We start from the raw sequence: 54,895 nt of genomic DNA on the forward strand, positions 1-54,895 counted from the left end.
GATACCGGCACGCCCTCCGCCGGCACCAGCACTGCGGACACGCCGACGCCCCCCGCCGGCGGCGTGGACACCGGAACCGCCCAAACGACGCCGCCCGCCGGCGGCGCGGACACCGGAACCGCCCAAACGACGCCGCCCGCCGGCGGCGCGGACACCGGGACCGCCCAGACCACGCCGCCCGCCGGCGGCGACACCGCCACCCAGTCCGCCGACGCGGGCGCCAAGCCGATGGATTCCAACGCCTTCGTCACGGAGCAGAAGGACGAGCAGTGGCTCGCGACCGATTATGTGGGCCAGGCCGTCTATAACGAGCAGGACGAGAAGATCGGCAGCATCAACGATCTCGTCCTCGACGAGGGCGGCGGCATTGCCGCGGTCGTCATCGGCGTCGGCGGCTTCCTCGGCATCGGCGAGAAGGACGTCGCGATCACATACGACGCCGTCAACGTCCAGAAGGACGAGAACAACGACATCAAGCTGGTGGTCGCAGGCTCCAAGGAGGCGCTGCAGGATGCGCCCGAGTTCAAGGACAAGGACGACATGGAGGCCGAGCAGAACGCCAATTCGCCGGCAGCGATGTCGGGCGGCGGCATGGGCGGCGCCAGTCCGAATCCGGCGGCGCCTGCCTCCAGCGGCTCGCCCCAATAAGAGCGACGAATCCTCCCTTCGACGACTGGGCCCGCTTCGGCGGGCCCTTTCTCGTTCCGGCCCTGCCGCGGCGCCGGACCGCGTTGCACCGCCACGGCGGAGCCGCCATATCCGGGGAGCCGCCATATCCCGGGACCGCCTCCGGGCGGCCGCATGCTCGCAATCGGCGCGGCGTTGCCCTATTGTTCCGAAAAGGCGATTCGAAGCTTCATGTCCGAACCGGCCCGCCGTTCCGCCATACAGTCCGACGAGCTCGTGCCGAAGCCCGGTGGCATCGCGGCCCGGGCGCTCGCCGCGCGCGCCGCGCCCTATTTGGCCGGCCTCAATCCCGAACAGCAGGAGGCGGTGGAGGCGACCGAGGGACCCCTTCTCGTCCTCGCCGGCGCGGGCACGGGCAAGACGCGGGTCCTGACCACCCGGATCGCCCACATCCTCGCCTCCGGGCGCGCCTATCCCTCGCAGATCCTCGCCGTCACCTTCACCAACAAGGCCGCCCGCGAGATGAAGGAACGGATCGCGCGCCTCATCGGCGAAGGCATGGCCGAGGGCATGCCCTGGCTCGGCACGTTCCACGCGATCGGCGTCAGGATCCTCCGCCGGCACGCCGAACTCGTCGACCTCAGGTCGGACTTCACGATCCTCGACACCGACGACCAGATCCGGCTCCTGAAGCAGATCATCCAGGCCGCCAATATCGACGAGAAGCGCTGGCCGGCCCGCCAGCTCGCTGCCGCCATCGACGGCTGGAAGAACCGCGGGCTCGCGCCGGACAAGGTGCCCGACGGCGAGGCCTATGCCGCGGCGAACGGCAAGGGCCGCGAGCTCTATGCCGAATACCAGGCACGGCTGAAGACGCTCAACGCCGCCGATTTCGGCGATCTCCTGACCGAATGCCTGCGGCTCTTCCGCGAGCGGCCGGACGTCCTTGCCGAGTACCAGAAGCGCTTCCGGTACATGCTGGTGGACGAGTACCAGGACACCAATGTCGCGCAATATCTGTGGCTCAGGCTGCTCGCCCAGGGCAAGGAGAGCCGCAACATCTGCTGCGTCGGCGACGACGACCAGTCGATCTACGGCTGGCGCGGCGCGGAGGTCGACAACATCCTCCGCTTCGAGCGCGACTTTCCGGGCGCCAAGGTGATCCGGCTGGAGCGGAACTACCGCTCGACGGGCCACATCCTCGCCGCCGCCTCGGGCCTCATCGCGCACAACGAGGGGCGGCTCGGCAAGACGCTCTTCACCGAGACCGCCGAGCTCGGCGAGAAGGTGGCCGTCAATTCCGCCTGGGATTCCTCGGAGGAGGCGCGTGCGATCGGCGACGACATCGAGCGGCTGCAGCGGCAGGGCCACGCGCTGAACGACATGGCGATCCTGGTCCGCGCCTCGTTCCAGATGCGCGAGTTCGAGGACCGCTTCGTCACGCTCGGGCTCAACTACCGCGTGATCGGCGGCCCGCGCTTCTTCGAGCGGCTCGAGATCCGCGACGCGCTCGCCTATCTCCGCGCCACCGTGAACCCGGCGGACGACCTCGCCTTCGAGCGGATCGTCAACACGCCGAAGCGCGGCCTCGGTCCCGCGACGCTGCAGCTCCTTCACGGACATGCCCGCCGGCGGAACATGCCGCTGATGGCGGCGGCCGCGGAACTCGTCGGGACCGAGGAGCTGAAGCCGAAGCTGCGCCAGGCGCTCTCCGCCCTGCTGCGGAGCTTCGAGCGCTGGTCCGCCCTCATCCCCCACACGCCGCACACCGACCTTGCGGAGATGGTGCTGGAGGAGTCCGGCTACACGGAGATGTGGCAGCTCGACCGCTCGGCCGAGGCGCCGGGGCGGCTCGAGAACCTCAAGGAGCTGGTCAACACGATGGGCGAGTACGAATCGCTCCCCGGCTTCCTGGAGCACGTCTCGCTCGTCATGGATTCCGAGGGCGGCGAGGCGAGCGACGCCGTCTCCATCATGACGCTCCACTCCGCCAAGGGCCTGGAGTTCGACACGGTCTATCTCCCCGGCTGGGAGGAAGGGCTGTTCCCGCACCAGCGCGCGCTCGACGAGAACGGCCGCGCCGGCCTCGAGGAGGAACGCCGCCTCGCCTATGTCGGGCTCACCCGCGCGCGCCGCCGTGCCGCCATCTGGTTCGTCTCGAACCGCCGCGTCCACGGGCTCTGGCAGTCGACCGTTCCCTCGCGCTTCCTCGACGACCTGCCGGAGGCCGATGTCGAGATCTCCGAGCCGGCGAGCTATGGCGGCTACGGCACGGCCATGCCCTACGGCATGTCGCGCTTCGACACGATGGCGCCGTTCGGCTCGACCTACGCGACGCCCGGCTGGCAGCGGGCGCAGGCGAACCGCGACACCGCCGATCCCAGGAAGCGGACGGGGCGGCAGGCGCTGACGATCGAGGGCGAGCTCGTCGCCAAGAGCGTGATCGGCGGCGAGGCCCGCTTCGCGGCGGGCGAGCGCGTCTTCCACCAGAAGTTCGGTCCGGGCACGGTCGCCGCGGTCGACGGCAACAAGCTCACGGTCGATTTTGACAAGGCCGGCCGCAAGCGCGTCGTCGACAGCTTCGTGGAGGCCGCCTGAGCGGTCAGAGCGCCTTCGAGCCGAGCTCTTCCATCTTTGCAAGCCAGCCCGTCCGGCCGCCGCCCTCCTTCGCCGCGACCATGCCGACCAGGCTCTCGCGGACCGGCCGGATGCCGCAGAACTTCAGGATGTTGCGCTCGAAGCTCTTCAGGCTGTGGGCGCCGAAATACCAGCGATAGACGAGCGCGGGCATGCCCATCGTGACGACGATCCGGGCCGAGCGGCCCTTCAGGCGCTGCGTCCAGGCCGTGCCGGCAGCCTCGCCTGAGACCGCGAAGCCCGGGCGGAGCGCCTGCTCGAGGAAGCCCTTCAGGAGTGCCGGCATCGCGCCCAGCCAGAGCGGATAGACGAAGACGAGATGCTCGGCCCAGCCGATATTGTCCTGCGCCTGGACGATGTCATCCGGCGGCGCGGCGTGCTCCCAGTCGGCCTGCGTCCTGAGGAGCGGAAACGCGAGCGATGCGACGTCGATCTGCCGGACCTCGTGGCCGGCCGCCTCCGCGCCCTTCCGATAGGCCTCCCCGAGCGCGCGGCAGAAGCGCTCCGGCCTGGGATCCGGATGCCCCTGGATGATGCAGATCCGCTTCGCCATGGAGATCCCCGCGGTTCAACCTGCCTCCTCCGATATAGTCCTGTCGAAGACGGGGCTGCCGATCCTTGCGGAATCGCAAGATGAGCGGGGATTCGTCTTGCAGGCCGGGCGCGATCGGGAGCGGCCGGGTGCCCTGCCGATCTCCCTGCCTTGATGGGCCGGGGTCCCTCCGGGGCCGCGGCGCCCGACCGGCCGGTCGGCGCATGCCGCGCACCGCGGGGCCCTGCGGCCGGCTCCGCGGCGCGCCCAACGAAGTCGGGAAATCTCCCCGCATTGGTGCTAAGGGCGGGCGATGATCCTCAAAGCGACCTTCACCGCTCCCGAGCCCGAGGCCCGCCGCATCGCCGCTTGCCTGGAACGCGAATTCGAAGACGGCGCCGTGCCGGTGGCGCTCTTCGAGGAGCCGGAAAGGCGGTTCACGGTCGATCTCTATTTCGAGGCGGGCGAGCCCGACGCGGTCGCGGCCATGGTCGGCGACAGGCTGGCGGCCAACGGGATCGCGGCGCGGCCCGAGGTCGAGGTGCTTCCGGAGGCGGACTGGATCGCCGAAGGGCTGAAGGCGCTGCAGCCGGTCGAGGCCGGCCGCTTCGTGATCCATGGCAGCCACGACCGGGCGACCGTCCGACCGGGCCGGGTCGCGATCGAGATCGAGGCCGGCCAGGCCTTCGGAACCGGCCACCATGGCACCACCGCCGGCTGCCTGGCGGTCCTCGACCGCCTCACGCGCGCGCGCCGGTTCGAAAACCCGCTGGATCTCGGCACGGGATCCGGTGTTCTCGCCATCGCGCTCGCGAAGGTGCTCCGCGTCCCGGTGCTCGCCACCGACATCGATCCGGTTGCGATCCGGGTCGCGCGCGAGAACGCGGCGCTCAACCGCGTCGCGCCGCTCGCGAATTTCGTCGCGGCGGGAGGAATGCAGCACGGCGCAATCCGCAGGCGGGCTCCCTTCGATCTCATCGTCGCGAACATCCTGGCGGAGCCGCTGATGCGGCTGGCGCCTGCCATTGCCGGCGCCCTCGCCCCGAACGGCGTGCTGGTGCTCTCCGGCCTTCTCAGGCACCAGCGCGAGCGCGTCGTCGCCGCCTATGCGCTGCAGGGGCTGCGCCTGGACTCGGCGCGGATATTCGAGGGCTGGGCCGTACTGGTGCTGGCGCGCCGACACGCGCGACAAGAATAAGGCCGGGGCCCGAGGGCCCCGGCCTCCAAGAGACGTCCGTCCGGCCTTAGGCCGACGCCCGGCCGATCGCCCGCGCGACCTCGGCACGCGTATAGCCGAGATCGGCAAGCGTCCGGTCGTCCATGAGCGCGATCTGCTGTGCGATCAGGCGCTCGGCCTGGCGGGTCCGCGCCGCAACGACCGCATCCACCGCGCGGGCGAAAAAGCTCTTGCCCTGGCGCGCTTCGCGGGTAATGGCACCGGCATAGGTGCTCGCAGCCATGATGGCCTCCTCCAAGAAGAAATGTCCTGTGTTCCGGGTAGTTAGATAGCCGTTCCTGAGAGTCCGCGTCAGGGCCTGCGCCGCATGGCTGCCTTGTTTCTTTTGCATGTGCGAAGAGCGCGGGAGCACCGCAGCGACCGCGCCCTGTGCGCTGCCGGGCACCCATGCTAAGAGCAGGCGATGTTCCAGAGCTTCGAAGACAGAGCCGACGGCAGCCGCGGCGCGGAGCGCGCGGAGGCACTCCGCGCAATGCTCGCCCCGCTCGGGATCGACGGCTTCATCGTGCCGCGCGCAGACGAGCACCAGGGCGAGTACGTGCCCCCCTCCGCCGAAAGGCTCGCCTGGCTGACCGGCTTCACGGGCTCCGCGGGCACGGCGGTGGTGCTGCGCGACAGGGCCGCCATCTTCATCGACGGCCGCTACACCCTCCAGGTCCGCGACCAGGTCGACACGGCCGTGTTCGAGCCCGTCTCCGTCATCGAGACCCCGGTCTCCGCCTGGCTCAGGGCCAATGCCGGCCACGGCGCGCGGATCGGCTACGATCCCTGGCTGATGACGCGGGCGCAGGTGCGCCAGATCGCCGAGGCGATCGAGGGCGCAGGCGGCACGCTGGTGCCGGTCGAGGCCAACCCTGTCGACGCGATCTGGCAGGACCGGCCCGCCCCGCCGCTCGCTCCGGTCGGCGAACATCCCGAAGAACTCGCCGGCCGGCCGGTCTCCTCGAAGCTCGAGGAGCTCGGGCGCGCGCTCCGCGAGAAGCGGGTCGACGCCGCGATCGTCACCGATCCGGCCTCGATCGCCTGGGCCTTCAACATCCGGGGCGACGACGTCCCGCACACGCCGCTCCCCCTCTCCTTCGCAATCCTCGCGGCCGAGGGACGGCCGACGCTCTTCATCGACGGCCGCAAGCTCTCCAACGCCGTCAGGGATCGCCTGGAAGGCTTTGCCGACATCCTGGAGCCGAGCGCCTTCCGCGACGCGCTCGAGGCGCTCGGGCGCGGCGGCCGTCGCGTGCTCTACGATCCGAACGGATCGGGCGAGGCCGTGGCGCGTCTCGTCGAGGGGCATGGCGGCACGATCGTCGAGGGCGCCGACCCCGTCGCGCTGCCCAAGGCCCGCAAGACGCCGGCGGAAATCGCCGCCACCCGGCGCGCGCATGTGCGTGACGGCGCCGCGATGGTGCGCTTCCTGTGCTGGCTGGACCGGCATGGTTCGGACGGATCCCAGACCGAGATAAGCCTGGCCCGCAGACTGGAGGACGCCCGCCGGACGACCGCCGAGGCCGACGGACAGGCGCTCGCCGGCATCTCCTTCGACACGATCTCCTCGACCGGCCCGAATGCGGCGATCAATCATTACCGCGTGACCCGGCGGACCGACCGGACGGTCGCGCCGGGCGACCTCTATCTCGTCGATTCCGGCGGGCAATATCGCGACGGCACCACCGACGTCACCCGCACGGTGCTGATCGGCACGGCCGCCCCCGAGCGGCTCGACCTCTATCGCGACCGCTTCACCCGGGTGCTGAAGGGCATGATCGCCATCGCCTCGGCCCGCTTCCCGAAAGCGACCACCGGGGCCCAGATCGACGCCCTCGCCCGCGCTGCGCTCTGGCGCGCAGGGCTCGATTTCGACCACGGCACCGGCCACGGCGTCGGAGCCTATCTCTCCGTGCACGAGGGCCCGCAGCGGATCGCCAAGACCGGCCACACGCCGCTCGAGCCCGGCATGATCCTCTCCGACGAGCCGGGCTACTACCGGGCCGGCGATTTCGGAATCCGGATCGAGAACCTCGTCGTCGTGCGGGAAGCGGAGCCGATTCCCGGCGGCGACCGGCCCATGCTCGGCTTCGACACGATCACGCTCGCGCCGATCGACAGGCGCCTCGTCGCCCCTCGCCTGATGGACGCGGCCGAGATCGCATGGCTCGACGCCTATCACATGCGCGTCTGGGGCACCCTTTCCGGCTGGGACACGCTCGACGCGGCGGAGCGCGACTGGCTGGCCGAAGCCTGCCGCCCGCTCGTCGGCTGATCCGCCCCAAGCAGCACCGAAGCCGCTCCGCCGATTCCGCACGCGGGTAGCTCGCCCACCCCTTCGATCACGCTGTCGTGATCAGGGGCAGGCGCGATTTCGTCGATTGTCGACCTTCTTCAACTTTCTCTGTCATGTTAATATTGGCTGCCGGAATTCTGGGAGCAATTCTTCCGGCGTGCTCCGGAACTCCTAAGTTTTCCAGCACTCCAACTATTTCAGAGGGCCGGCCCCAGAATCCGGCCCCGGGAGAGGGCTCATGGCGCTGGTCAAGGGCAGCAGCGGAAGCGATTTCATCCACCGGGCCGGGGACGGCCGGGCACCCCCGCTCGGCACGAACGAGGTCACCGGTGTCACGACGGCCGCGGACACGGTCTATGCGGGCGCCGGCGACGACATTCTCTATGGCGACGACGGCGACGACACGCTCTTCGGGGGCGACGACAACGACAGTCTCCACGGCGGCGCAGGCAACGACACGCTGAACGGCGGCAACGGGACCGACACCGCCGACTACAGCGAAGCGTCCGGTCCCGTCACCGTTAATCTCACCGCCAAGGTCGCGTTCGGCGACGGCAACGATATTCTCGTCGCCATCGAGAACGTCGTCGGGTCCGGCTTCAACGACACGCTGCTCGGCGACGGCGGCAACAACGCACTGAGCGGCGGCGGCGGCGACGACCACCTGCTCGGCCTCGGCGGCGACGACACGATGGATGGCGGCGACGGAACGGACCTCGTCAACTATTCCTATTCCGCAGCCGCGGTCACCGTCGATCTCGCGGCCGGCACGGCGACGGGCGAGGGGTCGGACACGATCATCGACGTCGAGAACGTCTACGGTTCCGCCTTCGGCGACAATCTCGCCGGCGACGGCGGCAACAACGTGATCTGGGGCGCGGACGGCGACGACGTGCTGACGGGCCGCGGCGGAAACGACACGCTGAACGGCGGCGGCGGCATCGACACGGTGAACTATGCCGAGGCGTCGGGCCCGGTCGTCGTGAACCTCACCGCAAGCGTCGCGACCGGGGACGGAAACGACACGGTGGTCGGCATCGAGAATGTCGTCGGGTCCGCATTCGCGGACAAGCTCCTCGGCAATGCCGTCGCCAACGAGCTCGACGGCGGAGCGGGCGACGACGTCCTCAAGGGCTTCGACGGCGCGGACACCCTGATCGGGGGCGAGGGAAGAGACCACCTGGTCGGCGGTGCGGACGGCGACGCTTTCGTTTTCGGCGACGGCGACACGGGTGCGACAACGGCGAGCGCCGACGTCATCGTCGACTGGGAGATCGCCGACTGGGTCGACATGTCGATCGCCGGCACGGCCGGGAACTACATCGAGAGCCTGCTGGTCGATTCCTGGTACGTCTATGGCTGGTGGACCGTCATCCCCGGCTGGTGGACGCCGGGCTGGTGGTCCTGGACCCCCGGCTGGCAGTACTGGCATCAGGGCTGGTGGACGCCGGGCTGGTGGTCGTGGACGCCGGGATGGCAGACCTGGAACCCGGGGTGGTGGCATCCGGGCTGGTGGTCCTGGACCCCGGGCTGGTGGACGCCCGGCTGGTGGTCCTGGACCCCGGGCTGGCAGACCTGGCACCCGGGCTGGCAGACCTGGAACCCTGGCTGGTGGCACTCCGGTTGGTGGACGCCCGGCTGGTGGACGCCGGGCTGGTGGTCCTGGACCCCGGGCTGGCAGACCTGGAACATGGGCTGGTGGCATCCGGGCTGGTGGAACGGCGGATGGTGGACGCCGGGCTGGTGGACCCCGGGCTGGTGGTCATGGACGCCGGGATGGCAGACCTGGAACCCTGGCTGGTGGCACTCCGGCTGGTGGACGCCCGGCTGGTGGACGCCCGGCTGGTGGTCCTGGAGCCCGGGCTGGTGGTCCTGGACCCCGGGCTGGCAGACCTGGAACCCGGGCTGGTGGCACCCCGGCTGGCAGACCTGGAATGCCGGCTGGTGGCATCCCGGCTTCTGGTCCTGGACGCCCGGCTGGCAGACCTGGAATCCCGGTTGGTGGCAGCCCGGCTGGTGGGCCTGGACTCCGGGCTCCTGGACCTGGACAATGGGCTGGTGGCACCCGGGCTGGTCCTACTGGAATTCCGGCTGGTGGGCCTACGAGTACTACTTCGCGTGGTCGATCGAGGACGCGGCGGCTTATGCGGAGGCGAACTACGTCGGCTACACGTTCTTCTTCACGTGGAATCCCTCGACCGACACAGGCTATCTGGTGGCGGATCTCGACGGGAACGGCTCCTTCGAGACGGGGATCGAGCTCGACGGCGCCGGCTACGGCTGGGAGTTCGACTACACCGACCTGATCTGAGCCGCGCCCGGGCCGACGGCCCGGCGCGAGAACCCGGGCCGCCGCCTCGCAGAGGCGGCGGCCTTCTTCTTCCTGGATCGGGCTGGCGGCAGCCCGGCCCCGCGAACACGCCGGCACCCGGGCCTGCGATCGGGTCTCACCCGCCGACGAGGTCGAACCAGGCGTCCTCGTCGATCACCTCGATCCCGAGCTCGGCCGCTTTCCTGAGCTTGGAGCCTGCGCCCGGCCCCGCCACGACGAGATCCGTCCTGGCGGAGACCGAGCCGGCGACCTTCGCGCCGAAGCGCTCGGCCATCGCCTTCGCCTCCTCGCGCGTCATCCGCACGAGCGAACCGGTGAAGACGACCGTCTTTCCGGCGACCGGGGAGCCGCCCGCCTGCGCCTCCATCGGCAGCGGCTCGACCGCCGCGAGCAGCCGGTCGAGCTCCGCCTGGTTGTGCGCCTCCCGGAAGAACTGCACGATCGCCTCGGCCACCACGGGACCGATCCCGTCGATCCCGTCAATCTCGCCGAGCGCCGCCTCGTCGCCGCGGCCGGCTGCCGTCGCGGCATCGCGGAAGCGCTCGAACGTCCCGAAATGGCGGGCGAGGAGCCGGGCGTTGGTCTCGCCGACATGCCGGATGCCGAGCGCCAGGATGAAGCGGTTGAGTTCGATCGCGCGGCGCGCCGCGATCGCGCTCATGAGGTTTCGGATGCTGGTCGGACCGTAGCCCTCCCTGCCCTTCAGCCGCTCCGGGTCGAGCCGGAAGATGTCGGACGGATGGGCGATCAGCCCGTCGCGGTAGAAGGCTTCGACCTGCTTCTCGCCGAGGCCCTCGATGTCGAAGGCGTCCCGTCCGACGAAGTGACGGAGCCGCTCGACGGCCTGCGCGGGGCAGATGAGCGCGCCGGTGCAGCGGCGGACCGAATCCTCGCGGCCCGACTTGGCATTGTGCTCGCGCACGGCGTCCGAGCCGCAGACCGGGCACCTGGTCGGGAAGACGAACGGCGCCGTGTCCGCCGGCCGCTCGGCGAGATTGACGTCCACGATCTGCGGGATGACGTCGCCGGCGCGCTGCACGACGACCGTGTCGCCGACCCGGATGTCCTTCCCGTCCCGGATCGGTTCCCCGTCATTGCCGATTCCCTTGATGTAGTCCTCGTTGTGGAGGCTCGCGTTCGAAACCACCACGCCGCCGACCGTGACGGGCGTCAGCTTCGCGACCGGGGTGAGCGCGCCGGTCCGCCCGACCTGGATCTCGATCGCTTCGAGCACCGTCGTCGCACGCTCCGGCGCGAACTTGTGGGCGAGCGCCCAGCGCGGCGCGCGCGAGACGAAGCCGAGCCGGCGCTGCAGCGCCAGGTCGTCGACCTTGTAGACGACGCCGTCGATATCGTAGCCGAGCCCGGCGCGGCGCGCCTCGATCTGATGGTAGTGCGCGAGCGCCGCCTCGACATTCTCGCAGCGGATCATCAGATCGTTGGTTGGAAAGCCCCATTCGCGAAAGAGAGCCACCATCCCGCTCTGCGTCGCGCAGGGGAGATCGCCGCTCCAGGCGCCCCAGGCATAGGCGAAGAACCGGAGCGGCCTCGACGCGGTTATCTTCGGATCGAGCTGGCGCAGCGAACCGGCGGCCGCATTGCGCGGATTGGCGAAGACCCGCCCGCCCCCGGCTGCCGCCATGCGCTGGTTGAGCGCCGCGAAATCGGCGTGCGTCATGTAGACCTCGCCGCGGATCTCGACGAGCTCCGGCGCGCCCGCCGGCAGGCGCTGCGGGATTTCGGAGATCGTGCGGATGTTCGCCGTCACGTCCTCGCCCTCGGTTCCGTCTCCCCTCGTCGCGCCGACGACGAGGCGACCATCCTCGTAGCGGAGCGAGGCAGAGAGGCCGTCGATCTTGGGCTCGGCGGTCAGCGCCACGGCGGCGTCCGGCGTCAGGCCGAGGAAGCGGCGGATCCGGGCCACGAAATCCCGCACCTCCTCGTCGGAGAACGCGTTGTCGAGCGAGAGCATCGGGACGGCATGGCGGACCTTGCCGAAGCCCGCGCTCGGCTCCGCACCGACCTTCCTGCTCGGCGAATCGGGCCGCGCGAGATCCGGGAAGCGCGCCTCGATCGCGGCATTGCGCTGCCTCAGCGCGTCGTATTCGGCATCCGAGATGACCGGGGCGTCCTGCTGATAATAGCGCCTGTCGTTCTCGGCGATCTCGCGCGCGAGCCGCTCGAGCTCGGCGGCCGCCGCGTCCCGATCGAGTTCGTCGGCCGGCACCTCCGGCGGTTGGCCCGGTGTCTTCACGCCGCACCCTCCATGAGGCGTGCCGCGGCGGCGCGTGCCTCGTCGGAAATGGTCGCCCCGGCGAGCATGCGCGCGATCTCCTCCCGCCGCTCGGCGCCGGCGAGCGGCGCGACGCCGGTCGCCACCCGTTCGCCGCCGCCGACGGGCGCCTTCGAAATGAGAAGATGGGAGCGCGCCCGCGCGGCCACCTGCGGCGCATGGGTGATGGAGAGCACCTGGACGCGTTCGGCGAGCCGCGCGAGCCGCCGCCCGATCGCCTCGGCCACCGCGCCGCCGACGCCCGTGTCGATCTCATCGAAGACGAGGGTCGGCGCGGAGCCGCGATCCGCCAGCGCCACCTTGAGGGCAAGCAGGAAGCGCGACAGCTCGCCGCCGGAGGCGACCTTCATGATCGGTCCCGCCGGCGTGCCGGGATTGGTCTGGACGAGGAAGGAGACCTCGTCGATTCCCGTCGGCCCCGCGGCGTCCTCGCGCGCGGAAACGGAGACGATGAAGCGGGCGCGCTCGAGCCTGAGGGCCGGCAGCTCGGCTCCGACCGCCGCCTCGAGTGCCTCGGCGGCCACGCGGCGCTCCTCCGACAGCCGCATCGCGGCGCCGCGATAGAGCTCCCTCGCCACCGCCACCTCCTTCTCGAGCGCGGCGATTCTCTCCTCGCCGCTCACGATGTCCTCCAGCCGCGCGGCGTATTCCGCAGCAAGCGCCGGGAGATCGTCGACCGGGACCTGGTGCTTGCGGGCGGCGGCGCGGAGCGCGAAGAGCCGCTCCTCGGTCCGCTCCAGCTCGCCCGGGTCGTGGTCGCAGGCGCGGATCGCCTGCTCCAGGCCGAGCCTCGCCTCCTCGAGATCGTCGAGCGCCCGGCCGATCGCCGCTATCACGGCTTCCAGGAGCCCGCCGGCTTCCGCGCTCTTGCGGTCGAGCCGCCGGACGAGGCTCACGAGCTCCGGGACCGGCGAACCGCCTCCCCCGATCACCTCATAGGCCTCGTTCAGGTCGCCCGCGATCTTCTCGCTGGCCATCAGGACCTGCCGGCGCTCCGCCAGCCGCTCCTCCTCGCCCGGCTCGGGCGCGAGCGTCTCGAGCTCTTCCACGGCAGCCCGGAGATAGTCCGCCTCCCGCTCCGCCTCCGCGACCGCGCTCCGCAGCCGTCCGAGATCGCCATCGAGGGTCCGGTAGGCGCGCCAGAGGTTCCGCACCTCCTCCACGTCCGGCTCGAGGCCGCCGAATGCATCCAGAAGGCGCCTGTGCTCCTCGATCGCGACGAGCGCGCGGTCGTCGTGCTGTCCGTGGATCTCCACCAGCATCCCGCCGAGCGCCCTCAGAAGCCCGACGCTCACCGGCTGGTCGTTCACGAAGGCCCGCGTCTTGCCGTCCGTCGACTGGATGCGGCGCAGGATGAGCTCGCCCTCGCCCGCAATCCCGTTCTCCTCGACGAGGCGGCGCGCCGGATGCCCGGCCGCAGGCTCGAAGCTCGCCGTCACGATGCCGCGCTCCGCCCCGGCACGTACCAGAGCGGCGTCTCCGCGCGAGCCGAGCGCGAGCGCGAGCGCGTCGAGGAGGATCGACTTTCCGGCACCCGTCTCGCCCGTGAGCACGGTGAGCCCGGCGCTGAAGTCGATCCCCAGCCGGTCGATGAGGACGATGTCCTGGATGCTCAGATTCGCCAGCATGGCCGGCGGAGCCTATCAGGCGCCGATGGCTCCGCGGAAGGCGCGCGAGATCCAGGAGCCCTGGTTCTCGTTCGGCTCCACACCGCCCTTCTGCAGGAGCTGGTAGCTGTACTTGTACCACTCGCTGTCCGGGAAGTTGTGGCCGAGCACGGCCGCCGCCGTCTGCGCCTCGGGCACGATGCCGAGCGCGAGATAGCATTCGGTGAGGCGGTGCAGCGCTTCCTCGACATGCCTTGTCGTCTGATAGGTCGTCACCACGATCTTGAAGCGGTTGACCGCGGCGAGATAGTCGCGCCGCTCCTCGTAGTAGCGGCCGATCTGCATTTCCTTGCCGGCCAGCTGGTCGACGGCGACCTGGACCTTCTGGCGGGCGTCCTCGGCATATTCCGAATCGGGGTACTTCTGCACCACCTCGTTCATCGCCTGGATCGCCCGCTCCGACAGTTCCTGGTCGCGGGTGATGTCGGGGATCTGCCGGAAATAGGATTCGCCGACGATGTACTGGGCGTAGGCGGCGTCCTTGCTCGCCGGAAAGAGCGTCACGTAGCGCTTGCCGTCATTGACCGCCTCCGGGTAGCGGCCCCGCTTGAAGTTCAGGTAGGCCGACATGATGAGCGCGCGACGCGCATAGTCCGAGTACGGGTGCTCCTTGTCGATCGCCTCGAACTTCTCGCGCGCTTCCGTCGTGTCGCCGGCATTCAGCAGCGCGAGCCCCTTGTTGTAGGTGATGTCGGCGCGTTCCGGCTCCACGAGATCCTTCGAGAAGTCCTCGGTGCTGGAGCAGGCCGAAACCACAAAGGCGGAAGCGGCGATGCCGAAGGCGGCGAAGATGCGGCGGAAGGGCTCGATCACGGTCTGTCCATCAGGTCTGCCCAGCGGGCGGTGCCGCGCCCCTGTTAGCCGAGCGGCGCTCAGGCTCCAAGCCGTTCCCACGCAATCGTGGCCCCGCTGTGACGAAACCGGGCGCGTCTTTCAGGAGACTTCCGGGGCAAAGGCCGCGACGAGCCCCTCGAGCGAGCGCGCCCGCGTCTCGACCGCGCTCTCGCGAACCTCGCCGCCCACGATGGTCCAGGCATCGCGCTCGGCGAGGAGCGCATTGAGCGCCAGGGCGTTGAGGCGGTGCCCGCCCCGGAACGAGCGGTAGAGGCCGAGAATCGGCAGGCCGGCGAGCGCGAGATCGCCGATCGCGTCGAGCATCTTGTGCCGGACGAACTCGTCCGGGAACCGGAGCCCGTCGGGATTGACGATGCCTTCCTCGCCGATCACGACGGAGTTCTCCAGCGAGGAGCCGAGCGCGAAGCCCGCCGCCCAGAGCCGCTCGACATCCTTCATGAAGCCGAAGGTCCGCGCCGGCGCGATCTCGCTCCGGAAGCTCGAGGCGGTCAGCGTCACGCCGAGCGATTGCCGGCCGACAAAGGCCGAATCGAATTCCACCGTCGTCTCGAAGCGCCGTCCGTCGAAGGGAAGGAACTCCGCCCGGGACGAGCCGACCTCGACCGAAACGCTGCGGAGCACCCGGATCGAGCGGCGGGCGACGCGCTGCACCTTCAGGCCAACCTGATCGATCGCCTCGACGAAGGCTCGCGCGCTGCCGTCCATCACCGGCACCTCGGGGCCGTCGATCTCGATCAGCACATTGTCGACCGCGAGCGCCGAGAGCGCCGCCATCAGATGCTCGACCGTCGCCACGTGGAGACCGCGCGGATCCCCGAGAACGGTCGACAGCTCGGTCGCGCCGACCGAAGAGCTCAGCGCCGGAATCTCCGCCTCGGACCCGTCGGCACCGCTGCGCAGGAACACCACGCCGGTATCCGGGCAGGCCGGGATAAGGGACATCCGGACCGTCTTCCCGCTGTGAACGCCAATCCCCGTGACGTCGACCCTCCCCTTCAGGGTCTTCTGCATCGAGGTGGTCGAGAACGCCATGTCCAGTCCCGGGTACGTGTCCGAGGGCGCCCGGCGGGAGCCGGAGCCCTGATTCGCTTGGCTTAGGTTGCCGGGAAACTACAGATCGCGGTGCACCCCCGCCAATCAACGTTTCTTACCGATTGTTACGATCTAAGTAATTGCAAAACCAATGATTTCCCGGCCCTGCATGCGGTCGCGCGCGAACCGGCCCGCACGGCGGCGGGCCGGTCCTGTCGCAGATCGGTGCGGATCAGCTCGACTGCCGGCGCAGGAAGGCCGGGATCTCGAGATGATCGTCCTCGCGGCGCGTTTCCGGCTGGACGACGCGACCGCGCGGATCGAGATTCCCCGCCACCGGCGCCGGCTCGCCCATCCTGCGGGGCTGCGCCTGCTTGGCGAACTCCGACTGGCTTTGACGTGGCGCCGGGGGAGCGGCGGCATGCGCCGCGCGCGGGTCGATCTCCATGCTCGGCCGCTGGGCGGGCTGCCGCGGATAGTCGACCTCCTCCTCCCGCTTGGCGAGACCATGCGTGATCCGGGCGAGCAGCCCGCGCGGCCGGCGCTCGTCCTCCACCGCATGGGCCACCTGCTGCGGCCGGGCGCCGCGCTGGGCGACGGCCGGGAAGTCCTCCACCCGCGGCATGCGGGGCTGGACGTCCTCCGGACGCTCCGCCGCCGGCGGGATGAAGGGCTGCGCCCCCGGATGGCTGGTCTCGGCCTCGACCGCCCCTTCGAAGTCCGCCTCCATGGCGCGCGGGGTTGCGAGCGATGGCTCGGGCCGGAACGGCCCGATCCGCACCGAGGGGTCGGCCTGGCGCTGCGACGCCGGAGCCCTGGCAGGCTGGATTGCTGCCGGCGCCGCGCGGAGGTTCGCCGAGGCGAGCTCCGCCTCGAGCGAATCGAGCGCCTGTGCATGGGCGATCTCGCGCTCGCGCGCCGGCTGGGCGGGCGTGGCGACGGAACGCAGGCGGCGCTGCAGCTCGGCGATCCCGGCTTCGCCGGCCGGCTGGGCCTGCTCCTGCATGCGCTGGGCATGGTCGATGCCCGTCGCCACGACGGACACCCGGATCATGCCTTCGAGGCTCTCGTCGAAGGTCGCGCCGAAGATGATGTTGGCGTCGCCGTCGACCTCCTCGCGGACCCGGCTCGCCGCCTCGTCCACCTCGAAGAGTGTCATGTCGCGGCCGCCGGTGATCGAGATCAGCAGGCCCTGCGCGCCCTTCATGCTGATGTCGTCGAGGAGCGGATTGGAGATCGCCTTCTCGGCCGCCTCGACCGCCCGCTTCTCGCCGGAGGCCTGCCCGGTCCCCATCATGGCGCGTCCCATTTCCCGCATCACGGAGCGGACGTCCGCGAAATCGAGATTGATGAGGCCTTCCTTCACCATCAGGTCGGTGATGCAGGCGACGCCGGAATAGAGCACCTCGTCCGCCATCGCGAAGGCATCCGCGAAAGTGGTCTTCTCATTGGCGATGCGGAAGAGGTTCTGGTTCGGGATGACGATCAGCGTGTCGACATGCTTCGTCAGTTCCTCGATCCCCGCTTCCGCGAGACGCATACGGCGGACGCCCTCGAACTGGAACGGCTTCGTGACGACGCCGACGGTCAGGATGCCCGCCTCGCGCGCGGCCCGCGCGACGACCGGCGCGGCGCCGGTGCCGGTGCCGCCACCCATCCCGGCGGTGATGAAGACCATGTGCGCGCCGGAGAGGTGGTCGTTGATCTCGTCGATCGTCTCCTCCGCGGCGGCGCGGCCGATCTCCGGCTGCGAACCGGCGCCGAGACCCTCGGTGACGGCGACACCCATCTGGATCAGCCGTTCGGCCTTCGCCATCGCGAGCGCCTGGGCGTCGGTGTTGGCGACGACGAAATCGACGCCTTCGAGCCCCGCCTCGATCATGTTGTTGACGGCGTTGCAGCCGGCGCCGCCGACGCCGAACACGGTGATGTGCGGCTTCAGCTCCTGAAGGTCTGGCATTCTCAAGTTGATCGTCATCGCTTCGTCCTCTTCCGCCTTTTCGCCGGCGGCTTGGCCGCCTCTCCGCGTCCGTTCGCTTCTAGAAACTGTCCCAAAGCCATCGCCCCATCCGGGCGAGGTATCCGTCCGTCCCCGTCATCGCGCCCCAGCCAGGCTGCCGCGCCTCGAACTGCTCGATCTTGGCGACCTGCGGGTAGATCACGAGGCCCACCGCCGCCGAGAAGGCCGGCCCCTTGGCGGAATCCGGCATGCCGGCGATCCCGAGGGGACGGCCGAGCCGCACGTTGCGGCCGAGGATCCGGCGGGCGGTTTCCGCGACGCCGGTGAGCTGGCTCGCGCCGCCCGTGAGCACGACCCGGCGGCCGACCTGCTCGGCGAAGCCCGACTGCAGCAGCATGTCGCGGGCCATCTCGAGCGTCTCCTCGACGCGCGGGCGCACGATCCGGGTGAGCGCCGAACGCGGGACGGTGTTCGGGTGGTCCCGCTCGTCCTCGCCCACCGGCGGGATGGTCAGAATGTCCTTGTCGTCGGAGGCGGACGGCAGGGCCGAGCCGAATTTGGCCTTGAGCCGCTCCGCATCCGCAAGACCCGTCGAGAGGCCCCGCGCGATGTCGAGCGTGATGTGGTTGCCGCCGATCGGCACCGCATCGGCATGGACGAACTGGCCGGAGCAGAAGACCGAAAGCGTCGTCGTGCCGCCGCCGAGATCGATGCACGCGACGCCGAGCTCGGCCTCGTCCTCGACGAGGGTCGAGAGGCCGGAGGCATAGGGCGTGGCGACCACCGTCTCGACCTCGAGATGGCAGCGGTTGATCGCGAGCTCGAGATTGCGAAGGGGGCTCTCGTCCGCGGTGACGACATGCATGTCGATGCCGAGCGCCTCGCCGACCATGCCGCACGGATCGGCGATCCCATGCTGGCCCTCCAGCGCGTAGCCGATCGGAACCGAGTGGACGACCATCCGCCCCTCGCGCACCGAATGCGCGCCGCCGGCCGCGAGCACGCGCTGCACGTCGCCATTCGTCACGGTCGGGCCGCGCACGGCAACGCCCGCCGAGAAGACCTCGCTCCGAAGGCGGCCGCAGGAGAGGTTCACGATCACGCTGCCGACCGTCATCTCGGCCATGCGCTCGGCCTGGTCGACGGCGAGGCGCATCGCGACCTCGGCCTCGTCGAGGTCGACCACGAAGCCCGACTTCACCCCACGCGACCGCGTGGTGCCGAAGCCGAGCACCTCGATCGCGTGGCTGCGGTGCCGGAGCGCCTCGCTCTCGCTCGGCCGCAGGCGCGCGATCAGGCAGGTGATCTTGGTCGAGCCGACATCGAGCACGCTGACGATCGCGGAGCGCCGGGCGCTCAGCGGCTTGATCCGGGAGACGCCCGCCACGGTCCGGTCCGGTGCGCCCCTCATATCCGTGCCGCGCCCTTGCGCGCCTTCTCCTTGCCCTCCCCGGGGAGGGGCTGCCCTTCCGCGAGCCGCGCGGTGATGTGGTCGGGGATGCGGAGGTCGAGCTGCGTCACGTCCCGTTCGAGGATCTGCTGATCCCGCTCGAGCTGGGCGAGCCGGGCGAGTGCCGCGGCCGGATCCTTCTCCGGCAGCTTCACGACGATGCCGTTCTCCAGGTGCAGGTCCCAGCGCCGGTTCGCCACCAGCACGGCCGCGCGGGTGCGCTCTGCGAGGAGGGGCTGGCTTGCGACGGCGGGCCAGAACGCCGCCACCTTGAGATTGGCGCCCGGACCCACGACGAAGGGAAGCCGCGCGTAGCGGCGATCGCGGAAGGGCATGATCGAATTGCCCTCGCGGTCCACGATCTTGATCGACCCGGACTGGTCCTGCCAGAGCGCGAATGGCGGCCGCTCGACGAGATCGACGGCGATCCCGTTCGGATAGAGCTTGCGCACCGTCACGTCCGCCACCCATGGCAGCCCGGAGAGCCGCTCGTGAGCCGCCTCGGCGCTGAACAGAGGCAGCGCCGTGCGATTGATGCGGAGCGCGCCGATGACGGCCTTCTCCGGCGTTTCCGACGCGCCGGAGACGCGGATCTCCTCGATCCCGAAGCCGGAAACGAGAAACGCCGCGTTGACGAGGGCGGGCACGTGACCGCCGCCGACCACGCCGTAGAAGACGGTCGCCGCGAGGAAGCCGACGGCCGCCTTCTGGCCGACCGGCCGGGTGCGCTGGCGCTCCACCTTCTCGATGATTCGGCGCAGCCTCCGGGGAACGAGCGCGGCGATCGGGGACCCCAGCCGGCCGAGCGCGGCATCGAGTCCGGCGACGGCATTCCGCGCCCCTCTCGTCACCCCACCTACCGTCGGCACGAAGCGTCCTCCACCATCCAGTCCACCAGTTCCAGAAAGCTCAGGCCGGCATGGGCCGCGAGTTCGGGAACGAGAGAGGTTCGCGTCATTCCCGGCTGGGTGTTGATCTCCAGCCAGATCACCTCGCCGCTTCCGTTCTCGTCGTATCGGAAGTCGGATCGGGTGACCCCGCGGCAGCCAAGGGCTTGATGCGCCTCAAGAGCCAGCCTGCGAAGATTTTGGTAAACAAAGGGTTTAAGAGGTGCCGGAACGACGTGCCGCGAGCCCCCGCTCGCATATTTCGCATCGTAGTCGTAGAAGCCGTGGCCGAGCGGAATGATCTCGGTCACGCCGAGCGCCTCGCCGCCCATGACGGCGCAGGTGAGTTCGCGCCCCGCCACGTACCGCTCCACCATCACGGTCTCGCCGTAGCCCCATTCCGCCGAGAGCACGGACTGGGGCGGGTGCGCCTGATCGGGCCCGACGATGATGACGCCGAAGGACGAGCCTTCCGCGACCGGCTTGATGACGTAGGGCGGCGGCAGCACGTGGCTGCGGGCCGCCTCCTCGCGGGGGACGAGCCGGTGCTCGGCGACCGGGATGCCGGCCGCCTGGGCGACCGACTTCGCCTTGTCCTTGTTCATCGCGAGGGCGGAGGCGAGCACGCCGGAATGCGTGTAGGGAATGCCGAGGATCTCCAGCAGGCCCTGGATCGTGCCGTCCTCGCCATAGGGGCCGTGGAGAGCATTGAAGACGACGTCCGGCCGGAGCTCGGACAGCACGCGCGCGACATCCCGGGTGACATCGATCCGGGTGACCCTGTGGCCCGCCTGCTCCAGCCCGTCGGCGCATTCCTTTCCGGAGGCAAGGCTGACCGGCCGCTCGGAGGACCAGCCTCCCATCAGCACCGCAACATGCTTCGGCTTGGACATGACGCACTCCCCGGTCGAGGGCGTGTCTTCTGCCAGCCGATTCGGTTAGAAACCGTTAACCAAGGCGTCCAGTCTGCCTCGCCGGAAGCTGCCGGGGGTTCGGGAATTCCGACCGGGGATGGAGAAATTGCAGCATTTGCAAGGCAATGCTGGCGTTGGCGGAACTCCTCCCCATATGGTAGCTTCCGCTTCAAACGCGTGTCCGGGCCGATGAGACTCACCAAGCAGACGAGCTACGCGCTCCGAATTCTCCTGCACTGCGCGCTCCATCCGGACCAGCAGGTCAAGGCGGCCGAGATCGCGCGCGCGTACCAGATCACCGAGTTCAACGTCCTCAAGATCATTCCGATTCTGGTCCATGGGGGCCTGGTGAAGACCACGCGCGGCCGCAAGGGCGGCCTGCGCCTCGGAAAGGCGCCGAGCGAGATCAGGATCAGCGATGTCGTGCGCCTCACCGAGGACGCCGACATCCAGGCCGACTGCTTCGGCCAGGTGGCCGACAAGTGCCTGATCCGGCCGGCCGCACCGATCAACCGGATCTTCAACAGCGCCTTCAACGCCTTCCTCGACGTGCTCGAGCAGCACACGCTGGAAGATCTCGTGAAGGCCCGGCGGGCGCATCCCTGGCCCGGCGAGCCGGGGATGGAATCCGGCTTCGTTCCGGGCGGCGGCGCGAAGGACCCCGGCCCGCTCCTGGCCTATTTCGACTGAGCCGCTCCGCCCTCGTGCCTCCCATCCGACCTGGACGATCCTCGCGGTAAGGTTCGGGTAACCATGTCGCGCCATGCTGCCGGGAAACGAATTTCGCGGCAGCGGGACGGATGGCGCCCTTAAGCAGACCGGAAGCAGGATCGCAGCGGCGGAGAACCGAGCAGTGGACCCGTCCGCTGCCGACGCTCGCGGCGAGACCTCCCACGCCCTACCGGCCCCGCGCCGCATTCACCCTGGAGCACGGCCTCGCGCTCGCGGGCATCCTGCTCGCCGTCGCCTCCGGTACCTTCGCCGGAGCCATGATCTCGCGCACGCCGGCGCCCGGCCTGATCGCCACGGGCGCCGATGCGCCGGCCGGGCCCCCCGGCATCGCCTTCGACATCGACCGCCACGCGGACTGGGACAAGGGACCGACAACGACCGGCTCCCTCCCGATGACGGTCCGGCCGAAGGTCGAGCTCCAGAGCGCATCCGGTTCCGCGGACGAGGCTGCCGCCGCTCGCTTTGCCGGCGGCGAGCCCGCCGACGCCGGGGACTACCGCCTCCTGAGGGTCGCGGACGGCGCCGCCGTGCTGGAAAGCGCCGAGGGGCTTCGCCAGGTCCGCCCCGGCGCGGTGCTGCCGGGTGCGGGCCGGGTCGACGCCATCGAGTTCCGCGAGGGTCGGTGGGTGGTCGTGACGGCCGCGGGACTGATCCGGACCGCGGACGAACCGGAATCGCTCCGCACCACGCCTCTGCCGTGAGCCTCCACCCGCCGGGCGAGGAGAAGAGGAGCGAACGGAGGCGGCGCACCCGGCTGCGGGCCGGCAAGATCCTCGATTGCCGGAACGCCTTCCTGATCGAGTGCCTCGTCCATGACCGCTCGCCGGACGGAGCGCGGCTGCGGCTGGTCGCGCCGGTCGCGCTGCCCGATTCCATCCGTCTCTTCGAGGACGAGGACCGGAGGCTCGCCGCCGCCGACGTGATCTGGCGGAACGGGCAGGAGATCGGGATCCGGTTCCGGCCGGGCCAGTCCGACCTCGCCATGACGGCGCGCGCCCGTGCTGCGATGGCCGGCCCCTATTACGCCGTCGCCGAGCGCAGCCTCACGCGCCGATGAATTCGTGAACCTCTTCGAAGGAGCGGAACCGCCGCACCCCGAGAAGGGTCTCGATCTCGACGCTGCCGTCGCCGTAGACGGCATAGCTTCGGTCCCGAACCCGGCCGCGCTCCACGACCTGGTCGGCCGGCAACTCGGCCGAAGCGGCCTGCGCAGCCTCGCGGCTCCGCTCCGCCGAAAGCCGAAGGAGCGCGCCGAAGAGGCCGTCGAGCGCGCCGAAGCCGGCCACGAGCACGCCGATGACGGCCAGCGCCAGGCCGCTGACAATCGCCATCTCCGCAATCGAAACGAGCCTCGCATCTGCCGCGAGCCGCGCCGCCGGGCCGGCGCCTTCCGCCACGAACTGGGCCGCGCCGAGCATTCCGAGGAGGAGCCAGCCGCACGCGGCGAGCGCAAATCCCGACCAGGTCAGGCGGTTGAACCGGCTCATCCGTGCCGACCGGCCGGGCGGTCCCGATCTTCGAGCAACCGATCCGGATCGCCCCGGCGCGCAGGGCTCACCAAGGGACCGCGCTCGCCGGCACGTAGTTGAATTCCTCGACGAGCACGTCGGCTACGATCTCGGCGGCGAGACGGGCATTGACGCTCTCCGCGATCCGCCTCGTGAGGGCGGCGAGGTCGTAGCGGTCGAGGTGCCGGAAGTCGAGCGTGGGGTCGGCGTAGATCGCCCTGAACGCCTCGTCGGTGACGAATGCGAGCGAGGGCACGGGGAGGCTCGCGCTCCGTTCGGAATCGAGCGTGACGGTGAAGCTCGCCACAACATAGCCCTGCAGCGCGCCATCGGCGATGATCGGCACGCTGATCGGCCGGGTCTTTTCGAGGGCGAGGTGCTGCGCGGCCCCGCCGGTCTCGGCGCGGGCTTCGGCGCCGAGCTTCCACTCCATCGCCGCATAGCTCGCGGCAAGCGTGACGAGGCAGATCCAGAGGCCGGTCGCGACGAGCCGGATCATCCCCTCGCCCCGACCTGGCCCGAATAGGTGCCGTCGGATTCCGATTCCCGGATGGCCTCGGCAAGGAGCCCGGAGATCTCCTGCGCCGCCTTCATGTGCACTCTGAGGACCGCCTGGTTCGCATCGAGCCGGGCTCGAAGCGAACCGAGCCGCCTTGTCACGATCTCGGCATGGCCGGCACGTTCCACTCCCCGCATCGCGCGCGAGAGTTCGAGCAGGCCCAGGCTCTTGCGCCTGTTGAAATCGTCGAGATCGATGCGCCCGCGCCGGGCCCGGAGGGCCTCCGTCTCCTCGTCCACGACCGCCTCGAGCCGCGAGACCGCATTCAGGAACCCGCCGAGCGCCGGGCTGCGGTCGGCAGCGGATCGAAACGCTCCGCACGGCTCCAGATTTTCCGACATTCGCATGGTCAGCCTCGCTTCGTGACGCCGTGACGGACCGGTGCGGCCGCCTGATACGCCGGAGCCGCGTCCCCGTCCGAGGCCGGACCGGCCGCACCTGCGGGATGCGCGGCAAGCACGGCATCCGCGATGCCGATCCCGCCCGCCTTCGCGATCTGCCCGGCGATCTGCTCCGCAAACATGGAGCGCCAGACGGAGCCGCTCGTTCCCTTCCCGAAGATGCCGTCCGTGTCCTTGGGCAGCACGGCTTCCACGAAGGTCTGCAGCACGAAGGCCTCGAACCGGCGATAGGCGGGCGGCTCGCCGGCCGAGCCCCCGTTCCGCAGGGCGGACGCGTTCTCCATCCGCCTGAGCACCGCGGCCGAATCGGACCTGCCCGGATGCGGCGCGGGACGGATGGCGGCCTCCATCATGGCGTCGAAGGTCGGCGCCTGGTCCGGCGGAGCAAGCGCGAGCGTGCGCAGCCGGTCGGCTGCCGCCCGCGCGCGACCGGGATCCGCCGCACGGGCAACGTCCAGGATGATGTCCGACGGCGGTTGGATGGCCACGTCCGGAATACTCGCACTCGCGACTGTCCTGGTCGCAGGATGCCCGGGCAAGCTTACGGGAGGCTTGCGCTGCCCCCGCCGGCGATCCGGTCGATCACGTCCTCAAGCTCGCGTGCCTCCTGCCGTCGGCGCTCCTCATCCTCGAGCGCCGTTCCGAACCGCCTCGCCTGCTTCAGCCTGCGCCCCTCGCCGAGCAGCGCCGCGCGCGCCTCATCCGTCTCGCGCACGATCCGGTCGCCCTCGCGGGAAAGAGCGGCCAGCCGTCTGGACGCCTGCTCCAGGAAGAGGCCATGGAGGGCGTTCTCGGCGCCGAGGGCCCGGAGGACCTCGCCCTGGGCTTCGGCGTTCGCGATCCGGCGCGCTTCCAGATCCGCGACCTTCCGCTCCGCGATCCGGAAGAGCTCCTCCTGGACGGCGATCATGCGCCTGATCTGGCGCAGCCGGTCGGCCATCGCGCTCACCCGGTGAGAAGCCAGGCCGCGAAGCCCGACAGGAAGAGATGCAGCACCTCGCGCACCGTGGCATAGACGAGGAACAGGCCGCCCAGCAGGACGAACGGAATCGAGATGAAATAGACCGGGATCTGGGGCGTGAGCCGGTTGGCGAGGCCGACGCCCAGATTGACGACGACGCCGTAGACTACGAAGGGGCTGGTCACCCGGAGGGCGAGCACGAAGGCTTCGGAGAGCCGATCGGCCAGTCCCGTCAGGCCGAACCGGGGCGAGAACCCCTCCCCGACCGGAAGCGCGGCGTAGGAGGCCAGAAGCCCGCGCAGGATCTCCCAGTGCTGCTCGGTCGCGAACACCAGCACGGCGGCGGAGAGCATGACGAGGGACACGAGCGGGGGAAGCGGCTCCGCGTCGTCGATCGGCGCTCCGGGCATGTTGCCGAGACCGACCATCATGGCCGCCCCCGCCGCAAGCGTCTCGAGTGCGATGAAGAAGATGCGGCCCATCAGCCCGATCGCCGTGCCGGTCAGAACCTCCGCGAACACCGTGCCGGCGAGCGCCACCGGGCGGTCGTCCACGGCGAGACCGGAGACGCGCGGCACGAGGATCGGTGCAAGCGCGAGCGTGACCGCAACCGCGAGGAAGAGCCGGACCTGCACCGGGATGCGACTGCTCGAAAAGCCGGGCATCAGCATCAGGCAGCTTCCGATCCGGCAGAACACCAGAAAGGTCGCGAGCACGACCTCCGGCCCGAGCGGAGTCACGAGATCGTTCCAAGCGACCTGATCTCGACGCCACGGGCGATCTCCAGGTGCGAGAGGACCGGGAGCGTCGCAAACAGACGCTCGATGATGAGCCTCACATAGGGGCGCGCCTCGGGCGCCGTCACGATGACGAAGTGCTCGCCCTTGTCCATCCGTTCGCGAACCGCCTTCGTCGCATCGGCGCCGAACTGCTCCACCTGCCGCGGATCCATGTCGAATTCCACGACGTCTCCCTTGGCGTCGCGCTTGACGCTCTGGTGGAAGGCGAGATCCCAGCGATTGCCGAGCCGCAGCACCTTCAGCACGCCGTCATCGGCGAGATCCCCGCAGATCTGCGGTGCGATGCGCATCCGCACATGCTCCGCGACCTGCTCCGAGCGCCGGACATGGGGCGCGATCTCCGCGATCGCTTCCAGGATGAGATGCAGGTTCCGGATCGAGACGCGCTCGGCAAGAAGGAGCTTCAGAACGGCCTGCAGGCCCGAATAGGAAAGGTGGGCCGGACAGATGTCGTCGAGGAGGCGCTTGTACTCAGGCTCCAGCCGGTCGAGCAGCATGCGCATGTCGCGGTAGGACAGGAGCTGCGGCAGGCTGTTGCGGATCACCTCGCTCAGATGCGTGAGGATCACGGACACGTTGTCGACCGGATCGAAGCCCTGGCGCTTGAGCTCGCCCGCGAAGGCCTGCGGAATCCACAGCGCCTTCATGCCGAATGCCGGCTCGCGCGCCTCGTCGCCCGGGACGTCCGGAAGACGGCCATCCCCCGTTATGACGAGCACATCGCCGATCCGAAGGTCCTGGCGCGCCGCGACCGTGCCGTGGATCAGAACCTGGTAGCTCTTCGGCGGGATGGTCAGGCTGTCGGTGAGCCGGATCTCGGGAACGACGAAGCCGTATTGCTGGGCGAACTTCCGCCGCATCCTGGCCACCCGGTGGGCGAGCTCCCCGTGCGAGGCGAAGAGCGTCACCGCAAGCTGCTTGCCGAGGCAGAGCTCGATTTCGGCTGTCTTCAGGGATTCCTTGACCGAATCGGCCGCCTCCCGCCTGAGGGCGGCCTCCGCCTCCCGCGCCTTCTCCTCCTCCGCGGCTCGAGCCTGGGCCAGGCGGACCGGGATCATGCGGCCGACCGACGCCATCAGTCCGCCCAGAATGGCGAAGGGCAGGAACGGGAGCCCCGGCAGCACCGCGAGCACCCCCATCAGCAGGGCGGCGACGGAGAGCGCGCGGGGATAGGTTCCGAGCTGGCCGAGCACCGCCTGTTCCGCGGAGCCCCGCGTGCCGCCCTTCGAGACGAGGAGGCCGGCCGCGAGCGAGACGATCAGCGCCGGAATCTGGCTGACGAGGCCGTCGCCGACGGAGAGCTTCGTGAAGACGTCGGCCGCCTGGCCGAGCGGCATGTCGTGGCGCGTCACGCCGATCAGGATGCCGCCGAATATGTTCACCGCCGTGATGATGAGCCCGGCGACGGCATCGCCGCGGACGAACTTGGAGGCGCCGTCCATAGCGCCGAAGAAGGCGCTCTCCTCCTCCAGCTCCCGCCGGCGCTGCTGGGCGACCTTCTCGTCGATGAGGCCCGCGGAAAGGTCGGCGTCGATCGCCATCTGCTTTCCGGGAATGGAATCGAGGGTGAAGCGGGCGCCCACTTCCGCGATGCGCGTGGCGCCCTTCGTGATGACGACGAAGTTCACCGTCACCAGGATGACGAAGACGATGAGCCCGATGACGAAGTCGCCGCTCATCACGAAGCTCGAGAAGCCGCCGATAATGTATCCGGCCGCCGTCGTTCCCTCCGAGCCGTGCGAAAGGATCGTGCGCGTGGTCGCGATGTTGAGCGACAGGCGCAGCATGGTGGCGATCAGGAGGACGGTCGGAAAGGCCGAGAAGTCCAGCGGCTTCTGAATCCAGAGCGCCACCATCAGGATCAGGACCGAGACGGCGATCGAGAGCGCCAGGCCCATGTCGATGAGGACGGCCGGGATCGGCAGGAAGAGGATCGTCAGGATCAGCACGATCCCGAGCGCGAATCCGATGTCTCGCCCGCCCTTCCGCGGGAGGGCTGCCGATGAGGAGACCAGCGTGTCCGCCACTATCCACCCTTGTGCATGCGGCACCGAAGATGGCGGACCAAGCTTGCGCGGAGATGGTCGAGGCTCCGCGGGCCGGCGGCTTCAAAAGGCGTCAGAAGCCGCTTTCGATCCGGCCGTAGACCTGCTCCGTGAAGGCGTAGATCTGGCCGCCGATGAAGGGCGCGGTAAGCGTCATGGCGACGAGGATGACGACGATCTTCGGGATGAAGGTGAGCGTCATCTCCTGGATCTGGGTGACGGCCTGGAAGAGCGCGATGACGACGCCCACCAGCATGGCCGCGGCGACGGCTGGCCCGGAGGCGATGATCACGGTCCAGATCGCGTTCTGGACGAGGTCGAGGGCGTCCGCCTCGTTCATGTCAGCTGATCGTCACGCCGGCGTCGAGCACCAGCTCGTCGCCCGTGTCGAGAACCGCGACCGGCGCGCCGGAGGTCATGCGGAGCGCGGTGACCGTGCCGGAGACGGTGCCGTCCGCCGAGGTCGCGGTCCGGCCGATCACTCCGTCCGCCTGGGCAAGCGAGGAGGAGGTCAGGAGTGCGTCGAGCTTGGCGTTGGTCGCGATCCCCTGCTCGACCGTCGCGAAGGAGGCGAACTGGGCGACATATTCCGAGGAATCCATCGGGTTCGTCGGGTCCTGGTTCTGCATCTGCGCGATGAGGAGCTTCAGGAATGCGTCGTAGTCGAGCGACGAGGCCGAACTCGCCGAGGATGACGAAGCGGACGAAGCCGCCGTCGCGGCGCTCGTGCTCGAAGTCACTTCCATCCCGCCCTCCCTTCAGGCCGCACAGGGCGAGACTTCGCCCGCGGAATGCCTCAGGATCGCATCCTCGATCGGGAACAGCGCACGCAGGCTCTTCAGCGCGTCGAAGGGACGCCCGGCGCCCACCTGACGCTCGACGGCCGCAAGCCCGGCAAGCACGTCCTGACGTTCGAACGTGCCCACGAGGACGCCATGCAGCGTCCGGAACATGTCGCGCGCGGCGAGGGCCTCGCCGGGCTCCATCAGGATCGTCTGCACCACGAAATAGAGCTGCCGCAGCGGAGTCGTCGCCTGCTCCGGCTGCAGCACGTGGCTCTCGAGCAGGAAGGTGACGTCGTTCAGGAGCTCGAGCGACACCTTGCGGTCGACGCGCAGCACCGCGCCGTTGACGTAGATCTTCTCCCCGGGCCGGAGCGAGATGATCATGAATTCTGGCCCTTCAGGCCGTCCCTGATGGTCCGGCTGATCTCGATCAGGGGGACGAAGGAATCGGCCTCCTCGAGCCGGATCCGGTCGGCCTCCTTGACGATCCAGATGCCGATCGAGATGAGGCCGGCGCGCAGGTCCGGCGCGAGGCTGTTCCCGGGCGAGGCCAGATCGTCGAGCAGGATCGACCAGAGCCTGATCAGGAAGTGCAGCGACTCGGCTGCCTCGCGGGTGCCCGGGCCTGCCCTTTCGGCAGCCTCGAGCAATGCGATCGAGCGGTCGAACGCCTCGCGCTCGCTGTCTCGCATCGTCTGCGGGCGCTCATCGAGGACCTCGGCGTAAGCGGACTGGTACATCGCCCCCTGCCTCTCCTATCCGGACCCGATTTCAGATATATTTCAGGAGGCTGAGCTGCTGGATCCGAGCAGTCAGCGCATAGGCCGTTTCGATCTTCGTCATGAGCGCGTTGACCCGCGCCGAAGCTTCCAGCGGATCGACGTCCTCGAGAGCGCCGATCTGGCTCGCGAGCAGGTCCATCTGGACGTCCATCGTGTCGTTGGCATCGCCGATCCGGGCCTGCGCCGAGCCGAGCCGAGCCTGCATCTGCGTGATGCCGGCCGTGGCGCTTCCCAGGAGCGATTGCGCGGAGGCGACGACCGCGCCGCGCGCCTCCGCCGAGAGCCCGTCCACCCCGACCTCGCTCACCATGGTGAGCGCGGCCACGAGATCGCGCACCGCCGGATCGTTCGCGTTGACCGACGTCTCGACAAGCTCCGAGCGCGAGATGCGGCTGCGGATGTTGCGGTCCGAGGCCGAGGAGAAGTTCTCCTGCCAGGATCCGTCGTCGAAGAGCGCGGCAAACTCGCCGCCGAGGAACGACTGCATCGCGTCCGCGCCGATGCCGGAGGCGGAAGGATCGTCCGCCGGCATGCCGAATGCGCTCTCGAACGCCGCCGCGATGGCCGAACGGCCCGGCGAGCCTGCCTCCGCCAGGAAGTCGTCCATGGGCGCGGCGTCGACATTGATGCCGGCGAAGAGATGCGTGCCCTGATAGGTGGCGTTGAGGGTGGAGAGCACCGTCCCGAGCGCCTCCTGGGCGCGAGCCCTCAGGGTCTCCGGCGAGACGTCGCCCTCTCCGATGGAGAGCAGGGTGCCGAGAAAGTCCTCCGCGACTTCGTTGATCGTGCCGAGGGCGTCCTGGCTCGCCTGCAGGCGCGACGCGACGAGCTGGTTCGCGTCGGTCAGCGACTTGAGGCTCGTGCGCTCCTGGTCGAGCGAAACCAGTCGGCGCGTCTGCGCTCCGAGCGCGAGCCCGGCATCGTCGACCTTGCCGGTCGAAAGCTCCGACTGCGCCTTCAGGAGCTCGGCCTGCATTCTCTGCAGCGCGCTTCGCGTCGAATAGGCAATCGAACTGGTCGAGACGTTCATGGATTTCATGGCGTTCAGGCGACCTCGAGCAGGCTGGCGAGCATGGAATCGACGGTGGAGAGAAGCTTGGCCGAGGCCTGATAGGAGCGCTCGAGGCGAAGCATCTCGGTCAGTTCATCGTCGAGATTGACCCCGGTCGCGTTCGAGAACGCCTCGCCGGCCCGGTCGAGAAAGGCGGCCTGGTAGTCGGCATCCGACGAGGCGGTCTGCCGCGCCGATTCGAGCCATCCGATGGAGCCGTTCGCGAACGCGAGAAGATCGCTGTCCGTCCCCGATGCGCCGCCCGTTTCGAAGCTGCGGGCGGCGGTGATCGCCTCGAACAGCGCCTCGATCCGATCGGAGAAGCCGGCGTCGCCTTCCGGATTGGAGACATAGGCCGGGTTGGACGGATCCGAGAGGCCGCCATCACGGATGCGAAGAAGGCTGCCGCCCTGGGCAGGATCCGCGTTCGGATTGACGCTGATCGCGGCGGCGAGGCCCTCGAGCACCCCGCCCTCCGCCGGCATGGCCGGATCGCCGGGATAGGTGAACAATCCCGGCCGGACGGGGGCGGCGGACCCGTCGGCGGGCGTCTCGGCGAATGCCTCGATCACGCCGCGCGCGATCTCGTCGAGCTGGCGCTGGTACTCGACCGTCGCGCCGTCGCGGAGCTCGACGAGGCCCGTCAGCTTTCCGGACCGGATCGGCATGCCGCCTTCGCCGGTGACAGGCACGCCGTCGACGAACACGGGGTTTCCGGAGACGCCGGCAGCGAAGGCCTGCGCCGGCTCGAACGTCACCGAGCGCGCGACCTTGTCGAAGAGCGGCACGCCGCTATCCGTGTAGATCGCCATGTCGTTGTTGGCCCTGACCTGGACCGTGATGCCGATCTCGGAGGAAAGATCGCCCAGAAGCTGGTCGCGCGTGTCGAGGAGGGCGGTGACGTCCGTTCCGGCCGCCGTGCCCCGGACGATCGCCGTGTTCACGTCCTGGAATTTCGCGAGGGTCGCGGTGACATGGTCCACCGACGCCGCGATCGCCTCGTCGGCTTCGGCACGCACCGACTGGACGGCCTCCGTACCCTCGTGGAGCGACTGAACCAGCGTTCCGGCGGCTGTCAGAACGTCCTGCGCGGCGAGCTCGTCGTTCGGGGAGGCGGCGTAGAGCTGGAGCGCATCCCGCAAGGACGCCAGACCGGCGGCGGGCGAGCGCGCGTAGTCCGTTCCGAGCCCGGCCCGGATCGCCTCGAGCCCGTCCGCAAGCACCTGCGCGCCGGCCGAGGTCGAGGTGGCGCGAAGGAGCCTGTCCTGAAGCGCCTGGTCGCTAGCCCGCGAGACGGCGACGCCCCGCACGGATCCGTCCGCCGCTGTGAGCACGGCCGCGATCTTGCGCGTATAGCCCGGGTCCCCGGCGCCCGTGATGTTCCGCGACACCACTGCCGTCTGGGATGCGACCGCCCTCACGGAGGACTGTGCGGTGTTGAGGGCTGCTGAGAGGCTCATGGAGAAGGGACCTTTTACGACCGCCCCGTCAGCGCTTCAGATTTACCAGTACGTCGAGGAGATCGGCCCCGGTCTGGAACGCCTTCGAATTCGCGATGTAGCCGCGCTGGGCCTGGATCATCGCCGTCAGCTCGGAGGCGAGATCCACCGTCGAGCTCTCGAGCGCGCCCGAGACGACCGAGCCGAAGCCGGCAAGCCCGGGGAAGCCGACCACCACGTCGCCGGATTCGTTGCTGAGCTGGTAGACGTTGCCGCTGATGGGCGTGAGGCTGTCGGGGCTCGGCACGTCGGCAAGCGGGATCTTGTAGGTCGCCTTCCGCTCGCCGTTGTCGTAGACGGCGTAGACCGTCCCGTCCGCCGCGACTTCCACCGAGGCGACGCTGCTCGGAGCATTGCCGTCGAGCGTCGCCTCGACGAGCGCATAGTCACCCGAAAGCTCGGTCGTGCCGGCGAGGTCGATCGTGACGGTCGCCCCGTCCGGGATGGCGAACGAGAGCGCCGAAGCGCTGCCGACGGCGATCTGTCCGGTGGCGGGATCGAAGGTCAGCGTCTCGACGGAAAGCGGCGCCGAGGAATAGGGGAACCCGCCTTCCGCGGACGCGTCCGCCTGGTCGTAGACGGCGACCTCCCACGTGTTCTCGCCGGTCTTCGTGTAGTAGACGTCCAGAATGACCTCGCCGCCCACGCTGTCATAGGCCACCAGGGAGGTCTTGGCGCTGTAGGTCGAGCCCTCGACATTGTCGGACGGAAGGCTGCCGGCCGCCACCTCGGCGGCGTCCACGGGGAGGTTGACGACGAGATCCCCCTCGGTCGTCGGCGTCGCAACGAGCTCGCCGGCATCGATGTTGACCATCTCGAGGCCGGTCAGCCCGTTCGCCACGGCGGCCGGATCTCCCGCGTCGAGGCTGTAGCCCATCAGGTAATAGCCGGCCGCGTTGACGAGATTGCCCTCGCTGTCCGGGACGAACGAACCGGCACGGGTCAGGTAGGTGTTGCCCGACGCATCGCTGACGACGAAGAAGCCGCTGCCGTTCACCGCGAGATCGGTCGACGAGTTCGTGTATTCGAAGCCGCCCTGTTCCGAGATCGCGTAGGTCATGCTGCTGGTAACGCCGCCCGCCTCGTAGTCCTCGACGGCGCCGCGCACGACGAGCGACGAGAACTCCGCCTCCGCGCGCTTGTAGCCGTTGGTATCGGAATTCGCGATGTTGTCGGCGACGGCCGAAAGCCGGTTGGACTGGGCAGCCATGCCCGAGACGCCCGCCCGCATGACAGTATAGAGGCTCATCCGCACCTTCCCCGCGCGCAGTGTCCGCGCGAATTAGAAGTCAGGGAGCTTGCGTGAAGCTGTCCCGGCCCGGCGACCCCTCGCCGGGAAGCCGGATTACGGCGCCGTGAGGCAGTATCCGAGGTACCGCCTCGAATCGATCGGATCGTAGCCGAGCCGCTGGCGGAGCTTCTTGCGGAGCTTGCTGACGTGACTTTCGACCACGCTCTCCTCCACGTCCTCGTCGAAGATCCCGTAGATCGCGTTGAAGATCTGGGACTTGCTGACCCGCCTGTTCCGGTTGGTCACGAGGTATTCCAGGATCCGACGCTCCCGCCGCGGCAAAGGCAGGATTTCGCCCCTGATCTCCGGATCGCGGCCGTCGAAGAAGACCCGCATCTCACCCACGATCGCTTGCGCGTCGGCCGCCTCGTAGCGCCGGCGGATCGCGCCGACGCGCGCAAGCAGCTCGCGCACATGGACGGGATTGCGGACGACGTCGTCGACCCCGGCCGCGAACAGCTCGAGCGTCCGCTCCAGCGACGGATTCTCGTTGAGCGCGATCACCGGAGCGCGCGAGCGCTCCCGGATCAGCTTCGGATAGGCCGATCTGTCCTGGCAGTCGCCAAGAATAAAGGCCTCGACAGCCGACAAGTCGTCTGCGGCGACCGTTTCGACCCAGTCCCGGAACTCTCCGGGGCAGAAGCCGGTCGAGGAGATACCTTCCCGCCCGAACCTCGATGCATACCCGTTTGTGACGATGTCCCGATCGTCGACAATAATGAACACCCGAATGCCCCCGATTCGCCCGATTCCCCCGAATCACTTAGGCACCTTACATTGGGATTTTGACAATTTGAATCTTCTCGAGGAGGAAAGCGTCCGGAGCACCCGAACGAGCGCGATGCAGCCGGGGGCTGTGCGGCGGCGCTCGAGGTCTTTGCCGCGCTCCGCTACCTGCAGAAGCTCTTTGCCTCCGCGGTCCAGGATCCGAATCCGGAAGCAACCATGTTGCTGATCACCGCGCATACATAGCGCTTCTGCGCCGGGTTGTTGTTCGGGCCCGCATGATAGCGAGCAACCGCCATGGTCCAGCTGCCCTCCTTGGTGTATAGCGATTTCAGGAACCGGGCGGCGTAGCCGACATTCTTGGCAGGATCGAACATTTCGGCCACGGAATTGAACTTCTCCGCGTGGTAACGGTAGTTGATCTGCATGCAGCCGATGTCGATCAGGTCCGTTCCCGCCCGGCGCGCGGCCCCGAACCGCCTGAGCGCGTCGTCGACGTCGACCCCGAAGAACGGCTCGCCGGCGATATTCATCGCGAAGGGCTGCAACGAGCCGCGACGACCTGTCTCAGTGAGCGCGACCGCATAGAGCATGCCGAGCGGGACCTGATGGCGCTGCGAGGCGAGCGCCATCTCGCGCTCGCAGATCGCCGGGGCGGCCGCGAGAGCCGGCAGGCTGCAGGTCAGGCTAGAGATAGAGAGGGCCGCCGCGGCGAGCCCCCGAACCGTCGATCGCATTGGGAGGTCCTTCGGCGCCGCCGCGGGATGCCGGACGGAGAGGTGGCGCGGGGGCGCGGGGCTCGTCCCGCCCGCCGGACGCGTCCCCGCCCGCCAGCTCGCCCCCGGACGCCTGTCGCGCGATTGCGGAATCGGTCCGAGCCTCGATCCTCGGGGCGCGGCCGTCCGGGAATTCCGCCCGGGTGACGGTCACGGCCTCCAGGTCGAGCCCCGCTCGGCCCAGCCGCTCGCCGAGCTTTCCCCGATCTTGGTCGATCCGCCGCGCGAGTTCGTCATCGGACACGTCGAGCGCGACGCGGATCGCACGGCCTCGCAGCTCGAAGCGCACCCCGATCTCGCCGAGCGAGCCGGGCTCGAGGCGGATCTCGAGGAAGCGCGCCATGACGATCGGCCGCGCCGCAGGCGCAGGATCGAAGCCCGTCGGGCTCGGGCGGAGGAAATCCCCGCCCGCGCCGAGCACGGCTTCCGCAACGATCCGGTCGCCGATCCGAAGCGCGAGCTCCCGGTAATCGGCGGGAGGAAGATGCGTCTCGGCGTGCGCGGCAAGGATCCGCGGCGTCTCGAACGCCTCATGCCTTGGAAGATCCCGGGGAGCATCGCCGGACGCACCGGCGCGGTGCGAAACCGGCTCCGCCGCCGCGAGCGCGCCACGATCGTTTCCGGTCCGGCTGTGCGGACGGGCTGACGAACCGTCCCCGGATCCGTCGGAGAGCGCGGTCTCGGAACCGCTCCGGGCCCCATGCACGTCCGGCCGCGCAAGCTCAGACGATCGCTCCCGGCCGGAGATCGCGTCGGCGGCAAGATGGGCCCACGCACGCCCCGCGGCATCCAGCAGGCGCTCGCGCGTCGGCTCGTCCGGCGCCGCAGCGGCGTGCCGGACCGCGCTCCTCCGCGCCGATCGGGATCGGGCGGCCTCCTCGGCAGGCTCCGTGCCGGATCCGCCGGCGGCAATCCGGGAAAAGGCCTTCCTTTGTTCATCCAGGCAGCGGGGGTGGGCCATCGGCTCCGATCCGGAGGAGCCCTTGGGCGTCCGGGCGGCTGCCCGGCCGGCCTCCTCCGGCAGGGCCGCGCGATGCGGATCGACGCGCAGAGAGCGGCTCTCGGCCGGCGTTCCGGACGGGCGGGCGGACGGGCGGGCGGACGGCAGCGCTTCCGGGCCGTGTCCACTCTCTCCGTCCGGTCCCCCGCGCGAGCCGGGCGCACCGACGGAAGGCGACCCCGACCGGGCGGTGTCCGGACAGAACCGGTCGAAGGGCGGAGCCTGGAAGGGCGTTGCGGGACCGGCCGGGTATCCGGGAGCCTTGCCGCCGGCGGCGGCGGCGCCGCGATCGGATGGGGCCGCGAGATAGCTTTCGAACAGGCCGTCCGCCGACCCTCCCGGACCGCCCCTGCGCGAGCCGGACGGCATGCCGCCCGGGCGTCCTGTGTCGCCGGCTCCTGCCGGACTTGCGGGAATGGCCGTCATTGCAGGCTGGCAAGAAGCGCGTCGGCCTCGGCGACCGCCTTTTTGCCGCGCACGGCGAGGTCGGGATCGGGGCCCTGGCCCTCTGCCGGGAGCGCGCCCGCAGGCGCATCGGCCGGCCATTCCCGAAGCCGCGCCGACAGCGCCGTCGCCGCGCGGAGGAGATCGCGATCGGCGGAGCCGAGCAGCGCGGCGTCGACGCCCGCGAGCTTCCCAATGCCGAGATCGTAGGCCTCCGTCGCGATCAGCACCGCGGCGGCATAGAGATCGGCCCGCGCCCGCTCCGCCGTGCCCGGCCCGCTCAGCGCGGCCGCACGGTCGGCCGTGAGGATGGCGTGATCCGCCTTGCCGGAGATCGCGGCGGCGCGCGCGATCGCCAGATAGAGCGCGCGGCGGGTGCCGGTGTCGAGGCCGGCAATTATGGAGACGATCGGCCGCTCCGCGCTCGCGATCATCGGAAACTCGAAGCCGACCACGGCGGCCGCGAATTGCGGCAGGAAGGCGGGGGCATAGGCCGAATGCCGGAAGCGCCGGAAATATTGCCCCGAGAGAAAGGCGAAGCGATCGTAATCGCCCCGTCCGGACGCGAGCACCGCCTGCCGGCGCAGGGCCGCCTCCTCGATGAGCGTGCCCGGCGAAAGGAGGCGCGCGACATCGAGGAGCCGGTCCGCCGCGGCCGGATCGGCGGCCTCTTCGACCATCGCTTTCACGAGCGCGATATGGCCGCCGGTTCCGGCGGGAAGAGCGAGCGGGTCGATGCCGGCGAGCGCCTTCCGCGCCGCCTCGTTCCGCCCTTCGGTGAAGGCTATGGCGCCTTCGAGGAGCGCGGGAGGAATCCTGTCCGTGCCGCGCGCCTTCAGACGACGGAGCGGTTCGGGGCCCCCGCCGCTCAGGGCGTAAAGCAGCACCGCGCGCACGTTGCGCGGATCTTCCCACGCCGCCTCGGATGCCGCGGCGATCGACCGTCCGATGGCGCGAAGAAGCTCCGGCTGGGCCTTCTGCGCCTTGTCGTCGCCGGCCGCCACCCGGCCCTGAAGCGCCTGCAGGCCGCGCAGGAGACGAAAGGGCTCCTGCCCGGCCTCCGCGCAAGCCGGAGCGGCAGCGGCAAGCGACGCGGCAGTCGCAATCGCCAAAGACAGGGCGCGCACCCTCATCGGGCCTCCCGCCTGAGGAGTATCTCGATCCTGCGGTTTTCGGCGGCTTCCGGATCGGCGGGATTCCTGAGGTCCCGGTCGGCGTAGCCCTCGAGGCGCTCGATCCGTCCCTCGTCGAGCCCGCCGCGGACCAGCATGTACTGAGCCATGTGGGCGCGGGCGGTGGAAAGGCGCCAGTTGTCGTACTCCGCGGACCGGAACGGCCGGCCGTCCGTATGGCCCCGGATGACGATCCGGCCGGTCCGGCTCTCGAGGATCGCCGCGATCTTCTCCATGATCGCGATCACCTCCGGACGCGGCTCCGCCGAGCCGATCGCAAACATGCCGAAAGCGCGGTCGTCCGAAAGGTTTATGAGCGTCCCCTCAGCCGACGCGGAAACATCGACATGGGGCAGCACGTCACCTTTCCGCTGCGGATCGATCGCGCCTTCGAGCTCCGCCCTGACTGCCTCGGCCTCGCTTTCCGCAGCGCTCTCCGCCTTCCCCTCCGGGCCTGCCGAGACCGCCTCCGTCGGGCGGGCGGGATCCCCGGACGGCTCTCGCGAAGCTACCTCGGCCGTCTTCGCCGGAAGCGGGGCCGGGGCGGGTCCGGGCACGCCCGCAGCGGGCGGCGGCGGCGGAGGAACCGGGGCCGGTACGACGGGATCGGCGGCGCCGGGCTCGAAGGTGATGCCGTCGGGCGACGGCCAGGAGGCCGGATCGAACGGATCGCGAAAGGCTTCGCCGCCCTTCAGGCCCGCCTGATCGCCGCCGCCGGCCGCGCGCACCTCCTGCCGGTCTGGAATCCCGCCATTCGTCTTCGCATTGGCGGCTATCTCGTCGAGCACCGCGTACGGATTGGCGAAGAGGGCCTCCTCGGAATAACGCGCAGGCTGCTCCGCCGCAGCCGCGTGCTCCGGCGCGGGCGCTTCCTTCGGCACAGGCGGCGGCATCTCGGTGCCGTGACCCGCAATATCGCCGCCGTCGCCCTGCTTCGCCTCCGGCTTGGTGTCGCTGCCGCCCTCCAGCCGGCCGCCGCCATCGACGCGCTTCGGATCGCGGATTCCCTTCGGATTGGTGGTGGTGTCCGCGAGCTTCAGCGGATTGAAGTAGCTCGCGACCGAGGTCTTGGTCTTCTCGTCGGTCGCGTTGATCAGCCACATCACCAGGAAGAACGCCATCATGGCCGTCATGAAATCGGCATAGGCGATCTTCCAGACGCCGCCGTGGTGGCCGTCACCATGGTCGTCGTGGCGGCGGCGGATGATGACGAGCTCGTGCTCGCCGGCTGCCGAACTGTCCGCCATCAGTCGCAGGCCTCGTCGAGACGGCGGATCCAGGCCCCGAGTTCCGTCTCGATCAGGGTGGCCCCGGCAGCGACCCGGACTTCCGCCCCCGCCCCCGCCTCGAAGACGACCGCGTCGGATGCCCGGCCGAGGCGCGTCCGCACGGCCTCGAGGAGATCCGCCGGGCCGCTCACGCGGACCAGTTCGTGCCCGCCATGATCGAGGAGGGTCGAGACGGCATCCGAAACGGCATGGACCGTTCGCACGCGAAGCCCGGATTCCACCACGGGCCGCAGCGCACGGGCCACCTCGGCCTCAAGCGACGCGCGGAGTTCCTTCAGCGCGGACGAGAGGCCATCGCCGATCCTGGCGCCCTCCTCCGCCGCCCAGCGGGCGCGCGCCTCCTCCATCGCGGCGCGATGCGCGGCCGCCTCCTGCGCCAGCCGCGCCTCGAGCTCCGAATTCGCCCGCGCCCGCTCCTCCTCCCGCCCCGCGGCCCGCGCCATGGCGAGCTGTTCCGCGAGCGTCGGTCCGGGATCCGCCACGAGCCGCTGCCGCTCGTCCGGATCGGCGATTTCGGGCTCGTCGGCAGCGGGAGGCGCGCTAAAATCGGTCAGATAGCGCGCGATGGAGACGACCGTCATGCCCGGGCACCCTCGTGAATCCACTGCTTGAGGATCGCGGCGGCGTGCTCCTCGTCGAACTGGATCATCTGTTCGAGCCGCTTCTGCGGCGTTCGCGTCATCTTGCTCGTGAGGTCCTCGATGAGGCTCACTTCGGCAGCGGGCAGGGCCGGCGCCCCGATCCCGTCATCGGTCCCGGACGGCAGCTGGGGCTCGACCGCCGCGACCGCGACGGAAGCTCCGCCCGGAACGGCCGGCTCGAACCGCTGCAGCAGCACGGAGGCGGCGGGCCGCAATCCGAACCAGATGACGAGGAGCGCGATCACCAGGATCGTGCCGGCATTGATGAGCGTGCCGGACTGGCGGAGGAGAATCTCGGAAAGGCCCGGCGCCGGCACCGGGTCGAGCTTCCCTTCGTCGCCCAAGAACTCCACCAGCGACACCTTGATGTCGTCGCCGCGATCCGCCTTGTAGCCGCTGGCGGATGCGACGATGTCGTGGATCTCCCGCATCTGCGCGTCGATGGCGTCCTGGCTCGGGCTCTCGCCGAGGCTCGCGAGGAGCCGCGGCCTGTTGACAAGCACCGCCACGGTCAGCCGGTCGAGCACGTAGCCGTCGCTCGTCGTCGTCGTGGATTTCGAGGACACCTCGAAATTCGTCACCTCCTCGCGCCGGTCGTTCTCCTCGTTCGACCGGTCGGCGGCTTCCGAGCCGACCTGCTCGTTCGGAATGTTCTGCTCAACCGTGGTAGGCGGCTTCGAGGTGGCGTTCTGCGAGGTCTGGTTCTCGCGGATGACGCGGACCGAGCGCTCCACCCGCGAATCGGGATCGTAGACGGTCTCGCTGATCTGGCGCTTGTCGGTATTGAGCCTCGCGGCGACGCTCACCTGGAAGTTCTCAAGGCCGAGATAGGGCGCAAGGGTGGTGCGGATGCGATCGCGGATGCTCTCGCCGAGCTTCGTCTCGAGCCCGACGAGCTTGCCGGGCGCGAGGTCGACGGACCCGTCCCCGGACGCCAGGATCGCTCCATCGGTGTTGAGGACGGTCACCTCGCCGGCGGTCATGCTGGGAATCGCCGCGGCGACCAGATGGCGGATCGCCTGGGCGCGCGCCGCATCGTCGCCCCCTTCGCTGCGGATCACCACGGAGGCGGACGGCGGCTGGCTGCCGCGCCGGAACGAGCCTTCGTCGGCGAGGACGAGGTGGACGCGGGCTGCGCGGATGCCGCGCATGGTCTGGATGGTGCGGGCGAGTTCGCCCTCGAGCGCGCGGACCCGGGTCACGCCCTGCATGAACGAGGTGAGGCCGAGCGATCCGAGATCGTCGAAGAGCTCGTAGCCGGCGCCGGCGCTGTGCGGCAGGCCCTTCTCGGCGAGCAGCATGCGGGCGTGCCCGGTATCGCCCGGCCGAACCAGGACCGCGTTCCCCTCGGCATTGACGTCGAAGAGGATGCCGGCCTCCGCGAGCGCCGCTCCCATCCGGCTGACGTCGTCGCGCTCGAGCCCCGTATAGAGCGTCACGAGTTCGGGCCGGCTCAGATAGTACCCGCCCAGGCCGACGAGCGCGAACACCGAGAGACCGACGAGCGCGAGCGCGGCGAGGCGACGCGAGCCGAGCCCGATCACGTTCGCCCACAGATTTTCCAGCTGTTCCCGGCCCAAGATGGAACCCATGACCGCACCAAATCAGTCCGGGTCGACCTTCCGACAGGAACCTTGCGCGGGCATTGCAGAACGAGAAAGGCCGCGCCCCGAAGGGCGCGGCCCGCGACCGGGATCTTCTACGCGATCAGCGGAACAGCGAGAGAATGTTCTGGCTGCTCTGATTGGCGATCGAGAGCGCCTGGATGCCGAGCTGCTGCTGGACCTGCAGGGCCTGCAGCTTGGTCGACTCCTCGTTCATGTCCGCATCGACGAGCTGGCCGACGCCGCGGTCGATCGCATCCATCATGTTCGAGACGAAGGAATTCTGCAGCTCGACGCGCTTCTTGGCGGCGCCGAGATCGGAGGCCGCCGTCGTCATGGAGGAGAGCGCCGCATCGACGCCGCTGATCATGTCGTCGATGTCGGTGTTGTCGATGCCCGCAGCGGTGATGTCGAGGGTCGCGACCGAGACCGTCACGCCGCCGCCGCCGGTCGTCGTGAATTCGGTGTCGAGAATGCCGGTACCGGTAGCGTCGGCGTCGAAGAGGGCCGTGCCGCTGATGTCGACGTCGATCGTGCTGACCGAGACGGCGCCGGTGGAATCGCGGGTGAAGGACGCGACGATCGACTTGGTGGCCGAATAGCTGGTGGCACCGGAATCAACCGAGAGCCAGTTCTCGCCCGAGAAGGTCGCCGCGGCGGCGTTGTTCGTGAGCTGCGCCTGGAGCGAGGTGATTTCGGACTGGATCTTGGCGCGGTCGACGCCGGGCTCGCGGGCGGCGACCAGCTTCGTCTTGATATCGTCGACCACCTCGATCGCGGTGTTGATGCCCGTCGAGGCGACATCGAGCTTGGCTGCGCCGAGGCCGAGCGCATCCTTCACGGTGGAGAGCGCCTTGTTGTCCGAACGCATCGTGGTGGCGATCGACCAGTAAGCCGCGTTGTCGGAGGCGTTGCCCACCTTGTAGCCCGTGGCGATCCGAGCCTGGGTGGTCTCCAGGGTCTTGTTCGTCGCGGAGAGGGTCTGCAGCGCGGTCATCGCCGCGGCGTTGGTCAGAAGACTCGTCATAACGCTATGTCCCAATCTTTGTTGAATTCGGTCAGGGACATACCGGACTTTCACCGGTACGGCTGGGCGGCGTCATGCCTTTGGAGCGGAGGGTGCGGGCTCCAACCGGCCGTAGGCAGACGTCTAGCCGGATAATATTACCGGCGGCTTAACGGCCGGCGGCGATCTCAGCCGTAGGAGCGCACGAGCCCGCCGATCAGCATGTTCCAGCCGTCGATGAGGACGAAGAACAGGATCTTGAACGGAAGGGAGATGACGGTCGGCGGCAGCATCATCATGCCCATGGACATGGTCAGCGTCGCCACGATCATGTCGATCACGAGGAACGGCAAGACGATCAGGAACCCGATCTCGAAGCCGCGGCGCAGTTCCGAGATCATGAAGGCCGGGACGAGTATCCTGAGGGAGACCGGGTCCTCCGGTCCGGGGCCGGCAGCCTCGCTTGCGGCAAGATCCCGGAAAAGCCTCAGGTCCTTCTCGCGCACCTGTTCGAGCATGAAATCGCGGAACGGATCCGCAATCAGCGTGAAGGCCTGCGCCTCCGAGATCCGGTTCTCGAGAAGCGGCTGAAGCCCGTCGCGCCAGGCGCGGTCGAAGGTCGGTCCCATCACGAAGAAGGTCATGAAGAGCGACAGGCTGACGAGGATCAGGTTCGCCGGCGTGCTCTGCAGGCCCAGTCCGGAGCGGAGGAACGAGAGCGCCACGACGAAGCGCGTGAAGCTCGTCACCATGACGAGGAGGCCCGGCGCGACCGCCAGGACCGTCAGCAGCGCGACGAGCTGGATGATCCGGCCGGTGGCGCTGCCCTGCCCTTCCGGGATCAGGCTTCCGAGATCCGGCACCTGCGCCAGTGCCGGAGAGGCCAGCAGGAGCAGGCCGGCGACAAGGGCGACGCGCTTCACTGCACGACCAGGGTGAGGATCACGAGCTCGCGGACGGCCCCGTCGGCCCGGATCGCGGCGCGGTCGGCGAGGTCCTCGCGAAGATGCTGGAGCCCGCTCGCGCCCTCGATGTCCTCGAGCGAAACCGTCCTCAGATAGGCGAGGATATCGCCGGCGATCGCATTGGCGACGTCGTCCGGCAAAGGGGCAGCCGGATCCTTGAAGACGAGCGAGGCTTCGAGCCTCACGGAAGTCGTCGCGGGATCGCCGAGATTCGTTATGACCGGGGGCAGCGGATGGATGTTCGATGGCCGCGCGTCCCCCGACCCGTGCTCCGCGGCCGGGCCGGCGCCGGCGGGAGCGGCGGCCTCGTCCGCAGGTGCCGTCCAGGCGGGCAGACGCAGGCCGAACAGACCGCCGGCGGCCCCGGCGAGAAGCGTCAGGACCGCGACCGCGCCGATCGAGGCGCCCGGACCGGGCCCCTTCCGCGTCTCGCGCCCGGCCGGCGCGGGCAGTGCCTTCGGCGCCATTCCGCTCTTCCGCCGCTCAGTACGGGGTGACGGCGTCGTAGAGCCGCTGCCCCCATGCCGGCTGCTGGACGTCGGTGAGACGCCCGCGGCCGCCATAGGAGATGCGCGCCTCGGCGATCTTGTCGTAGGGAACCGTGTTTTCCGGCGAGATGTCGCGCGGCGTGACGATTCCCGCGATCTTGAGGACGCGGACCTCGAAGTTCACCCGCACCTCCTGAGAGCCGCTGACGAGGAGGTTTCCGTTCGGCAGCACCTCGGCGACGACCGCCGCGATCGAGAGCTCGATCTTCTCGGAGCGGTCGATCGAGCCCTTGCCGTTCGACTTCGAGGTGCTGTCCGCGGACCCGTCGGCGCTCAGGCTCGATCCTTCGCCGTTCAGCGAAAAGCCGAGGCTGAGCCCGGTCTTGCCGCTCGCCTCCCGCGAGCGCCCCGAGGCATTGTCGAGGGTCGCCCGGTCGTTGATGGCGATCCTGACCGTCACGATGTCGCCGACCTTCGAGGCCCGCGTGTTGCTGAAGAGATTCGGCCGGCTCGGATCCCAGAGCGACTGCTCGGAAGGACGTGCCACCGCCGGAAACGCGGCGACCGGCACCGGCTCCCGATAGGCCTGCAGCCCGCTTCCGACCGGGCTCAGGCGCGGCTCCCGCCCGAAATCCTGCAGCTCACCGGCACAACCGGAGACGGCGAGGCCCGCCGCCGCGAGAAAGGCAATGCGCGTCATCACGATTTCTTCCCGTCGGCTTCGTCGTCGCGCTTGCCGGCGATCGCATCGGCGAGACCTGCCGCCCGTTCCGGCGCCATCTCGTTCAGGATCGCGCTGGCATTGCGCGCATTGAGCTTGGCGAGAATGGCGGCCGCCGTACCGCCGTCCATGGTGACGAGCTGCTGCGCCGCCGCGTCCGGCCGCATCTTCGCGTAGATCGCGACCACGCTCTCCTCCGCGCTGGCCAGCAGCGCCTCGCGCCGCCGCACCCACGCCTCGAGTTCGGCGCGTTTCGCCTCGAGTGCGGCGATGCGGGCCTCGACTTCCTGCTCGACCTCGCGGAGCCTCTTCGCCTGCCACTGCACACGCGCCTCGGCCGCCGCGTCGCCGATATTGCGGCAATAGCGGTCCGCATCGCTCTGAGCCTCGGCGGGCTTCGCCGTTTCGGCCGCGGCCGGCGCGCCGGATGCCATCGCGACCGCAATCCCGGCGAGGACCGGGAGGAGCGGCGTCAACGGTCTGGCGGTCCTGACAGGCATCTTCCGCGGCACGATTCCCGATCGGTCGACGCATCGTGGCCGGAGAAGCTTGCGCCGGGCTGGCGACGGGCGCGACCTACTGGATGACGAGATCGGCCTGCAGCGCGCCGGCGGTCTTGATCGCCTGCAGGATGGCGATGATCCCGGTCGGCTTGAGCCCGATCTGGTTCAGGCCACGGACGAGCATCTGAAGGTTCGTGCCCTCCACGATCGCCATCTGGCCGCCACCCTGCTCCGCCATGACCGAGGTCTGGGGCGTGACCACGGTCTCGCCGGCGGCAAAAGGCTGCGGCTGCGAGACGGTCGGCATCTCGGTGACGCGCACCGTCAGGTTCCCGTGTGTCACGGCGACGGTGGAAACCTGCACGTCCTGGCCCATCACGACGGTGCCGGAGCGCTCGTCGATCACGACGCGGGCGGGCGTGTCCGGCTCGACCCGGAGGTCTCCGATCTCGGCGATGAAGCGCGCCGCGTTGACGGCGCCCGGCTTCACGAGCGTGACCGTCCGGAGGTCCTGCTCGTAGGCACTCCTCACCCCGTAGCGCCGGATGGTGAAGGCATTGATGGCATCGGCCACGAGGATCGCGGTCTTGAAGTCGGGATTCCTGAGCTCGAGCACGAGCGCGTTCGAATCCCCGAAGCGACCGGGGATGCGCTGCTCGACGAGCGCGCCGTTCGGCACCCGCGCGACGGTCGGAACGCCCTGGGTCAGCGTCTCCGCCTGGCCGGCGGAGGCGAAGCCGGACACCGCCACCGGGCCCTGGGCCACGGCATAGGTGCGGCCGTCCGGACCCATGAGCGGCGTCAGCATCAGCGTGCCGCCGAGGAGCGACGTGGCGTCGCCCAGCGAGGATACCGTGACGTCGATCCGCGCACCGCGGCCGATGAAGGCCGGAAGCTCGGCCGTGACCATCACCGCCGCGACGTTCCGGGTCCGCAGGTTGGCGTTGCGTACATTTATGCCCATCGCGTCGAGCATCGACTGGAGTGCCTGCTCGGTGAAGGGCGAGTTCCGCATGCTGTCGCCAGTCCCCTGCAGGCCGGTGACGAGCCCGTAGCCGATCAGCTGGTTCTCGCGCACCCCCTGGACGCCGGTGATGTCCTTGATCCGGACGCCCGCCTCGGCCGCCGTCGCCGCGGCAAGGAATGCGAGCGCGAGGAGCAGCCGCAGCATCATCCGGCCCCCACCCGCACGGTGCCGTCCGACTGGATCACGCCGAAGATGACGAGCCCCGTGTCGATGTTGCGCACGCGCACGACGTCGCCGACGCGGCCCGGCTCGAGCGCCGATCCGTAGGCGGTGATCACCAGCCCGCCTTCCCGGAAGACGACCTGAACGGAGGCGCCGCGCGCGATGATGTTGGGCTCCCCGAGCGCGTTCACCGGGATCGGCTGCTCGGGGAGGAGCGTCCTCCGGGCGACCTTGCCGATCACCGCCTCGAGGTTCGGGGCCGCCCCGCGCACGAGCATGGATGCCGGAAAGGTCCGGCTCGTCACGAAGGCAGGCTCGATGACGTCGCCGGGATAGATCGTCATCGCCGGCACCGGAAGCTGCAGCGACTGCGCCGCCGCCGGGCCCCCCGGCCATGCGAAGGCCGCCAGCAGCAGCGCGAGGGAGACGAAGCGCGCGGGCGTCATGTCCGGCCGCCTACCGGATGCCCTTGGACACCACGCCGGCCATCTCGTCGGCGGCCTGGATCACCTTGGAGTTCATCTCGTAGGCACGCTGGGCGGAGATCAGCTCCGTGATCTCCTTCACCGGATCGACGTTGGACGCCTCCAGATAGCCCTGGTGGATCCGCGCGAAGCCGGGATCGGCCGGCACGCCGACCACCGGCTGGCCGGAGGCTGCCGTCTCGCGGTAGAGATTGCCGCCGAGCGGCTCCAGGCCCGAATCGTTCGCGAAATTGGCGAGCGTCAGCTGTCCGAGAAGCTGCGGGTCGGGATTGCCGTCGAGCGTCGCATAGACCTGGCCGGATTCGTTGACGGCGATGTCCACCGCGTCCTGCGGGATGGTGATCGCCGGATCGAGCGCGTAGCCGTCGAGCGTCACGATCACGCCGTCCGCGCTGGTGTTGAAGGAGCCGGCGCGCGTGTAGACGGTCTCGCCGTCGGGCCCGGTCACCTGGAACCAGCCACGGCCGTCGAGCGCGAGGTCGAGGCGGTTGCCCGTGCTCGTCAGCTCGCCCTGGAGGTGCAGGTTCCTGATCGCCGCAGTCCGGACGCCGAGGCCGAGCTGCGCCCCTTCCGGGATGGCCGCCTCCCCGCCCCGGTTCGACACGCCCTGCAGCCGCTCCGCCTGGTAGAGCAGGTCGGTGAACTCGGCGCGCGCGCGCTTGAAGGCGGTGGTGTTGATGTTCGCGATGTTGTTGGCGATGACCTCGAGGTTCATCTGCTGGGCGGTCATGCCCGTCGCGGCGATTGCGAGCGCTCTCATGTCGAAGTCCTCAGATCGCCATCCGGCTGATTTCCTGGTACGCGGCGACCACCTTGTCGCGGATCGCGATAGCGGCCTGGAGCGTCTGCTCCGCGCTCATCACCGCCTCCACCACCTGCTGGACGGGAGCCTTGCCCTCGATTCCCGAGATCGCGGCCGCCTCGCCGGCGTGGAGCGTGCCGACGGCTTCGGCCGAGACCTGCGCGAGCACAGAGCCGAAATCCGCGGCGCCGGAGGCGGGCGCGGCTGCCGCCGTGCGGGCGGCCGAGGCTGCGCCGTGGACGGATCCCGCCCCGGAGATCCCCCGGAACGAGGACGAGAGAACGGCGAGCGTATCGGTCATGTCGGCCTCAGGAGATCGATGGTCCGCGAGATCATCTCGCGCGCCTGCTGGATCATCTGCAGATTCGCTTCGTATGTGCGGGTGGCTTCCCGCATGTCCGCCATCTCGACGAGCACGTTGACGTTCGGGAACTTGACGAATCCCGCCGCGTCGGCGGCCGGATGGCCGGGATCGAACTCCATGCGGAAGGGCGCCCGGTCGACGCCGATCCGGTCGACCCTCACCAGCTCGACCTCGGCGGCGCGGTCCAGCTCCTCCGCGAAGGTCACCGTCTTGCGCGCGTAGGGATCCGCGCCCGGGGCCGACCCGGTCGACTGCGCGTTGGCGAGGTTCTCCGAGACGACCCTGAGCCGCGTGGATTGCGCGGCGAGGCCGGACCCGGAGATGCGGAGCGCAGCCTGGAGCGGATCGAGCGCGCTCACCCCCTGAGCCCCATCATGACCATGCGGTGGAACGCCTTCACGATGCCGGTGTTCAGCGAGAAGTCGCGCTGCACTTCCCCGGCCTTGATCATCTCGTCCTCGACCGCGACCGAATTGCCGGAATGCGTAACGTCCCAGCCGTCGACCCGCTCGACCGTGCTGGTGCGCAACCCTGCCGGCTCGAGATCCATGTGGCCCGGAGCCGTCTTGGCCAGTTTGGTGCCGAAGCTGTCGAGCACGTCCTGAAAGGGCTCGATCTCGCGCGCGGAATAGCCGGGTGTGTTGGCGTTCGAGACGTTCTCCGCCACCGTCGCCTGCCTGACGGCGAGCCACCCCGCGCGGCGCGAGGCGAGGTCGAACAGATAGACTCCGTCCACGAAGGCCGCTCCCGATCACCAGTCAGGGCGGACCTTACGGCGGGAATCTTGTCCGAGGCTGGCGCGGCAGGCCCGCGGCCGCGGGGGGAGCGCCCTCCGGGATCAGGAACCCGCGAGGCGCGCGTCGCCGAGGGCCGCCACGAGCCGCCGCGTATTGGCTTCCGGCGAAGGGTCCGGGGCCGCGAACGCGATATAGTGGATGTCGACGGCGGTCTCATCGCCGCGAAGCTCGAGATTGAACAACACCGTCACGCCCATGTGCCGGAACTCGAGATCGAGCATGACCGCCGGTGCGGCGCGCCAGTCGATCTCGACCTGCGCGGCGGCGCCGAAGCGCAGCGTTCCCGGCTTGAACAGGAGTTCCACCGAGGAGTTCACCAGATCCGCAATGTTCGCGTAGCGCTCGAACCTGACGAAGGCGACAAGATCCGCCACGTCGATCAGGCGCAGCTCGTCCGCTACCTCCCGAAGGGCTTCCGTGAGCGCCCGCTCCCGCCGAAGCGCGTGATCGTCCCGAACTTGCATCAACATCTTTATGCGTCACCTCGCCGGCGGCCGTGCCGCCGTCTTGGCGTAGAGGAAATATATCACTTCGGCCACGGCGCGGTAGAAATCGGGCGGGATCGCCTGGTCGATCGCGACGCTGTCGTAGAGGGACCGTGCGAGCGCCTTGTCCTCGACCACCGGAATGCCGTTCTCCTCCGCGATGCGGCGGATCGTGAGGGCGATCAGATCCTGCCCCTTGGCGAGGACGACCGGCGCCCCGCCCTCCTCGCGCACGTAGCGCAGCGCGACCGCGAAGTGCGTCGGATTGGCGATGACCAGCGTCGCTTGCGGGACGGCCGCCATCATGCGCTTGCGGTTGCGATCGAGGGAGAGCGAGCGCAGGCGCGCCTTCACGAGCGGATCGCCCTCCATTTCCCGGAACTCGTCCTTCACCTCCTGGCGCGTCATGCGCAGGTCGCGCCGCCATTGCAGCTGCGCCCAGACGAGATCGGCCGAGACGAGCAGGATGGTGGCGACGCAGACCGCGGAGAGCAGCCGGATCGACATGTCGAGGATGAGCTGCGGGATCGTGTTGGGATCGATCAGCATGGCATTGAACATGCCTGCCGTTTCCGAGCGCAGGAGCAGCGCGACGACGCCGGTGATGGCGACGAACTTGAACACGGACTTGGCGAACTCGACCTGGCCCGAAAGCCCGAAGATGCGGGCGAACCCCTTGCCCGGCGAGAGCCTCGACCAGTCCGGCTTGATCCGCTCCAGCACCAGCCGCGGCGCGTTCTGGAGGACGGCGGCCGCGATGCCGGCAACGGCAAGCAGGACGACGATCGGCACCAGGAACCGGAGCGCCTCCCGGAACACCGCCTGCCAGAGCAATATCGCGTCCATGCCATTGTCGAGCGACCATCCCGCCGGGTCATCGAGCAAGCGGCTCAGCACCAATGCCAGCCTTCCGGCGTGCTGATTGATGAGGAAGCCGAAGACGATCAGTATCGCACTGAATGATGCGAAGACCGCCGCTTCGCGGGAGATGGGGACGCGACCTTTTTCGATGGAATCCCGAATTTTCCTTTCGGTAGGTTCCTCGGTTTTGCTGTCTTTTTCAGGCGTATCGGCCACGATGCAGCAACTTACTGGTAATATTCGGCGTCTTCGGTGGCGTTGAGCTCGATTTCGCCGCGCTCCGCCATGCCGAGCGCGATGTCGGCAATCGTCCGGCGGGCCTTGATGACGTCGCGCTGCGGGGCCGGCTCGCCGTTCGCGAGCTCCGCCTCGACGATGCGGCGCGCGCGCGAGGCGAGCGAGGAGAGGATGAGGTCCCGGAACTCGGCGTCGGTTCCCTTGAGCGCGAGGACGACGCGCTCCGTCGAGATCTGGTCGAAGAGGACCATGCGCGCCTTGGGCGTGAGCTTGCCGATGTCCTCGAAGGTGAAGAGCAGCCCCTTCAGGATCTCCGCCGCCTTCGGCCGCTCCTCCGAAAGGCTCTGGAGGACGTCCTCCATCTGCTCGCGGTCCATCTTGTTGATGATGTCGGCCATTCGCGCATGCGCATCGGCGCCGGTCTTGCGCGCGAGGTTGAGGAGCAGGTCCTCGTGCAGGGTGCCCTCGACGAGGCGCATTGCCGGCTCCATGACCGGCTTCAGGCTGAACATGCGGCGCATGAGGGCGTTGCGCACGCTGCGCGGCAGATGCCCCATCACCTTCGCGGCGCAGGTCGGGCTCACCTTGGAGAGGATCAGCGCCGCGGTCTGCGGATGCTCCTTGACGAGATAGGAGGCGAAGACCGTCTCCGAGACGGAGGAGAGCCGCTCCCACATCGTCTGGTTGGAGCTTCCGAGCACGTCCGACATGATGTCGGCGATCTGCTCCGGCGGCAGCACGCCCAGGAGCAGCTGCTCGACCTCCCGCGCGGTGCCGAGCAGGCTCGCGCCGGACGAGAACTGCACCGCGAATTCCTCGATGACGCCCTCGATCGCCTGCGGCGATACCGGGCCGAGATCGGAGGCCGCGCGCGTGATCTGGCGGAGCTCGATCTCGTCGAAATGCTTCAGGAGCTGCGTCGCCAGCGGCTTGCCCATGGCAAGCAGCAGCGCGGCCACCTTGTCCGGCCCGCGCAGCGGCTTGACGGCGAGCGCCTTTCCGGGCGCCGCCGCAGCCCTCGGGAACTTGAGGTCAGGCGCCGCCATCGGAGCCCGACTGCCCGACGATCTCCGTCAGGGAGACGCCGAACCGGGAGTTGTCCTCCTCCACCACGACGACTTCGCCCCGGGCGACGACGCGGCCGTTCACCACCACGTCCACCGGCTCGCCGATCCTGTGGTCGAGCGGGATCACGGCGCCGCGTCCGAGCTTCATCAGATTGGCGACGGGCATGGTGGTGGAGCCGAGGACGACCTGGACCGAGACGGGAATGCGCAGGATGGCGTCGAGATGGCGGCCGGGCTCGGGGGCGGGCCTTGGCGGCTCGCCGGCAGCGCCGGCGGTCGAGCCGAAGAGAGCGTCACTGTGCGACATGGAGACCGGGGCCTTTGGCTGGAACTCGGGGTGGGACGGTCGGGTCAGGCATTGCCAGGCAGGATGCGGGCCGCGGCGGCATCCCACTCGCCGGACGCCCGGGCGACCTCCGCCCTCGCCGTGCGAAGCTCGCCGTCGAGACGGCCGAGCACCGCACGGCCTTCCTCGATGCGCTCGGCGAGCGCGGCGAGGGTCTCGCCGGAACGGCCGTTGACGTCGTGGATCGCGCGCTCCAGGCCGCCCAGCGCCTCCCGGGTCTGCTCGAACACGCGTTCGTAGTCGGCGTGGTAGAGCCGCAGGCGCTTGAGCTCGCGGTACATGGCGGTCACGCGCGCGCTCGTCAGCAGCAGCGCGACGACGAGAACGCCGTCAACCAGAAACGAGGTCATCGATCACGTCCTCGTTCTTGTCGATGAAGTCTTCCACCCGCAGCGTGTAGACGGAATCGGAACGGCCCAGCTCGCACCAGAAGAGCGGCTGGTCGGCACATTCGAGCCGGACCCGCGTGCGCGGCGTCGCCTCGAGCGGCAGAATCATGCCGGCCCTGAGCTCCGCCACCTCGCCGAGCGTCATCTCACGCTCCTCCAGGATCGCGCGCAGCCGCACCTCGGTGCGCGCGACCTCCGAGTGGATCTGCCGCGTCCAGCGCGGATCGCTCGGCGAGACGTCGCCGGAGAGCACACGGGCGAGGTTCTGACGCATCGGCGTCAGCGCCGATTGCGGGATGACGATGAACATGTCGCCGCCGCGTTCATGGGCCTGCATGGCTATGCGCGTGACGACGGCCGGGTTGTTGCGCCGCCCGATGACCGCGAAGTCGAGGCGCGTCTCGACCCGCTCGATCTTGAACGGGGCCTCGCCGACGGAGGCGAAGCAGGCGGCGAGCGCGGCTGCGACATGCTCGAAGACGAGCTGCGCGACCTTCATTTCGATGGTGGTGAAGGCGCGGTCCTCGGGATCCTGCGGCTCGGTGCCGTCGCCGCCGAAAAGCGCCTCCAGGATCGCGTTCGTGCAATCGCGATCGAGCCCCACGAGGATGCGGGTGTCCCACTCGCTCGCATAGAGCACGGCCGCGACGGCGCCGCGCTGATAGGCCGACAGCACATCGCCGATGCGCCCCGTCTCGACCCCCTCCATGGAAAGGAGGATCGGCGAGGGCGAGAGCGGGCGGAGGGCGTCGGCACAGCTCGTCGCCAGGCGGTCGAAGACCACCCTGAGCATGGGCATCCGGTCGATCGAGATGCCCGCGACCTCCAGCAGCCGGTCATGAACGGGCGGCTGCATGTCGGGATCGGCGATACCGGCGGCACTCATCCGCTATGCCGCCTGCTTCTGCGGCTCGGCCGCCCGGCCGCCGCCGGCGATCGTCTCGCTCTCCACCTCGTCGATCGAGGGGCGATCGAGGGCCGAGATCGTCTTGCGGCCATGTTCGAGCGCGATCTGCGGCATCGCCCCGTTCATGAAGGCTAGCAGCGTCTGCTTCACGATGACGTAGAGCCGGCACCGCTTCTCGCGGCTGACCTTCACCTTGTGCGCGAGCGGGCCGACCACGCCGTAGGAGAGGAAGATGCCCGCGAAGGTTCCGACCAGCGCCGCACCGATCAGGTGACCGAGGAGTTCGGGCGATTCGTTGAGCGCGCCCATCGCCTTGATCACGCCCAGCACGGCCGCGACGATGCCGAGCGCCGGCAGCGCTTCCGACACCGAGACGAGGGCGTTGTAGGGCTTCAGCTTGTCGCGATTGACGGTGTGGATCTCCTCGTCCATCAGCGCCTCGATCTCGTGGGTTCGGGCGTTGCCGATGATGATGAGCCGGCAATAATCGCAGATGAAGTGCGTCAGATCCCTGTCGGCGAGGACCGTCGGGAAGCGCTTGAAGATTTCCGACTGCTCGGGATTGTCGATGTGCTCCTCGACCTCGTTCCGCGCCTTGGACCGCAATTCGCGCATCAGCGAGTAGAGCAGCCCCAGGAGGTCGAGATAGTCGCGCTGCTTCGGGCCGCCCCCGAGGATGGCCTGGACGGAGGCGCGGCCGGTATCGGCGACGGTGGAGAGCGGATTGGCGATGATGAACGTGCCGAGCGCGCTTCCGCCGATGATGACGAATTCCCAAGGCTGCCAGATGACGGCGAGATGCCCGCCGAGCGCGGCGAAGCCGCCGAGCATGCACCCGATCGCGATGATCAAGCCGATGAAGAATCCCAACCGCCCAGCTCCGGACCAGCTCTTCCGGAGCCCGGAATAGCGGGCAAGGCTTGCGTGAAACTGGCTCGACGCCAGCTTCGGGCAAGCCGGACGGCCGAAGGTGGCGTCGCTCCATTGATCGGGGACCGCCCGTGCTTTCGACCTTCACGAGCTATCGGATGATTTCCGGCAGTCTGACCCAGTCGCTCGAGCGCACGTCGCAGCAACCCGTCGTCGCGCGCGAGAGCGCCTATTACCTGGAGAACATCGTGAAGGTGAAGTCGATCGACGACTTCATGGAGAACGATCGGCTGTTCTCCTACGCCATGAAGGCCTACGGCCTCGGCGACATGACCTATGCCAAGGCGTTCATGGGCAAGGTGCTCGAAGGCGGCATCGACGATTCCGACAGCTTTGCCAACCAGCTCACCGACAAGCGCTACCAGGACTTTGCCCAGGCGTTCAACTTCGTCCGCTACGGCGAGACTGCGACCGTCTTCACCCGCGCGCAGCAGGGCACCGTCGACAAATACGTGCGCCAGACGCTCGAGGAGGACGCGGGCTCGTCCAATGACGGGGTCCGGCTCGCGCTCTATTTCCAGCGCAAGGCGTCGTCGGTGACGAGCGCCTACGGCATCCTCGCCGATACCGCCCTCATCCAGGTGGTGCAGACGGCGTTCGGCATCTCCTCCCTCACCTCCATGTCCGACATCGACCGCCAGGCGGACTTCATCACCTCCAAGCTCGACATTTCCGACCTCCAGGACCCGGAGAAGGTCGACAGGCTCCTGCAGCGCTTCACCGCGATGTGGGACGCGGAGAACGGGACGACGCAGTCGGTGTCCCCGGCGATCCTGATCAGCCAGCCGGTGGCGGCGGGGATCGGCACGGACCTGCTGATGAGCCTGCAGGGGCTCAAGCTCGGGGGCAATTAGGTGGAGAGCAGCCTCTACGTATCGCTGTCCGGCCAGATCGCGCTGGAGCGCCGGCTCGAAACGATCGCCCGCAACATGGCGAACGTGAGCACCGCAGGCTACCGGGCGGACGAAGTGAGCTTCGAGGCCATCCTCTCCCGGACCGGCGATCCCGTCGCCTTCGCCTCGACCGGCGAGACCTTCATCGAACGCCGTTCGGGCGCCATGACGCAGACGGGAAATCCTCTCGACGTCGCGGTCAGGGGCGAGGGCTGGTTCGCGATCCAGACACCGGCCGGCATTGCCTATACCCGCGACGGCCGGATGCGGATGCTCCCGACGGGAGAGCTCCAGACGCTCGCCGGCCATCCCGTCCTCGATGTCGGGAATGCGCCGATCCAGCTCGATCCGGACGGCGGCGCGATCTCCATCGCAAGCGACGGCATGATCACCCAGGCCGGCGAACAGCGCGGCGCGATCGGCCTCTTCAGCATCGACCCGGCGGCCGGGCTGAAGCGCTACGACAGCTCCGCGGTCATCCCCGATCGCCCGGCCGCGCCCGTTCTCGATTTCGCGGAAAACGGCGTCGCTCAGGGCTTCGTCGAAGGGTCGAACGTCGATCCGGTCCGCGAGCTGACGAAGCTCATCATAATGTCGCGGGCCTTCGAGGCGACCGCCTCCGCCGTGGCGGAGACGGAGGGAGCGCTCAAGGACACCGTCAAGACCCTCGGCACCTCCGTCTGACGGCAGGCG

At 69.2% G+C, this 54,895-nt stretch carries 61 protein-coding genes; 12 read left to right on the forward strand and 49 right to left on the reverse strand.

Features of this window, described 5'->3' with window-relative positions; all coding sequences use genetic code 11:
- Positions 1-648: PRC-barrel domain-containing protein (locus tag E4O86_RS04285; protein WP_161139282.1), on the forward strand; the 648-nt coding region annotated here is incomplete at its 5' end.
- A 210-nt stretch (positions 649-858) separates the two neighbouring features.
- A complete protein-coding gene (locus tag E4O86_RS04290) occupies positions 859-3,225 on the forward strand; it encodes an ATP-dependent helicase (RefSeq protein WP_161139283.1) in 2,367 nt (788 codons plus the stop codon).
- A gap of 4 nt (positions 3,226-3,229) precedes the next feature.
- Here E4O86_RS04290 and E4O86_RS04295 read toward each other — a convergent pair whose 3' ends face one another.
- Complete coding sequence (locus tag E4O86_RS04295; RefSeq protein ID WP_161139284.1) at positions 3,230-3,817, reverse strand: NAD(P)H-dependent oxidoreductase; 588 nt, start codon at positions 3,815-3,817, stop codon at positions 3,230-3,232.
- On the opposite strand from E4O86_RS04295, the gene E4O86_RS04300 reads away from it, so the two are divergent.
- Positions 3,795-3,971 carry a hypothetical protein gene (locus E4O86_RS04300; RefSeq protein ID WP_161139285.1) on the forward strand — a complete coding sequence of 59 codons (177 nt, stop codon included), beginning with the start codon at positions 3,795-3,797 and terminating at the stop codon, positions 3,969-3,971. The two genes, E4O86_RS04295 and E4O86_RS04300, sit on opposite strands and share 23 nt — an antisense overlap.
- A gap of 138 nt (positions 3,972-4,109) precedes the next feature.
- Entirely contained in the window at positions 4,110-4,994 is an 885-nt protein-coding gene (locus E4O86_RS04305; RefSeq protein WP_161139286.1) for a 50S ribosomal protein L11 methyltransferase, read from the forward strand.
- Between the two features lie 46 nt (positions 4,995-5,040).
- Here the strand turns inward: E4O86_RS04305 and E4O86_RS04310 are convergent, their stop codons facing one another.
- Positions 5,041-5,256: a hypothetical protein gene (locus E4O86_RS04310; protein WP_161139287.1), complete on the reverse strand. Its 216-nt coding sequence runs from the start codon at positions 5,254-5,256 to the stop codon at positions 5,041-5,043.
- Positions 5,257-5,436: 180 nt separating this feature from the next.
- Here E4O86_RS04310 and E4O86_RS04315 point away from each other — a divergent pair, with 180 nt between their 5' ends.
- On the forward strand, positions 5,437-7,290 hold the full coding sequence (locus E4O86_RS04315; protein WP_161139288.1) for an aminopeptidase P family protein: 1,854 nt from the start codon (positions 5,437-5,439) through the stop codon (positions 7,288-7,290).
- A gap of 259 nt (positions 7,291-7,549) precedes the next feature.
- Positions 7,550-9,622, forward strand: a complete 2,073-nt coding sequence (locus E4O86_RS04320; protein ID WP_161139289.1) for a hypothetical protein — start codon at positions 7,550-7,552, stop codon at positions 9,620-9,622.
- Positions 9,623-9,758: 136 nt separating this feature from the next.
- On the opposite strand, the gene ligA is transcribed toward E4O86_RS04320, so the two are convergent.
- The 8 genes from ligA to E4O86_RS04360 all read right to left on the reverse strand — a co-directional run bounded on the left by ligA (position 9,759) and on the right by E4O86_RS04360 (position 20,680).
- Positions 9,759-11,897: an NAD-dependent DNA ligase LigA gene (gene ligA / locus E4O86_RS04325; RefSeq protein ID WP_161139290.1), complete on the reverse strand. Its 2,139-nt coding sequence runs from the start codon at positions 11,895-11,897 to the stop codon at positions 9,759-9,761.
- Complete coding sequence (gene recN, locus E4O86_RS04330; protein WP_161139291.1) at positions 11,894-13,564, reverse strand: DNA repair protein RecN; 1,671 nt, start codon at positions 13,562-13,564, stop codon at positions 11,894-11,896. Before recN ends, ligA begins: the two co-directional genes overlap by 4 nt.
- Positions 13,565-13,579: 15 nt before the next feature.
- Positions 13,580-14,416 carry an outer membrane protein assembly factor BamD gene (locus E4O86_RS04335; RefSeq protein ID WP_343039093.1) on the reverse strand — a complete coding sequence of 279 codons (837 nt, stop codon included), beginning with the start codon at positions 14,414-14,416 and terminating at the stop codon, positions 13,580-13,582.
- 120 nt (positions 14,417-14,536) lie between these two features.
- Positions 14,537-15,490 carry a UDP-3-O-acyl-N-acetylglucosamine deacetylase gene (gene lpxC / locus E4O86_RS04340; protein ID WP_161139292.1) on the reverse strand — a complete coding sequence of 318 codons (954 nt, stop codon included), beginning with the start codon at positions 15,488-15,490 and terminating at the stop codon, positions 14,537-14,539.
- 232 nt (positions 15,491-15,722) lie between these two features.
- A complete protein-coding gene (gene ftsZ / locus E4O86_RS04345; RefSeq protein WP_161139293.1) occupies positions 15,723-17,468 on the reverse strand; it encodes a cell division protein FtsZ in 1,746 nt (581 codons plus the stop codon).
- Positions 17,469-17,529: 61 nt separating this feature from the next.
- On the reverse strand, positions 17,530-18,861 hold the full coding sequence (ftsA, locus tag E4O86_RS04350) for a cell division protein FtsA (RefSeq protein WP_161139294.1): 1,332 nt from the start codon (positions 18,859-18,861) through the stop codon (positions 17,530-17,532).
- Complete coding sequence (locus tag E4O86_RS04355; protein ID WP_161139295.1) at positions 18,858-19,769, reverse strand: cell division protein FtsQ/DivIB; 912 nt, start codon at positions 19,767-19,769, stop codon at positions 18,858-18,860. Before E4O86_RS04355 ends, ftsA begins: the two co-directional genes overlap by 4 nt.
- Positions 19,757-20,680 carry a D-alanine--D-alanine ligase gene (locus E4O86_RS04360; RefSeq protein WP_161139296.1) on the reverse strand — a complete coding sequence of 308 codons (924 nt, stop codon included), beginning with the start codon at positions 20,678-20,680 and terminating at the stop codon, positions 19,757-19,759. Before E4O86_RS04360 ends, E4O86_RS04355 begins: the two co-directional genes overlap by 13 nt.
- 210 nt (positions 20,681-20,890) lie before the next feature.
- Between E4O86_RS04360 and E4O86_RS04365 the strand changes: the two genes are divergently transcribed.
- The 3 genes from E4O86_RS04365 (at position 20,891) to E4O86_RS04375 (ending at position 22,490) form a co-directional block, all read left to right on the forward strand.
- Entirely contained in the window at positions 20,891-21,391 is a 501-nt protein-coding gene (locus E4O86_RS04365) for an Rrf2 family transcriptional regulator (protein ID WP_161139297.1), read from the forward strand.
- A 110-nt stretch (positions 21,392-21,501) separates the two neighbouring features.
- Positions 21,502-22,134 carry a hypothetical protein gene (locus tag E4O86_RS04370; protein ID WP_161139298.1) on the forward strand — a complete coding sequence of 211 codons (633 nt, stop codon included), beginning with the start codon at positions 21,502-21,504 and terminating at the stop codon, positions 22,132-22,134.
- Entirely contained in the window at positions 22,131-22,490 is a 360-nt protein-coding gene (locus tag E4O86_RS04375) for a PilZ domain-containing protein (protein WP_161139299.1), read from the forward strand. Before E4O86_RS04370 ends, E4O86_RS04375 begins: the two co-directional genes overlap by 4 nt.
- Here E4O86_RS04375 and E4O86_RS04380 read toward each other — a convergent pair.
- The 17 genes from E4O86_RS04380 to E4O86_RS24015 all read right to left on the reverse strand — a co-directional run bounded on the left by E4O86_RS04380 (position 22,477) and on the right by E4O86_RS24015 (position 34,906).
- A complete protein-coding gene (locus E4O86_RS04380; protein WP_161139300.1) occupies positions 22,477-22,920 on the reverse strand; it encodes a hypothetical protein in 444 nt (147 codons plus the stop codon). The genes E4O86_RS04375 and E4O86_RS04380 overlap by 14 nt on opposite strands.
- Positions 22,921-22,987: 67 nt before the next feature.
- Positions 22,988-23,440 carry a hypothetical protein gene (locus tag E4O86_RS04385; RefSeq protein ID WP_205520696.1) on the reverse strand — a complete coding sequence of 151 codons (453 nt, stop codon included), beginning with the start codon at positions 23,438-23,440 and terminating at the stop codon, positions 22,988-22,990.
- Positions 23,437-23,847: a hypothetical protein gene (locus tag E4O86_RS04390; protein ID WP_246206203.1), complete on the reverse strand. Its 411-nt coding sequence runs from the start codon at positions 23,845-23,847 to the stop codon at positions 23,437-23,439. The genes E4O86_RS04385 and E4O86_RS04390 overlap by 4 nt, the downstream gene beginning before the upstream one ends.
- A 2-nt stretch (positions 23,848-23,849) precedes the next feature.
- A complete protein-coding gene (locus E4O86_RS04395; protein WP_425500109.1) occupies positions 23,850-24,254 on the reverse strand; it encodes a rod-binding protein in 405 nt (134 codons plus the stop codon).
- A 188-nt stretch (positions 24,255-24,442) separates the two neighbouring features.
- Complete coding sequence (locus E4O86_RS04400) at positions 24,443-24,841, reverse strand: hypothetical protein (RefSeq protein WP_161139302.1); 399 nt, start codon at positions 24,839-24,841, stop codon at positions 24,443-24,445.
- A 5-nt stretch (positions 24,842-24,846) separates the two neighbouring features.
- Positions 24,847-25,602: a flagellar biosynthesis protein FliR gene (gene fliR, locus E4O86_RS04405; RefSeq protein ID WP_161139303.1), complete on the reverse strand. Its 756-nt coding sequence runs from the start codon at positions 25,600-25,602 to the stop codon at positions 24,847-24,849.
- Positions 25,599-27,689 carry a flagellar biosynthesis protein FlhA gene (gene flhA / locus E4O86_RS04410; RefSeq protein ID WP_161139304.1) on the reverse strand — a complete coding sequence of 697 codons (2,091 nt, stop codon included), beginning with the start codon at positions 27,687-27,689 and terminating at the stop codon, positions 25,599-25,601. Before flhA ends, fliR begins: the two co-directional genes overlap by 4 nt.
- A 91-nt stretch (positions 27,690-27,780) precedes the next feature.
- Positions 27,781-28,047, reverse strand: coding sequence for a flagellar biosynthesis protein FliQ (gene fliQ, locus E4O86_RS04415; RefSeq protein ID WP_161139305.1), 267 nt, complete (start codon positions 28,045-28,047; stop codon positions 27,781-27,783).
- 1 nt (position 28,048) lies between these two features.
- On the reverse strand, positions 28,049-28,453 hold the full coding sequence (gene flgD, locus E4O86_RS04420; RefSeq protein WP_161139306.1) for a flagellar hook assembly protein FlgD: 405 nt from the start codon (positions 28,451-28,453) through the stop codon (positions 28,049-28,051).
- 12 nt (positions 28,454-28,465) lie between these two features.
- Positions 28,466-28,876 carry a flagellar biosynthesis repressor FlbT gene (gene flbT, locus E4O86_RS04425; RefSeq protein WP_161139307.1) on the reverse strand — a complete coding sequence of 137 codons (411 nt, stop codon included), beginning with the start codon at positions 28,874-28,876 and terminating at the stop codon, positions 28,466-28,468.
- On the reverse strand, positions 28,873-29,232 hold the full coding sequence (gene flaF, locus E4O86_RS04430; RefSeq protein WP_161139308.1) for a flagellar biosynthesis regulator FlaF: 360 nt from the start codon (positions 29,230-29,232) through the stop codon (positions 28,873-28,875). Before flaF ends, flbT begins: the two co-directional genes overlap by 4 nt.
- A gap of 31 nt (positions 29,233-29,263) precedes the next feature.
- A complete protein-coding gene (locus tag E4O86_RS04435; protein WP_161139309.1) occupies positions 29,264-30,313 on the reverse strand; it encodes a flagellar hook-associated family protein in 1,050 nt (349 codons plus the stop codon).
- Positions 30,314-30,318: 5 nt separating this feature from the next.
- The gene (gene flgK / locus E4O86_RS04440) at positions 30,319-31,785 is read right to left on the reverse strand and encodes a flagellar hook-associated protein FlgK (RefSeq protein ID WP_161139310.1); all 1,467 of its coding nucleotides are present in this window, start codon (positions 31,783-31,785) and stop codon (positions 30,319-30,321) included.
- Positions 31,786-31,813: 28 nt separating this feature from the next.
- Complete coding sequence (locus tag E4O86_RS04445; protein WP_161139311.1) at positions 31,814-33,073, reverse strand: flagellar hook protein FlgE; 1,260 nt, start codon at positions 33,071-33,073, stop codon at positions 31,814-31,816.
- Between the two features lie 96 nt (positions 33,074-33,169).
- Positions 33,170-33,841 carry a winged helix-turn-helix domain-containing protein gene (locus E4O86_RS04450; protein WP_161139312.1) on the reverse strand — a complete coding sequence of 224 codons (672 nt, stop codon included), beginning with the start codon at positions 33,839-33,841 and terminating at the stop codon, positions 33,170-33,172.
- A gap of 164 nt (positions 33,842-34,005) precedes the next feature.
- Positions 34,006-34,578: a lytic transglycosylase domain-containing protein gene (locus tag E4O86_RS04455; RefSeq protein WP_161139313.1), complete on the reverse strand. Its 573-nt coding sequence runs from the start codon at positions 34,576-34,578 to the stop codon at positions 34,006-34,008.
- Positions 34,529-34,906 carry a hypothetical protein gene (locus E4O86_RS24015; protein WP_425500111.1) on the reverse strand — a complete coding sequence of 126 codons (378 nt, stop codon included), beginning with the start codon at positions 34,904-34,906 and terminating at the stop codon, positions 34,529-34,531. The genes E4O86_RS04455 and E4O86_RS24015 overlap by 50 nt, the downstream gene beginning before the upstream one ends.
- Here E4O86_RS24015 and E4O86_RS23445 point away from each other — a divergent pair.
- On the forward strand, positions 34,826-35,263 hold the full coding sequence (locus E4O86_RS23445; RefSeq protein ID WP_246206205.1) for a hypothetical protein: 438 nt from the start codon (positions 34,826-34,828) through the stop codon (positions 35,261-35,263). The genes E4O86_RS24015 and E4O86_RS23445 overlap by 81 nt on opposite strands.
- 776 nt (positions 35,264-36,039) lie before the next feature.
- On the opposite strand, the gene E4O86_RS04465 is transcribed toward E4O86_RS23445, so the two are convergent.
- The 22 genes from E4O86_RS04465 to motA all read right to left on the reverse strand — a co-directional run bounded on the left by E4O86_RS04465 (position 36,040) and on the right by motA (position 53,249).
- The gene (locus tag E4O86_RS04465) at positions 36,040-37,194 is read right to left on the reverse strand and encodes a chemotaxis protein (protein ID WP_161139315.1); all 1,155 of its coding nucleotides are present in this window, start codon (positions 37,192-37,194) and stop codon (positions 36,040-36,042) included.
- Positions 37,191-38,480: a MotB family protein gene (locus E4O86_RS04470; protein WP_161139316.1), complete on the reverse strand. Its 1,290-nt coding sequence runs from the start codon at positions 38,478-38,480 to the stop codon at positions 37,191-37,193. The genes E4O86_RS04465 and E4O86_RS04470 overlap by 4 nt, the downstream gene beginning before the upstream one ends.
- Positions 38,480-39,103 carry a hypothetical protein gene (locus E4O86_RS04475; protein ID WP_161139317.1) on the reverse strand — a complete coding sequence of 208 codons (624 nt, stop codon included), beginning with the start codon at positions 39,101-39,103 and terminating at the stop codon, positions 38,480-38,482. The genes E4O86_RS04470 and E4O86_RS04475 overlap by 1 nt, the downstream gene beginning before the upstream one ends.
- On the reverse strand, positions 39,100-40,755 hold the full coding sequence (fliF, locus tag E4O86_RS04480; RefSeq protein WP_205520698.1) for a flagellar basal-body MS-ring/collar protein FliF: 1,656 nt from the start codon (positions 40,753-40,755) through the stop codon (positions 39,100-39,102). Before fliF ends, E4O86_RS04475 begins: the two co-directional genes overlap by 4 nt.
- Before the next feature lie 115 nt (positions 40,756-40,870).
- Positions 40,871-41,794, reverse strand: a complete 924-nt coding sequence (locus tag E4O86_RS04485; protein ID WP_161139318.1) for a flagellin N-terminal helical domain-containing protein — start codon at positions 41,792-41,794, stop codon at positions 40,871-40,873.
- Positions 41,795-41,961: 167 nt separating this feature from the next.
- A complete protein-coding gene (gene fliP, locus E4O86_RS04490; RefSeq protein ID WP_161139319.1) occupies positions 41,962-42,696 on the reverse strand; it encodes a flagellar type III secretion system pore protein FliP in 735 nt (244 codons plus the stop codon).
- Positions 42,693-43,205: a flagellar basal body-associated FliL family protein gene (locus E4O86_RS04495; RefSeq protein WP_161139320.1), complete on the reverse strand. Its 513-nt coding sequence runs from the start codon at positions 43,203-43,205 to the stop codon at positions 42,693-42,695. The genes fliP and E4O86_RS04495 overlap by 4 nt, the downstream gene beginning before the upstream one ends.
- Before the next feature lie 16 nt (positions 43,206-43,221).
- On the reverse strand, positions 43,222-43,926 hold the full coding sequence (gene flgH, locus E4O86_RS04500; protein WP_161139363.1) for a flagellar basal body L-ring protein FlgH: 705 nt from the start codon (positions 43,924-43,926) through the stop codon (positions 43,222-43,224).
- Positions 43,926-44,423 (reverse strand): MotE family protein, encoded by a 498-nt coding sequence (locus tag E4O86_RS04505; RefSeq protein WP_246206206.1) that lies wholly within the window; start codon positions 44,421-44,423, stop codon positions 43,926-43,928. The genes flgH and E4O86_RS04505 overlap by 1 nt, the downstream gene beginning before the upstream one ends.
- Positions 44,424-44,523: 100 nt before the next feature.
- On the reverse strand, positions 44,524-45,624 hold the full coding sequence (gene flgI / locus E4O86_RS04510) for a flagellar basal body P-ring protein FlgI (protein WP_425500110.1): 1,101 nt from the start codon (positions 45,622-45,624) through the stop codon (positions 44,524-44,526).
- Complete coding sequence (gene flgA, locus E4O86_RS04515; RefSeq protein ID WP_161139322.1) at positions 45,621-46,085, reverse strand: flagellar basal body P-ring formation chaperone FlgA; 465 nt, start codon at positions 46,083-46,085, stop codon at positions 45,621-45,623. The genes flgI and flgA overlap by 4 nt, the downstream gene beginning before the upstream one ends.
- Before the next feature lie 10 nt (positions 46,086-46,095).
- Positions 46,096-46,884, reverse strand: a complete 789-nt coding sequence (gene flgG, locus E4O86_RS04520; RefSeq protein WP_161139323.1) for a flagellar basal-body rod protein FlgG — start codon at positions 46,882-46,884, stop codon at positions 46,096-46,098.
- Positions 46,885-46,894: 10 nt separating this feature from the next.
- Positions 46,895-47,227 (reverse strand): flagellar hook-basal body complex protein FliE, encoded by a 333-nt coding sequence (fliE, locus tag E4O86_RS04525; RefSeq protein WP_161139324.1) that lies wholly within the window; start codon positions 47,225-47,227, stop codon positions 46,895-46,897.
- Positions 47,224-47,649 carry a flagellar basal body rod protein FlgC gene (gene flgC / locus E4O86_RS04530; RefSeq protein WP_161139325.1) on the reverse strand — a complete coding sequence of 142 codons (426 nt, stop codon included), beginning with the start codon at positions 47,647-47,649 and terminating at the stop codon, positions 47,224-47,226. Before flgC ends, fliE begins: the two co-directional genes overlap by 4 nt.
- Positions 47,646-48,026, reverse strand: coding sequence for a flagellar basal body rod protein FlgB (flgB, locus tag E4O86_RS04535; protein ID WP_161139326.1), 381 nt, complete (start codon positions 48,024-48,026; stop codon positions 47,646-47,648). Before flgB ends, flgC begins: the two co-directional genes overlap by 4 nt.
- Before the next feature lie 102 nt (positions 48,027-48,128).
- Positions 48,129-48,557, reverse strand: a complete 429-nt coding sequence (locus tag E4O86_RS04540) for a hypothetical protein (protein WP_246206207.1) — start codon at positions 48,555-48,557, stop codon at positions 48,129-48,131.
- Between the two features lie 9 nt (positions 48,558-48,566).
- Positions 48,567-49,649, reverse strand: coding sequence for a flagellar biosynthesis protein FlhB (gene flhB, locus E4O86_RS04545; protein WP_161139327.1), 1,083 nt, complete (start codon positions 49,647-49,649; stop codon positions 48,567-48,569).
- An 11-nt stretch (positions 49,650-49,660) separates the two neighbouring features.
- Complete coding sequence (locus tag E4O86_RS04550; protein WP_161139328.1) at positions 49,661-50,716, reverse strand: flagellar motor switch protein FliG; 1,056 nt, start codon at positions 50,714-50,716, stop codon at positions 49,661-49,663.
- The gene (fliN, locus tag E4O86_RS04555; RefSeq protein ID WP_161139329.1) at positions 50,703-51,044 is read right to left on the reverse strand and encodes a flagellar motor switch protein FliN; all 342 of its coding nucleotides are present in this window, start codon (positions 51,042-51,044) and stop codon (positions 50,703-50,705) included. The genes E4O86_RS04550 and fliN overlap by 14 nt, the downstream gene beginning before the upstream one ends.
- A 44-nt stretch (positions 51,045-51,088) precedes the next feature.
- The gene (locus tag E4O86_RS04560; protein ID WP_161139330.1) at positions 51,089-51,433 is read right to left on the reverse strand and encodes a hypothetical protein; all 345 of its coding nucleotides are present in this window, start codon (positions 51,431-51,433) and stop codon (positions 51,089-51,091) included.
- On the reverse strand, positions 51,414-52,358 hold the full coding sequence (locus E4O86_RS04565) for a flagellar motor switch protein FliM (protein ID WP_161139331.1): 945 nt from the start codon (positions 52,356-52,358) through the stop codon (positions 51,414-51,416). Before E4O86_RS04565 ends, E4O86_RS04560 begins: the two co-directional genes overlap by 20 nt.
- A 3-nt stretch (positions 52,359-52,361) precedes the next feature.
- Positions 52,362-53,249, reverse strand: a complete 888-nt coding sequence (motA, locus tag E4O86_RS04570) for a flagellar motor stator protein MotA (protein WP_161139332.1) — start codon at positions 53,247-53,249, stop codon at positions 52,362-52,364.
- A gap of 131 nt (positions 53,250-53,380) precedes the next feature.
- On the opposite strand from motA, the gene E4O86_RS04575 reads away from it, so the two are divergent.
- Together E4O86_RS04575 and flgF are read left to right on the forward strand one after the other, a co-directional pair.
- On the forward strand, positions 53,381-54,163 hold the full coding sequence (locus E4O86_RS04575) for a DUF1217 domain-containing protein (RefSeq protein ID WP_161139333.1): 783 nt from the start codon (positions 53,381-53,383) through the stop codon (positions 54,161-54,163).
- Positions 54,164-54,886: a flagellar basal-body rod protein FlgF gene (gene flgF / locus E4O86_RS04580; protein WP_161139334.1), complete on the forward strand. Its 723-nt coding sequence runs from the start codon at positions 54,164-54,166 to the stop codon at positions 54,884-54,886. It abuts the gene before it with no gap.
- The last annotated feature ends 9 nt before the right edge of the window (positions 54,887-54,895 follow it).

Origin of the sequence: Propylenella binzhouense (assembly GCF_009866965.1) — a bacterium.
Classification (GTDB): Bacteria; Pseudomonadota; Alphaproteobacteria; order Rhizobiales; family Afifellaceae; genus Propylenella; species Propylenella binzhouense.

What these genes read in the sequence shown, in the direction of transcription:
- flgA (WP_161139322.1), bottom strand. Translation starts at nt 46,085, where the DNA reads ATGACGCCCGCGCGCTTCGTCTCCCTCGCGCTGCTGCTGGCGGCCTTC.
- fliF (WP_205520698.1), bottom strand. Translation starts at nt 40,755, where the DNA reads ATGGGTTCCATCTTGGGCCGGGAACAGCTGGAAAATCTGTGGGCGAAC.
- E4O86_RS04435 (WP_161139309.1), bottom strand. Translation starts at nt 30,313, where the DNA reads ATGAAATCCATGAACGTCTCGACCAGTTCGATTGCCTATTCGACGCGA.
- E4O86_RS04495 (WP_161139320.1), bottom strand. Translation starts at nt 43,205, where the DNA reads ATGGCGCCGAAGGCACTGCCCGCGCCGGCCGGGCGCGAGACGCGGAAG.
- flgI (WP_425500110.1), bottom strand. Translation starts at nt 45,624, where the DNA reads ATGATGCTGCGGCTGCTCCTCGCGCTCGCATTCCTTGCCGCGGCGACG.
- E4O86_RS04370 (WP_161139298.1), top strand. Translation starts at nt 21,502, where the DNA reads ATGGCGCCCTTAAGCAGACCGGAAGCAGGATCGCAGCGGCGGAGAACC.
- E4O86_RS04485 (WP_161139318.1), bottom strand. Translation starts at nt 41,794, where the DNA reads ATGACGAGTCTTCTGACCAACGCCGCGGCGATGACCGCGCTGCAGACC.
- E4O86_RS04290 (WP_161139283.1), top strand. Translation starts at nt 859, where the DNA reads ATGTCCGAACCGGCCCGCCGTTCCGCCATACAGTCCGACGAGCTCGTG.
- E4O86_RS04380 (WP_161139300.1), bottom strand. Translation starts at nt 22,920, where the DNA reads ATGAGCCGGTTCAACCGCCTGACCTGGTCGGGATTTGCGCTCGCCGCG.
- E4O86_RS04470 (WP_161139316.1), bottom strand. Translation starts at nt 38,480, where the DNA reads ATGGCGGACAGTTCGGCAGCCGGCGAGCACGAGCTCGTCATCATCCGC.
- E4O86_RS04365 (WP_161139297.1), top strand. Translation starts at nt 20,891, where the DNA reads ATGAGACTCACCAAGCAGACGAGCTACGCGCTCCGAATTCTCCTGCAC.
- fliN (WP_161139329.1), bottom strand. Translation starts at nt 51,044, where the DNA reads ATGTCGCACAGTGACGCTCTCTTCGGCTCGACCGCCGGCGCTGCCGGC.
- flaF (WP_161139308.1), bottom strand. Translation starts at nt 29,232, where the DNA reads ATGTACCAGTCCGCTTACGCCGAGGTCCTCGATGAGCGCCCGCAGACG.
- ftsZ (WP_161139293.1), bottom strand. Translation starts at nt 17,468, where the DNA reads ATGACGATCAACTTGAGAATGCCAGACCTTCAGGAGCTGAAGCCGCAC.
- E4O86_RS04540 (WP_246206207.1), bottom strand. Translation starts at nt 48,557, where the DNA reads ATGTTGATGCAAGTTCGGGACGATCACGCGCTTCGGCGGGAGCGGGCG.
- flbT (WP_161139307.1), bottom strand. Translation starts at nt 28,876, where the DNA reads ATGATCATCTCGCTCCGGCCCGGGGAGAAGATCTACGTCAACGGCGCG.
- E4O86_RS04305 (WP_161139286.1), top strand. Translation starts at nt 4,110, where the DNA reads ATGATCCTCAAAGCGACCTTCACCGCTCCCGAGCCCGAGGCCCGCCGC.
- E4O86_RS04445 (WP_161139311.1), bottom strand. Translation starts at nt 33,073, where the DNA reads ATGAGCCTCTATACTGTCATGCGGGCGGGCGTCTCGGGCATGGCTGCC.
- E4O86_RS04475 (WP_161139317.1), bottom strand. Translation starts at nt 39,103, where the DNA reads ATGACGGTCGTCTCCATCGCGCGCTATCTGACCGATTTTAGCGCGCCT.
- E4O86_RS04320 (WP_161139289.1), top strand. Translation starts at nt 7,550, where the DNA reads ATGGCGCTGGTCAAGGGCAGCAGCGGAAGCGATTTCATCCACCGGGCC.
- E4O86_RS04560 (WP_161139330.1), bottom strand. Translation starts at nt 51,433, where the DNA reads ATGACCTCGTTTCTGGTTGACGGCGTTCTCGTCGTCGCGCTGCTGCTG.
- E4O86_RS04315 (WP_161139288.1), top strand. Translation starts at nt 5,437, where the DNA reads ATGTTCCAGAGCTTCGAAGACAGAGCCGACGGCAGCCGCGGCGCGGAG.
- E4O86_RS04565 (WP_161139331.1), bottom strand. Translation starts at nt 52,358, where the DNA reads ATGAGTGCCGCCGGTATCGCCGATCCCGACATGCAGCCGCCCGTTCAT.
- E4O86_RS04395 (WP_425500109.1), bottom strand. Translation starts at nt 24,254, where the DNA reads ATGATGGAGGCCGCCATCCGTCCCGCGCCGCATCCGGGCAGGTCCGAT.
- E4O86_RS04295 (WP_161139284.1), bottom strand. Translation starts at nt 3,817, where the DNA reads ATGGCGAAGCGGATCTGCATCATCCAGGGGCATCCGGATCCCAGGCCG.
- E4O86_RS04550 (WP_161139328.1), bottom strand. Translation starts at nt 50,716, where the DNA reads ATGGCGGCGCCTGACCTCAAGTTCCCGAGGGCTGCGGCGGCGCCCGGA.
- E4O86_RS04300 (WP_161139285.1), top strand. Translation starts at nt 3,795, where the DNA reads ATGATGCAGATCCGCTTCGCCATGGAGATCCCCGCGGTTCAACCTGCC.
- E4O86_RS04455 (WP_161139313.1), bottom strand. Translation starts at nt 34,578, where the DNA reads ATGCGATCGACGGTTCGGGGGCTCGCCGCGGCGGCCCTCTCTATCTCT.
- E4O86_RS04385 (WP_205520696.1), bottom strand. Translation starts at nt 23,440, where the DNA reads ATGATCCGGCTCGTCGCGACCGGCCTCTGGATCTGCCTCGTCACGCTT.
- flgK (WP_161139310.1), bottom strand. Translation starts at nt 31,785, where the DNA reads ATGAGCCTCTCAGCAGCCCTCAACACCGCACAGTCCTCCGTGAGGGCG.
- fliQ (WP_161139305.1), bottom strand. Translation starts at nt 28,047, where the DNA reads ATGAACGAGGCGGACGCCCTCGACCTCGTCCAGAACGCGATCTGGACC.
- ftsA (WP_161139294.1), bottom strand. Translation starts at nt 18,861, where the DNA reads ATGAGGGGCGCACCGGACCGGACCGTGGCGGGCGTCTCCCGGATCAAG.
- E4O86_RS04400 (WP_161139302.1), bottom strand. Translation starts at nt 24,841, where the DNA reads ATGGCCGACCGGCTGCGCCAGATCAGGCGCATGATCGCCGTCCAGGAG.
- E4O86_RS04310 (WP_161139287.1), bottom strand. Translation starts at nt 5,256, where the DNA reads ATGGCTGCGAGCACCTATGCCGGTGCCATTACCCGCGAAGCGCGCCAG.
- fliE (WP_161139324.1), bottom strand. Translation starts at nt 47,227, where the DNA reads ATGACCGATACGCTCGCCGTTCTCTCGTCCTCGTTCCGGGGGATCTCC.
- flgD (WP_161139306.1), bottom strand. Translation starts at nt 28,453, where the DNA reads ATGGAAGTGACTTCGAGCACGAGCGCCGCGACGGCGGCTTCGTCCGCT.
- flgH (WP_161139363.1), bottom strand. Translation starts at nt 43,926, where the DNA reads ATGACGCGCATTGCCTTTCTCGCGGCGGCGGGCCTCGCCGTCTCCGGT.
- recN (WP_161139291.1), bottom strand. Translation starts at nt 13,564, where the DNA reads ATGCTGGCGAATCTGAGCATCCAGGACATCGTCCTCATCGACCGGCTG.
- lpxC (WP_161139292.1), bottom strand. Translation starts at nt 15,490, where the DNA reads ATGGCGTTCTCGACCACCTCGATGCAGAAGACCCTGAAGGGGAGGGTC.
- flgG (WP_161139323.1), bottom strand. Translation starts at nt 46,884, where the DNA reads ATGAGAGCGCTCGCAATCGCCGCGACGGGCATGACCGCCCAGCAGATG.
- E4O86_RS04390 (WP_246206203.1), bottom strand. Translation starts at nt 23,847, where the DNA reads ATGCGAATGTCGGAAAATCTGGAGCCGTGCGGAGCGTTTCGATCCGCT.
- E4O86_RS04360 (WP_161139296.1), bottom strand. Translation starts at nt 20,680, where the DNA reads ATGTCCAAGCCGAAGCATGTTGCGGTGCTGATGGGAGGCTGGTCCTCC.
- E4O86_RS04465 (WP_161139315.1), bottom strand. Translation starts at nt 37,194, where the DNA reads ATGAGGGTGCGCGCCCTGTCTTTGGCGATTGCGACTGCCGCGTCGCTT.